Source organism: Thermoprotei archaeon, assembly GCA_038881895.1.
GTDB lineage: Archaea > Thermoproteota > Thermoprotei > Gearchaeales > WAQG01 > JAVZOV01.
Genome location: JAVZOV010000002.1, coordinates 173,015 through 230,685 on the forward strand (window position 1 = coordinate 173,015; position 57,671 = coordinate 230,685).

Below are 57,671 nucleotides of genomic sequence, written 5' to 3' on the forward strand. Positions count from 1 at the left end.
GCGATTTTCTTAATAAGGACGATGTGTTCAGGGCCGTTGATAAATGTTTATCTAGATTACAAGTTGATACAATAGATCTAATGCAGGTTCACTGGCCTCCTCTTTGGCATAATTTTCCAACATGTGGATACATGAAAGCATTAGAGAGGCTCATTGAGCTTGGAAAAATCAGATATATAGGTTTAAGTGATTTTCCTGTTGAACTTATAGAAGCAGCTAGAAACTGTTTATCAAGGCATGATGTAGCAAGTATTCAAGTACGTTATAATGCGATAGAACGCGCTGCTGAGATCAATCATATTCCTTATGCAGAAAGGAATGGAATGATGCTATTAGCATGGAGCCCATTAGCAAAGGGTGCTCTTACAGGAAAGTATACCATTAATGATATATCTAAATTAAATGATCTGAGAAGCTCAGATCCTATCTTCTCTCATGAGAATTTTAAGGAAGTTGAGAAACTTATTAGTTTACTAAAGAAAATTGGAGAAAAGTATAACAAAACTCCCTCTCAAGTAGCATTAAATTGGTTAATAATTGCAAGCACCGCTGTAGTTCCTATACCAGGTGCTAAAAGTGTACAACAACTTATAGAAAACATCGGATCGTCAGGATGGCACCTAAGTTATAACGAGTGGCGTGAAATAGATGAAGTTAGCAAAAATCTGAGAATTACTTACGTTACTTGGTAGTTATTCCACATTTTTTGGCAATCCTGTTATTAATACTCTCCCAGATGAGGTAATGAGATTCTTGCTCCTAATGATGACTTATAACTAAGTAGCTCACCGATGGTTATTCTGCCTATTCACACTTATTTAAACCATGAGTTTCTGCCAGATTTTTATTTCAATAAAATAGAAATATCTTATCTATGACTGAAGTTGGGAGATTCTTGTTCGAACATTTTTTGTTCATTGTTGTCAAGTTCAAGTTGTGCTAAACCAGCCCCTGAATGAAGCATATAGTCCATAGTTCGCTTGTCCGAACCTCCTCTCTAATTTCAGCTTACCTTATTCAGATTTTTGAATATCTTTTATAGCAATAGAAATAATTTTGAAAACAAAACCAGGTAAAACATTACTTGCTACAATAGTTATAGATTCAATATTCGTTAAAGGGTGAGGTTTTCAATTATAGTGAATGTCAGTAGAGATTGGCTAAAAAGTTTTCTTGATTTAAAAATGAAGTTTGTTATCAGTATTAAAATGGTAACATATCGTGAACTCCACCTTCTCTAATTCCTGCATCAGTGATTTTTATGAACATGGCATTATTTTGCAGCTCTTTTATATTCTTTGCACCTAAGTAGCTCATGCCAGATCTTAATCCACCAACTAGTTGTTTAAGTACCTCTGAGACTGTCCCCCTGTATTCCACTAAACCTTCGACACCCTCTGATACATAGGCCTCCACCTCTTCTTCTTCAAATATGCCCTCTCTTTCTAGTTTTGATAGGTATGCACCGTGTGATGCCATACCTCTAAATATTTTGTACTTCCTATTTTCACGTATTATTGTAACACCTGGACTCTCTTCAGTACCAGCCAAAAGATTTCCTATCATAACTGTTGATGCTCCTGCTGCTAATGCTTTTACAATGTCACCAGGCTTTCTTATGCCTCCATCTGATATTATGGGAACATCGTATTTAGATGCAACTTGAGCACATTCCATTATTGCACTTATTTGCGGTACTCCAACACCTGCAACTAATCTTGTTATACACGCACTTCCTGATCCTATCCCTACACGTATAGCATCAGCCTCGGCACTCACCAGAAGTTCAGCACCTTCAGCAGTAGCAACATTACCTGCTACAACATCTATGTCAAAGTTACTCTTTATTTTTTTGATTGCTTCAGTCACACTTTGCGTATAACCGTTTGCAACGTCTATTATGATGAAGTCTACCTCTGCATCAAGAAGTCTTTTTGTACGTTCTAAATAATCTTTTAAGCCAACAGCAGCTCCAACCATAAGACGACCTTTTTTATCTTTTGAAGCATAAGGAAACTTTTCCATACTAACTATATCACGCATAGTAATTAAACCTCTAAGTATATTTTTCTCGTCAACTAACGGTAACTTTTCTATCTTGTGACTTTTTAATATTTCCTTTGCCTCATCAATTGTAACATCAGGTCTTGCAGTCACAAGATGTTTCCTCGGTGTCATTACTTCAGATACTTTTTTAGAACTTTTCTCGAAGATTATATCCCTCGACGTAATAATACCGAGAAGATGATTACTTTCATCGACGACTAATAAACCACTAACCTTATACTTTTCCATCATTTTGCGTACGTCATCAATTGTATTGTCTGGACTTATAACGTAAGGTTTTTCTATTATTATTCCCTCAGATCTCTTCACCTTCAGAACTTCACGAACTTGATCTTCAATAGGCATGAATCTATGAATAACACCTATAGCTCCTTCTCTAGCCATTGCTATCGCTAAACGTGATTCTGTTACAGTGTCCATAGGACTGCTCACGATAGGTACATTAATTTTAATTCGCTTTGTAAGCCTTGAACTAATATCAACTTCACGTCGTGAACGTATCAATGATGATCTCGGTAATAATAATACATCGTCAAAAGTAAGCCCCTCACCTCTGATTACAACCACTTGCTATCACCAATATATAAATCCGCAGTCATAAATAAAAGTTACTACTCATTGCTGAATTATAACATAAAGTAAATTTCCATGCAGCCCTAATTTAATAGTTAAGAAATTTTTTAATATATAATATTAATATTTATTGTTAAAATTTATTTTATTATGATACTTTAATTGTATGTCATAGATCAAAGATTAAATTTTTTAAGAGGTGAAATATAGTATATCATGGTGATTAAAGTGACGCTTAAGAGAAGTGAAATAGAACTTAGACTTGCTAAACTAGAAAATTGGAAACTGAGGGGTAGAAGAATAGTACGAACTGTTAGGTTTAAAACGTTTTTAGATGCTATTAATTTCATAAATAGAGTAGCAATAATAGCAGAGCATAAAAACCACCATCCTGATTTGAGAATTTCCTACAATCGTGTGACTGTTTCATTGATTACTCATGATGTAAAAGGAATCACAGACCTTGATTTTCAGTTAGCAGAAATAATCAACAAAATAATAGACAATTTCAAAGGTAAGGTTTAAAAAACTGTTTTAGTTCAGGAATATTTTTTACATAATAATCGGCACCTGGTATACTTTGATTCACTGAAACTGTATAGCAACCAAGCATTTTTCCAGCCTCAACATCCCATTGCGTGTCACCAACAAAAATTGTTTTTTTAGCATCGGCATTTAATTCTCTAAGAGCTAGAGAAAGTTGATTAATTCTACGTAAATCATGCTCCCTAGTTATTATAACAGAGAAAAACTTCAGGACACCAAGCTTATATAACGCTAAAGTTGCCGGTTCCATCGCTTGCAACGTAACCAATCCAATTCTCACTCCGTTTAACTTTAACCATTTAAAAAAATCAATCAACACTTCATCGCGCATTACATCACTAGATGCACGCAATTCAACATTTTTTATGTAATCAAAAGCTTTTTTAATCAATTCATGATTGCCCTTAGCTGCAATAGGTATACTGGTAGCCAACGGTTTTAAAGGATGATCCGTATTTAATAATTTTCTTACAACACTCCTTAATGCCTCCCAATTTATATTAAGCTTCACTAAAGTCCCATCAAGATCAGTGACGAAATATTCAAACCTCACGACAATCTGTTACTCAATAGTCATAAAACCTTATAAAACTGTGTCCGTTGTGGGATTCATGGACTTTCGTCCCTTCCCCCTCAACCTCATTAGGGGCTTTCTGGGCAACGGGGCTTCCCTCATCCTGTGCTCCACCTCACCACATGTTGGGCATATGCCCATTCGGTGCTCCGCTCATCAAATACGGAATACACTAAACGTCTATAAAAATCTATCTATTCAGAGACTGCTGTACAACCCTAATACATAACTAAAATAACTCACTCCTTAATCTGACCTCCTCCCCGCCCTAAAGAGGCGAGGCTTTCAGGTTGTTGTAATTGCAGTATTGTGCTTTATATTCTTATTCCGAGGATCTCTAGTATGAATTTTAGTGAGACGTAGAGGAAGACTGCTCCAAAGATTGTTTTGATGAACCATGCTGGGACTTTTGGCACTAGTCGTGCACCTATCTGGGCTCCTATAGCTGTTCCAGTTCCAAGAGATAGTGCTGCAACTATATCTGTTACTCCTTGATATATCTTAAAGCTTCCAGAGATAACTGCCATGCTTATGAATGAAGTTAAAGATGTGCCCACCGCTATCTTTACAGGAGAACCTAGAAGATATATAAATGATGGGACTAGAGCGTATCCTCCTCCGAGACCTATTACCCCTGTTAACACGCCTATGAAGAAGCCAAGTAAAGATTTTGCTAGAGTTGTTCCAGGAATTATATTACCCACTTTCTCAGTAGTCTTTCTACGGAAAACGCCTTCATAGATCATTCTTATCGAGACATAAAGGAATGCTAAACCCAATATCAATTTCAGGAGCGGTAGTTGAGTGATGAGGTATTGGAAGATTACTGAGCCTACGATTGCTCCTATACCGCCTGAAACTGCTACTACTAGGGCTGTTTTATAATCAACATTCTTTATCTTAATGTGAGCTATGGATCCAGAGGAGGCTGTAATTATGACTGCTACAATCGTTGTCCCTATAGCGACTGGTAAACTATAGTTGTAAAGAAAGTAGAGTGCTGGAAGCATTATTACGCAACCACCCGTTCCTAGAAAACCACCGATAACACCAGCAACTAAACCAAAAAATATTAACGAAACTATGATTACGATATCCATGAGTATTTATCTTAGTACGAATTATTTAAATCTTACTTTTCACATCAAATATGAATCCAAATCTTGTTGCTGGAAGTTGATTAACGTTAATGGAGGTTTGGTAGGGTTTTCTGAAACTATACCTAATGTGTTCTCAACTAAATTTATTGCTCAGAGACTAAAGCATTGTATATGCTTATTTAGAAAACTACTAATGGATAAGTGTGTGTATCCGTCTACCAATGGTTAGACCATTCTCTATGTATTCTTCTAGATGTTCTCCTTGTTTGTAAGTACTTCATCTTGAATAAATTAATTTTTTATGTAAAGTTTTACTCTAGATTCTTTGCGATGACTTCTCTCCAAGATTTGTATAGAATTGGCTATGACTTGGATTCTCTAATCAGGGGAATAGTAGCTTCTAGTAGAGGGATGATTAAGACTGTGATAGTGGTTTCTAGAGACTTATATGTACTGACGTTAGAAGTAGGATGTAACATATCTTTAGATGACCTCACGTCTGCAAGTGCAGTTATTATAAGTGCTTTTTCGAATATTCTTAGAGAAGCGGGTTTGAGTAGTTCTGAGAAGATTAGAATCCAGCTAGACGATAAGAGATATCTAATCATACAATCCCACATAGATTACTTCCTAATCTGTATAGCTAAATCTAATGTAAGACTAGGGTTCATAGATCTAGTTCTAGAGGGTACTGTCAACCAGGTAATACGCATCCCTCTATCTTGGTTTCTATGAGTATGTTGTGTATTAGGGCTATGGCTGCTGCTATCTCTTCTAATCTCTTAACGATCTTAGAGTTTTATGTTGTTGTAGAATCTCCTAGTCCTATTAAGCTATCTAAACCATCTCTCAATCTTGTTTCTATTCCCGAACGTCTCATGGAGGTATTCTATTCCAAGCCTCTTTAAAGCTCCAGGGAAATTGAAATCTGGAAAAGAGTTCCAAAAGGCGAAAGAACAGGTTAAAGAGTACATAAAAGCGGAATGGATTAGCCCGGAGTACTATGGAAGATATTTCGGTGTCATAATTGATGGATTCCAGATTGCTTTTATCAGATTTAGGAAGAAAGAGTGGGAAGAAACTGCTGCTTTAGAAGTTAATGCCCAAACAATTTTAAGATTGCTGGAAGCGATAAGAGGTTTAAAGCGAAAACCTATAGAGGCTAAACTCCTGCTTGAGGACTTTGGACCTGAAAGTAACATAACTAAAAGCTCTATTTTAACTTTATATAAAACCCTAATCAAGTCAAAGTCGCCCAGAACCAGCATGCTTTTTGAGGATTGGAGGAGGGTTTTCTTGCAAGTTTGTGCTTATTCGAAGGAGAAATTGGAAGGACTGATAGATTATTACAGTGTGAGGGGAGATGGGAGAATTGATGTTGAAAAATTGATGTTTGCCATACATACTTATTACACCATCTTAATGAAACTTTTAACATCTGAAGTTGTAACTCTTTTTGCGGATAGCTTAGTTGGTTCTTACCTAAAACGGCTTGAAGAAGCTTACTTAAGAAATAAGTCAGATATGTTGATAGAACTAAAAGAGCTTGAAGAAGGGGAAATCTTCGCCCAGTTAGGAATAAAGAATTTCCTAGAAGCTAACTATTTCGCCTGGTATTTAGAAGAATGGGACGATTATATTGCGACTTCCATTTTCGAGGTAATCAAGAAGTTGCTGGATTATGAACCCGCTACGGTTGAATTATCACCTGAAAAAGTAAAAGACTTGTTCAAAAGGTTATATCAGAATTTAGTACTAAGGGATATTAAGCATAGATTAGGGGAGTACTAGTTTTTGTAAAATCTTCTAACTAAGAGTAGTGATCCTTCACTACCTTAACGTTCTTGGAACTTTAGGTAATAACACATGGTTACATTAATCTTTTATTATTTCTTAGTATGATTCATTTAGGTGGAATGGTTGTCGTTAAAAGATTACATCACTCTTACAAAACCAAGTCAAACATTCTTGTTGGTATTTACATCTATAATGGCTTATTATGCAGCGCCAGGAAACAAGAACTATCTAGTTGCATTATTATTAATAATATCAATGACATTAGCAGTGAGTGGTGTTACAGTAATAAACATGTATTTTGATAGGGATATCGACAGTATTATGCCAAGAACTAAAAGACGTCCAATACCCTCAGGAAAGGTCTCCCCCACAAACGCGCTCATATTTGGCATCATTTTATACTTATTAGGGCAGATACTTTCACTGGGCATAAATTCTTTAGTAGCACTCACAATTTTTTTAGGTTTCTTCTTCGACATACCAATCTACACATTACTCCTTAAAAGGCGGTCCACAACAAATATCATATTCGGTGGTATAGCAGGTAGTATGCCGGCCATGGGCGGTTGGGTCGCACAGATCAATGCAATTGATATGAGAGCATTGCTTATATCCCTGCTAGTCCTCCTTTGGATTCCAATGCATATTTGGTATATATCTACATATTACTTAGATGATTATAAACAAGCTAATATTCCAATGCTGCCAGTGGTTGTAGGACCACGCAAAGCTACAACGGGAATCATAATAAGCCTTCTTTTAATGGAATTGGACGTCATTATAATGTACATGCTAAGAATGGCTGGATTATTAACAGTTTTTGCATCAACAATGTTAATTGTTCTATCGATATATAAAACATTCATGTTCGCACAAAATCCAACCAAAATAGAGGCAAAGAAACTTTTCAAGTTTGCCAGTCCATATCTTGCAATAATATTTGCAATGATCGTAATAGAGAATAATTTATTATCAATAAAATTAGTCATGTTCATGTTTCCGTAATTTCATGCATGTTCCTTATTCTTGATTTTTAACTTTCTTCCCATACTTTAAAGTACGGAGATAACTAAATTAAAGTTAATGTTATAATGTTTGTTAGGTGGTGAAGCAATATGATGGAAGAAGTCATGATGGCTAAGGATTTGTTAATTAATGGAATGCTGAATGGTGAAGAATTAAAAATACCTGACTGGTTCAGAAAGCCTAATCGTGTAGCTTTCATTGGGATTGGCGGGTCTGCTATAGCTGGTGAGATAATTTCATGGATTTTAATAAACATTCATGGAATACTTTCTCAGGTCTTTAGAGGACCAGAAATTCCAACAAATTTCTTCACAGATGATACTTTAGTATTCATAATAAGCTACTCTGGTAATACATGGGAGACGCTTGCTGCTTTCAGAAGTCTAAAGGACATTAATTCAATGAAAATATCAATCACATCAAACGGAAAATTGGCAGAAATATCAAGCAGGTTTAACATTCCAGTAATACCTTTAACGCCTGAAATACAACCTAGATCAAGCCTTTACGAACAAGTTGCATCATTATTGATAGTACTGGATAAGCTTGGGATTCGTGTAAGAGCTTCACAAGAACTTGAGTATAGTAAGCATGCCATAGAACGTGTCTTAAACAGTGAGCAGGATAGGGCTTATGAGATTGCTTCTATGATTGCTAGAAAAAGTATTGTGATATATGGTTATCGTTCAATGAGTGTAGCGGCCATGCGATGGAAAACACAATTTAATGAAAACGCTAAGATGACGGCATGGTATGAAACTTTAACAGAGGCAAACCACAATTCATTAGTTAGCTGGGGTGAATCGGAAGATTTAAACAATTACAGCATCATATTACTTCGATCTCCAAGAGAAGAAAGCGAACCAATAAGGGAAACTTTAAACTGGTTCCAAGAATACCTTTCGAAAAGGCTTCATTTACTCACCTATGAAACATTTGAAGAATCGCTATTAGCTAGAATACTTTCAGCGTGCATGATGGGTGACGTAGTATCTGTTAAGGTTTCAGAAATAAAAAATATTGATGCGAAATCAGTAAGACCGATTAATGCGCTAAAAAATCACATGGAAAAATGGGGCATATACAATTATTTAGGGTTGGACAGCAGCTCACAAATAGATAGATTTTTATAGATGTTTAGTGTATTAAAGAATGCATGAACGTGCCCGATATGTGGTGGAAGGTTAGCATCGAATGGGCACGTCTAAACATGCTCAGGATGAGGGGAGCCCCGTTGACCCAGAAAGCCATCAATGAAACTTTTGCAGAGATGGAACAGACAGTTATAAAAAAATTAACTATCCAACAACGGTTCTAATTAACTCGATACTAGGTAATATCTAGGTCTTCGGATTAAAAATGCACCAGATACGATACCGCTAATAAGCCCTATTAGGTGTGCTACTATATTTACTCCGGGTATTATCGAACTAGCGAGAAAAACCCATAAAGCATAGACTAAAGCTGCTCCTAATCCTCCAACATTCCTGCTCAATATTACATATGCTCCAAGGAGCCCAAAAATAGCGCCTGAAGCCCCCCCAGATAGCACATTATAAGGTAAAAGAAAATATGTTGCAATATTGCCTGTAATACCAGACACAAAGTATATTATGAGAAATCGAGACTTACCATATGCATGCTCTATAATACTACCAAAATAATACAATGCAAACATATTAAATAACAAATGAAAAATCCCAAAATGAACAAACATGGAGGTTACTAACTGCCATACGAATCCCTCGCTCACTAATAAATTATTTTGGGCTAGCAGTATAAGAATTGTATAGTTAATACTTACAGGAATGAACACAATGACGTTTATTATAATCAGAATAAGCGTTATTGATTGCAGCCTTACTATAGACATTGTGATCTACCTTTATCGATGTTCACAAAATACTAAAGCCTTATATCTTTTAACAAATCACGAAAAGTTTTCTTAGGTGACTTTATCTCTATTCTTATAGGAGTTATTGATACGAATCTCTTCCTGAACACTGCATTAATATCGCTATCCTTTCCGTCAAAATCGCTGTAAATATCTGTTTTTGATCGAGCAGCAGAATAAGTTCCATCACCATTATCTACATATATATCACCATAAACATACCATGCAGGTTTTGTTATTTTAATGCCACGAGGATTCTCCGGAATATTTATTGAAATTAAATATGTACCACGAGGCATTCCCCTAGTAAGAATTCGCTCAGCAACCTGACGTGCAATCCTCATAGCAACACTAAAGTCATCTAACGTTAATGATAACTTTTTTCCCGGCTTAACACACAAAGAAATTGCGATAGCAGGAACACCATGTAACCCAGCCTCTAAAGCAGCACCTATCGTACCGGAAGTTAATATATCACTAACTCCAACGTTGCATCCCAAGTTTATTCCTGACACCACTAGATCTGGATCACGATGGAAGATCTTATACTTAAAAATAAAATATGAGTCAGCGGGCGTACCATTTATGGCATAAGCTATACTTCCATCATCTAATACAACCTGTTTGATCCTGAGGGAAAACATTTGTAAAGCTTTACTAATCCCACTTCTATTAATCTCAGGTGCAACAACATATAAAGTGCCTAAACCTTCTAAAGCCCTTTTAAGTGCAATTAGTCCGATCGAATTAATACCATCATCATTAGATATTAGTATATGTGCCATCGCTCATCACTTGCAGATAAATTATTAAGTTATGCCGCCTAAATAAATTTTAACTAAAAAATCCTGCAAAAACAAAGAAAGCATTAAACAGTTTTTCATAATGATGATAACATAAAGAACGCGTTAAAGATAATTTGCAGTTACTAAATTGAAGTTCAAAATTTATAAGCTCAACTATTTTTTTATAATGTGTGGTTCAAGAGTAGAAACATAAGGTTCGTGATCTCTGAGACTAGAGATCCAGTGGCCAATTTACTCATGGAAGAGATAATATTAGAGGCTGTCGATAAAGGATGCTCTATCGATACCCTCAGGTTATGGGTTAATGATAGATGTCTTGTAATGGGTAGAGGTTCAAAAGGTTATGGATGGTACAATGAGGATCTCGCTACAAGAATGGGCATTAAAATTTACAGGAGGATAACGGGAGGAGGCGTTGTATACCATGATGGTGGTAACCTAAATTGGAGTTTTTATATAAGACATCAAGATAAAAACGTGGATATAGAAGAATTATTTAAGGGCCCCGCTCAAATTATAATAAAGGCTTTACACAACTTAAACATTGATGCATATTTTGTGCCACCGAATAGGATCGAATATAGAGGTTACAAAATATCAGGCATGGCAGCATATGTTAAGAGAAATGCAGTCTTAGTGCATGGAACGCTCCTTGTTAGTGCAAACCTAGAAGAGCTGAATAAACTATGTATACCACCGTTAAATTCTCCACCTGTAACAAATCTTATACAATGGAAAAAAGACCTTACAGTGCACAAAATAATAGATGTTATAGAAATCACTCTCCAACATGAAGGATTTAGCGTTATAAAGTCAAATCTTACTTCATGGGAAGATAAACAAGTCAAAGAGAAAATGCAAAATATGCTCGATCTCATACATTAATTAATGCGACATGGTGTTCCTTCTGAACGCACAGACAAAGAACTTGTGAACCTTTACATCAATTTAATGAAAGCGTAAAAGTCTGAAAAATTTTATCGTTTAAGATATTCTTATGTTATTTTGTAGGACCTTTGATAGGTAGGAGCTGCATTAGGTGTTAATTAAAGTGGAAGTTTATTGACACTCTCCACGGCTAAAGCCGGGAGATTCTCGGTTTGTCGTGGGGCCTCCACTCATTCTACCGAGTTCTGGGCTGTGTCAAGGCAGCCCCTGCCATGGACATGTAGTCCATAGCCCGCTTGCTGGAACCACCCTCACTCTTCTCGGTTCGGAGCCTTATTCCAGCTTTCGGACTTCCGAACCACATGCGAGCGACCCGCTCAAGGAGATGGTAGACTTGGATGAATATAAACTTAACGGCGATCCATCTCCACGACCGAAGTCGGAGGCCTTCTCGCCGAAAGAGTGGTAAGTATCTTAAGTTATAAATAATAAATAGGGTTGTTCTAAATATTCTTTTATTGTATTTACGAATTCTGCTGCCATAGCTCCGTCAATGATTCTGTGATCGAATGATAGTGATAAATACATTATTTTTCTTGTTATGAGTTTGTCATCTTTTATGACCGGTTTTTCTAGTATTCTATGTATGCCTAGTATGGCTGCTTCTGGATAATTTATTATGGGTACAGAGAGTATGCCTCCTATAGATCCTATGTTTGTGATTGAAAATGTGCTGTCTCTAACATCGTTTAATTCGAGTTTTTTATTTCTGGCTTTTTCCGTCAGTGTTTCTATTTCTTTTGCAAGTTCTATTATATTTTTTTTGTCAGCATTTTTGATAACTGGCACTACTAGTCCTTCTTGTGTTGCTGTAGCAATTCCTATATTATAATATTTTTTTATCACTATTTCATTTTTCTCTTCATCTAATGTTGCGTTGAAGATTGGATATTTTTTAAGTGCTTGTATGACTGCTTTTATTATGAATGGTAGATATGTTAGTTTTATGTTCTGTGCTGAGAGAGCTTCTTTTAGTTTTTCTCTAATGCTTACAAGTTCTGTTACATCTATTTCTTCAAAATGTACTGCATGTGGTATGTTTTTTATTGCTTGTTTCATATGTTCTCCTATTTGTCTTCTCATACCTCTGTATGGAATTCTTTCCACTTGTTGTTCTCGTGTTATCGTGATTTGTTCTGCTGGTTGTGGTTTGGGTGTTTCTATAGATTGAGCATATTGACGGACATCTTCTTCTGTGATACGTCCGCTAGGTCCTGTACCTTTGACTTTAGTTATGTCCACACCTAGTTCCCTAGCTAGTCTCCGTACGGCTGGAGTTGCCAGTATTTCCATTGGTTTCTGTGTTGTAGTGGGCTGGCTTGAGATTTGTGTTTGTTGTGTTATGTATTGCGGTTGTTGTTCTGGTGGTTGTTCGCCCTCTTCTAGTATGGATATTATTGGTTGTCCTACTCTGATTTTTTCACCCTCTTTTGCAAGTATTTTATGTATTGTTCCATTTTTAGGTGATGCGATCTCTATATTTACTTTTTCTGTCATAACTTCTGCTATTGGCTGGTCGGCCTTTACTTTTTCACCTTCTTTTACCAGCCATCTTATTATCTCGGCTTCTACGGTTCCTTCCCCTATGTCTGGCAGTTTAAAGATGTATGGCATTGCTTTTCACCTAGTATGACATAACATGTTTTATAGCTTTAAGAACACGTTGCGCGTTAGGCATGTAGAGATTTTCAAGTGTATAAGGAAATGGTGTATCGAACCCTGTCACTCTGATTATTGGCGCTTTTAAATATTCTATGGCTTTTTCGCTTATTAGTGCAGAAATTTCAGCACCAAACCCGAGTGTTTTGGGAGCTTCGTGTAATATTATTGCTCTACCTGTTTTCTTGACAGAATTTATTATGGTTTGTATATCTAGTGGTATTAATGTTCGTAGGTCTATGATTTCTACATTGTAACCTTCTCTGCTTGCTAGTTCTGCTGCTTCAAGAGCTACATGAACCATTGCTCCATATGAGTATATCGAGACATCATAACCTTCTTTGACTATCCTTGATTTTCCTAGAGGGACTATGTAGTCATCATCAGGTACTTCTTCTTTGATTGCCCTGTATATTTTTTTCGGTTCCATGAATATTACCGGGTCTTGGTCCCTGATCGCTGCTTTGAGTAATCCTTTTGCATCATATGGTGTTGATGGTATCACGACCTTTAGTCCTGCTGTGTGTGCGAAGTATGCTTCTCCGCTTTGTGAATGATAATGTCCACCTTTTACACCACCACCGTAAGGTGTTCGTATAACTACATGAGCGGTAAACTGTCCTCCTGACCTATATCTCATCTTTGCTAAGTGATTTACTATTTCTTCGAATGCTGTGAAAATGAAATCTTGAAATTGTATCTCTGCAATTGGTATGAGACCGTATATGGCCATCCCTATAGAAATACCAATGATTCCGGTCTCGCTTAATGGTGTGTCTATGACTCTGTTTTCACCGAATTCCTTAAGTAATCCATCAGTGACCCTGAATACTCCCCCTAATCTTCCTACATCTTCGCCTAGCACCACTATTCTGTCATCTTTCTGCATTTCCTCTTTTAGTGATGCATTTATCGCCTGTAATATGTTAATGACGGCCATTATTTGACCTCCTGGATTTCTTTTTCTTTCTCTTTTAGTTCATCCAGAAGAAGTTCCATTTGTTCTTTTAGGTTCCAGGGCATTTCAGCATACACATCTTCGAATAAAGTTCTTGGGTCTGGGGGTGGTGTTTGCTCCATTTCATTAATTATGATATTTATTTCATCTTCAATCTTTTTTGCTGTCTCATTCTCATCATCTTCGCTCCATATTCCTTTTGATTCTAGGTAAATTCTAAATCGTTTAAGCGGATCATAACGCCGCATTGTCTCGACTTCTTCATGAGTTCTGTATTTTGTAGGATCGTCTGACGTGGAATGCGCACCGAGTCTATAGGTTACTGCCTCAATTAAGGTGGGACCTTCACCTTTACGAGCTTTTTCAATGGCTTCCTTCGTTATTGCGTATGATGCAAGTATATCATTTCCATCGATTCTTATACCTTGAAATCCGTATGCTATAGCTTTTATTGCGATCGTTATGCTTGCAGTTTGTCTAGAAACTGGAAGTGAGATTGCGTATTGATTATTTCTGCAAAGAAATACTACAGGTGCCTTGAAGACTCCTGCAAAATTCATACCAGTGTGGAATTCGCTTGTTGATGATGCTCCATCACCAAAGTATGTAAGTACTACGCGTTTATCATTACGTAGCTTTGCAGCTATTGCAAAACCTGTTGCCATTGGTATTTGAGTTCCAACAGGACTTCCAGGTGTTACGTAGTTTATTCGTTTAAATCCCCAGTGATTAGGCATTTGTCTGCCTTTGTTTACATCTGCTGCATTGCCATACACTTGGGCTATTAGTTCTTTTAATGTAGCGCCTCTTATTAGTGCTGCTCCAGGTTCTCTGTAGGCTGGAAATATCCAATCATCAGGTCCTAATGCGTATGCGCTTCCCACATATGCTGCCTCTTCTCCTTCTGAGGTAATATAAAATCCAATTCTACCTTGTCTTTGTAAGATTAACATCTTTTTATCCAATATACGCACTGTCAACATTGTTTTGTACAAGTGTTTTAATTCGTTTGATGTAAGTTTTGGCTCAAGTTCTTGATCATATGTTCCATCTGGTTTAAGAATTTGAAATGTTTTTATTGCACGATCAATATCAATCCCAGAAATTGACATTACACGTAACACCATGTATTGAAAATTATTGCATGTATATATTTTTCATCTATCCTATATGAAAATTCATCTATCTTTTTTATATAAGTAGTTTATGAGCGTATTTGATGCTGATTCTCTCTATAATTAAAGTTGAGGAATGCTAACTTAATGATCTTGTTATATTAAACTTTAACAAAGATATTTCTATGAATTATGTTCCATGACTCGCTTAAGCTTTTTTATAGATTATTAGTAATAATTTACCCCAGAACTTTAGTTTTGGATTCGTGTAAATTCTTATTTAACCTCCTCCTGTCCTGAGAGGCAAAAGGTTTTTCTCGGGAGTTCATTAGTTCTCTGCATCAATTCGAGGACGCGATGAATGATGACAGCGTCGACCTTTCAGAGGCGCCTTACAAACAGATGCATAATCTATAAGTGTATAGCTTATACTAAATAAGGCTAAAAACTCTATGTTCGAGCACTCAGAAAATTAATAGGGAACATGATGATCTTCGCGTTGGTACTAGGCTTTCTTCAACTGTAGTTTTCAGATCCATATATAATGTTAAGTCCTTTGGATTGTTTTTGAGTATACTATTGCACCTATTATTATGAATGCTGTTGAGAATATTATAGCATATAATATATTCTGGATCGCTGGTGTTTTATTTGTAAGAGCACTTCTTAGGATATCTGTTCCGTGGGTTACTGGATTGTACATAGCTATTAAAGGTATTGGTTGTGGTAGCGTATCGAGGATTTGTATTGGGTAAAAGATTGTGCTACAAAAAAGTAGAACGAAGTAAAAGAGTCCTCGTAATGTTACGTATAAATCAAAACTTTTTGTAGATGCAGCCATGGATATACTAAGCGAAGAAATTCCTAAGGAGAGAATTGACAGTATAACGAGAGATAGAAGAATGATATTCCAGTTTAGTGTTGTTTCTAGTAAGTAATAGTAAACGATGTTAATTATTAGAAATGGTGACATGTACATTACTCCTCGTATTCCACCTGAAATAATGCGACCAAAAATTATTTCGTTTTTTGATATAGGTAAACTTAATAGATAATGATGTATCATGCGTCTAAGTTCCATGTTTATTTCACGTCCTATTGCGAATGCCGAAGCGAAAAGTGCTCCTACTGTAATTCCTGGGAGTACAAAGTTAAAGTATTGAAAACGTGTTATTATGTTATTGAATATGAGTGCCAATATTGCGATATCAGCTATGTTCATACTTATAAGACCTGCTAACCACCATTTGTATTTGAAAAAGTTCTTTACGTCGTGTTCTACTATATAAATGAAGTTGAATTTCAGGTCCATCCGCCTCCTTCAAGGTTTCTTTCATAAAACAAAATGGCAAGTGTTGTTGTTCCTATTGCGAAAGCAAGCAATATCACAATGCCCATGATTGGGTCTAAAGGGATTCCTTGTGGTACTAGTAATGCTGCCCTTAAAACGTCCGCTGCATAGGTTAGTGGGTTGACGCGCGCTAGTATTCCATATACTGGGTTTGATTTTGTTATTGCTTGGATAGGATAAAAGACTGTACTTAGACGTGCTATGAATGCATCCATCATGCCTAGTATTATATCGGTTTTATCTCCAGATTTTAATGTTGATGCGAGTGTAATTCCTAATCCTGCTACTCCGAATGATAATAAAAATATGGATATTCCTGCCTCTATTAGAAGTATAGGATCAGCAATCCCAACTAAATATAGTGCTGTGATAAAGGGTGGTAATGTTATTATGAGTCCTCGTAATCCTCCTCCAATTGATCGTCCAAGTTCAAGTTCTTTTCTTGTTATAGGTAAGCTCAATAAATAATCAACTACACCACTTTCTGCCTCTTCTAGAATTTCGTAAGCTATTGTTATAGATGATGAATATAGAGTAACTACATATATACCGATTGTATAATATTCTTTATAGTAATAATATGATGGCGAGACAAGATTAGCTAGCGCATATCCGAATACAGCTACTTGCACGAAAAACCATATCCATCTCATTGTCATAAATGCTTTTTGTTGGTTAATTAACCTAAGATCACGTTCAGCAACTAAGAATATTATTTTTATATTCATTACCTTTCACCGACACTCACTTCAGTTAACGTCTCACCAGTGTAATATAGAAATACATCATCAAGTGTTGGCTCCCTGATGGTTGCTGACAGAATTTTTATACCTCTATTGTTTAAGAATGATATTAATTGGGGTAAAAATTCTTCTCCTCTATTAAGATAAATTCTTAAGATTTTATTAGAATAACTTATTTTGGAGATTCGTTCATCAGATCGTATCTCATTTAATAAGCTTGAATTGATATTGCTCTCGACTTTTAATTCTATAACATCACCACTTGGTACAGTATCTTTTAATTGACTTGGTGCTCCAGAAGTCACGATCCTACCTTTGTAAATTATGGCAACTCGATCAGATAAAATGTCAGCTTCGAATAAATCGTTTGTAGAAAGGATAATTGTTGATCCTGTGTCTCGAAATTCTCTAATCATGGACCATATAAAATGTTTACCTGTTACATCAATTTGTGACGTCGGTTCGTCGAATATTGCGATTTTTGGTTTTTTAATTAAAACTTTTCCTACCTCAATTTTTTTCCTTTGCCCTCCAGATAACTCGAACACCTTTTTGTTCCGCGAATCCCACAAATCTAATTTCTCGAGTACATCTCTTACTATGTTTTTTGCTTCTTCACCTCTATATCCACAAACCTTTGCATGCCAGTAGAGAACTTCCCATGGTGTGTTGATCCAGTAAACTTTAGGGTCTTGAAAAGCAATTCCTATAATTTCTCTGACTTTCTTAGGTTGTCTTCTGATATCATAACCATCGATTATAGCTGTACCATCAGATGGTTTTATCACAGTAGCCAGCATGAGTATGGTAGTAGTCTTTCCAGCACCATTAGGTCCCAGAAATCCAAAGATTTCATTCTCATAGATTTTTAAACTTATATGATCGACTGCAAGATTTTTACCATAATATTTAGTTAGACCATGAATTTCTACAGCAACTTTGCTCATTTTTCTTTAAAAGATAAATCTATCAGCTATATAAATCTATTACAGTTATCACAACCTTTTTAGTTGCTCTAGAATGATTCACGTTTAAGTTTCAGTCTATCCTTTCTTTACAAGCATCTCATAAGAAACAGCAAGAAAGCAGATCCTTTAATTAATGTGCGAAAAACGCGTTAATTAATGAATCTTTATAAAATGAAACAAAAATAACTCATAGGCTGCGGTGTTAGAGAAGTGACAACGGCATCTTTTTGTTTGGGGACAGCTCATAAAGAATCTGAGCATTGACTTTATTTTTATCATAAAAGCGGTTGTGAACTCTTATTCTTCTGAGACACATTTTTATTTTTGTTAAAAGTGTAAGATGTAGGTAGCAAATGTTTAGTGGTGATTTGTCGTCCCAAAGTGATCGAAGGTTTATAATTCGGTTAGTGACTGACAGTGATAAAGATTTTGTAATGAGCTATACTAGTAAGACTTGGGAGTGGGGAGATTACATAGGTTATGTTTGGGACAAATGGATTAATGATAAGAATGGACAATTTGTAGCTATAGATGTAAATGGTAAAGCTGTAGCTATATGCCATATGGATGTAATCGAAGGTGGCGTGGCATGGTTAGAGGGTATGCGTGTGCATCCTGATTATCGTAATAAGGGGTTTGCTTCTATACTCACGAGTTATTGTATAAGTATTGCCAAAGAGCGAGGGCTTTCGTATGCTATGTTGGTCACGTCTTCAAAAAATAAGCCTGCACAGAGAGTAGCGGAGAAGTTAGGATTTTCTGTAATGGCTAGGTATACGAATTTTAAAGATGAAGTTAAAGAATTTGCTAAAGAAGAAAGTAAGGCGCACAGAGCAACACTTCATGAATTCGATTTAGTGTGGAACTATCTATCTTCTTCTTGCAATTATTCGTTTAATAATGGTATAATTGGTTCTCAGTCGAAAAAGTGGGCCTTTACGTTTATTAATGAAAAAACTTTAAAAGAAGATATCATTTTGGGCAATGTAATAATTCATGGGGTAAGGCAGCTTGATGGAATTGCAATTTTAGGCTCTACATCGGATGATGATAATCTTTATGTTAGATTCATCGATGGTGTTCCAGATGGGCTTAAAGAAATAGTTAAGGCTTTACGGTTATATAGGTCTGAATCTGGTTTGAATGGTATAGAAGGATTTGCACCAGTAACAAGTTTAATAATTAATATCTTGAAGGACGAGGGTTTTAGTGTTAATGAGGGAAGACAATTGCTTGTTTATGCCTTGAAATTTTCTAGTTAATGCTTTTTTATTCTGAAGAATAAGTTTTTGAATTATTTGCTATTTCTTTATTCTCCATACTGTCCTGTCTTTGAAATCTTCTATCTCTATGCCGAGTCTTCTTAATTCTGAAGCTATCCAATCGGCTGTAGTGTAGTCTTTTGTTTTTCTATGATGTTGTCTGACCTCAATGAGCAAATCTATTACTTTTGATGTTAAATCTGTCTCACTAGTTTGTACTTGTGTTAATTGTTTTTCAAATAAACCGAATACTGCACCGAAGTCCTGGAAAAGATGCAGTGATTTATTTACTACAGCATACGTTGGATTATAGACTATGGTTCCTCTTACTATTGATTGTAGTTTATAAAGATATGTAAGTGCTAATGGAGTGTTGAAGTCATCAGCCATAGCTTCTATGAAGTTTTTCTCAATGTTTACTAAATCATTCATGATTAATAACTCTTTCTCATCTAGTTTGTATGATGGTTCTACTTCTTTGCTTATTTTTGTGAGAAGTTCTAATGAGGCTAAAAGTTTATCATAGCTTTGTGACGCATGTTCTAAACCTTCAAAATTAAATTCCAGTGGACTCCTGTATTGAGTTCCTATTAAGTATAATCTGAGAGCTTCGGGTTTGAATTTTGTTAATAATTCTTTTAGGGGAATCATGTTTCCCATGGATTTCCCCATTCTTTGCCCAGAAACTGTGACTAAACCGGTGTGCATCCAGTATTTGACCCATCGATGTCCAAATAATGCTTCGCTCTGTGCTCTTTCATTCTCATGATGCGGGAATATTAGATCTTGTCCTCCGCCATGTATATCAAATTCTTCTCCGAGATATTTGGTTGACATTACAGAGCATTCTATGTGCCATCCAGGTCTTCCTTTACTCCATGGGCTATTCCAGTAAGGTTCGTTTGGTTTGAAAGACTTCCATAGCGCGAAGTCATAAGCTTTTCTTTTTCCTTCACCTGGCTCTACTGTTTTTAATTCCTCACGTTTTATTTTTGAAAGTTCGCCATAATTATTATACGAATCTACATTGAAATAGACACTACCATCTTGAGATACATAAGCACAACCTTTTTCAATTAGCCTTGTTATGAAATTTATTACATCATTTATATGTTCGGTTACTCGTGGCTGCACATACGCTCTTTTTATGAGTAATCTGTCCATATCCTCAAAGTATGCTTTTATATAATAATCAGCAATTTCTTTCCAGTCACGATTTTCTTTTATTGCACGATTTATTATCTTGTCATCTATATCTGTTATATTTTGAACATAAAATACACTATAGCCAATAAACTCAAAGAATCTTCTGACTATGTCGAACACTACATAGGTTCTTGCATGACCTACATGACTATGATCATAGACCGTCGGTCCGCATACATACATTTTAACAATACCTGGTATAACAGGCTCGAACAACTCTTTACTTCCAGTTAATGTATTGTAAATTTGCATTTGCACATAATTCACGCTCTTATTAAAATCAATAATCTATATTAAGCTTACTCGTTTAAAATTTTAACTAAAATTCTCAAAGTAACAGATAGTATCATGTTGAAATCCCCCTTGTTCTTACTTGACTATTTTTATAGAATAAATATAAAAAAATAATTATGATTTTTATGTCTTTACTTTACTGCTTTTCTGAAGTATGTTCCACAGTTTGTACACTTAAAGAGACCTATTGTTATTGGTTTTCTTCCTTTTGGAGCAAGTTGCCAACTCTTTTGTGGAGAGGCTACTTCAGTTCCACATTTTGGGCATTTCGCCATTTTTTATCCCTCATTAATTAATGTATATCATGCCATATATAAACCTTTCCATAAAAAATGTTATATTCAATGAGATACATCAGAAATTATAATAATTATGAAAAATTATTTTCAAATATTTCAGTAATTTACATCAGATAAGTATATTATATAGTTGTATGCTTAGAATATAACTTATTATCATCATTTAGTTCAATTATTCATCACAAATTACATAATTATATATGTTTTAAATATTAGCTAAAATATCATTAATTAAAAATATTATATTCTTAATTTCTTTCTTTCCATGGTTCTATCTGTATTGTCGAATGACTTATATTATATTTCTCTTTAAGCAATAAATTTATGCGAGAAAGTATTTCAGTTGCACTATTGAGATTGCTATCAGTAATTGCAACATGACATGTTAACATCATTATTTCTGGTGTTATACACCAAACATGAATATCATGGACATCTTTAACACCATCCACTCTCATCAACGTTTCTTTCACATCCTCTAAACGTATGTTAGCAGGTACACTTTCAAGGAGCACATCAATAGCATTTTTTACTATGTGTACTCCTCCTCTTAAAATGAATATTCCTATAATAATGCTTATTATAGTATCAGTGATATACATTTTTGTTGTCATGATAATAACACCTCCAGCAATTACAGTAACTGATTGTAAAGTATCAGTAACCACATGATAATAAGCTGATTTAACATTTAAATCAGCAGTTTGCTTTAATATTAATACCATGTAAAGATTAACAAGGAGTCCTATCATCGCAAATACTAATAGAAGCATAGGGAGAACTTCTGGTGGATTAAATAATCTTACGTACGCCTCATAAAATATATAAAACGAGAGCAAAAAGAGTAGTAAACCGTTTATAAAAGCTGCTATTATCCTGATTCTATGAAATCCATAAGTCATCTTGTTCGTAGGTAATCTATGAGATATTTTAATTGCCAGAAAACTTAGTGTAAGAGCAAATATATCAGTTAATACGTGTCCGGCATCACTTATTAAAGCTAAACTGTTACTTATGATACCCCCTATCACCTCAAATGCAAACAACGCAATACTAATACCTAGTACAAGCAATAGTTTATTATCCTCCTTATACTTATGCACTAGACTATCATCATGCATTAACTGTCACATTATTTGTAACTAAAAACACTTATTTAAAAATAAACTTGGTTTAATACTTTTACCAACAAATACTTAAATATTCTTCAGGTTGTTATAGTCTTTATCTCACTGTGAGAGATTTAGTCTCTTTTGCTAATTTTACCAAAAACTGGTATAGATCTAATCCGCACTATACGTTTCTATATGAGACTCTGGATCATCATATGCCCCTAAATGTATGTTATGGTTTTTATGCTGATCAACATCATTAATGAACACGTCAGTTCTGCAAACACTACACCAGTAAAATTCAGACTCGCCTATTTTCATCTCTTTATAATCCGAACAGCTTTGATTGTGAAATCTTAGACCATGAAGCTTACATACACCTATTTGTACATAATGCATGTGAGGAAACCAGAATAAACAGCTTTTACAACTCATAATATCTCATATATATTAGTTAGACAAAAGTATATAAAAATATAATCATGACCTATCTCAATTCAGTAACTCAATTTTCTTATTTTGCTTAGGTTTCAGTTCTTTATTATGAGACAGTTTTCTATATTGAAAGATAGCTTTTTTATTTATTTGCTCTTTGGATCACTGTACGAAAGTTTCTAATAGTATATGAGATGAAATATGATACTATGGTTATTATGAACTATCAGATTTAAATACTATGTGTTAAATAATCAAATCTTCCTCCATCCACAACAATAGTTTGTCCTGTGATATATCTGGAAACATTTGAAGCAAGAAATACAGCAACTTTAGCAATGTCTTCTGGCTCTCCAGTAATATTTAACATTGTCTTTGATCTGATTAATTCTTTTGTTCTTGCTATCTCTTCTTGGTTTTTACTTCTAACAGTCATATCAGTGGAAATCCAACCTGGGGCAATTGCGTTTACACGTATGCCATACGAACCAAGTTCAAACGCTAATCTCTTAGTTAATATTATTAATGATGCTTTGGTTATTGCATAAAATGTTGTTCCTTGTAATGAGGTCCCTAATCCTGCAATAGAAGCAATATTAATTATTGCACCATTGTTCTTTTCCTTCATGTCAGAGAGCGTTTCTAATATTGTATAAATACTGCCAAAAAGATTGATCCTTAACATTTTTTCAAAATAATCCTCCCTATAATCCTCAAACTTCATAAGATGCAAGATTCCTGCATTATTTACTACAACATCAATCTTACCTAAGAGAGCATGTATTCTCTCAACCATCTCTTTAACTTGAACACGATCAGATATGTCAGCCTTAAATATCTCAACTCTTCTGCCAAGTTCTTTCTTTAATCTTTTTGCTAATTCTTCATTAGTATTGTAATTCACAGCAATTATTGAACCGTGTCTATGAAACTCTTTAGCTATCGCATGACCTATTCCTCTAGATGCTCCAGTAATTAAAACTATTTTATTTTTAAGATCCTCATATAAATTATTTATTTCTAAGGTTCTCATATAAATTGCTGTTATCAATGCAAGTTAATAAATTTTTCAGTATACGAAAATATCATAAACTCGGTGTCATAATTAATGGAATTTAATAATCAGAAAACTTCTACATTTTAGATGATTAACTATGATAGCAAAAAATATTTTAGAATAGCTATGAAAAAATAAAGTCAAAGAATGAACTTCTTGTAGCCAGAAAAATTAAAACAACATCAAAAACCTTTTATTTTAGCTGTTATATTATTATATGTGCGGTGGTGGTAGGGCTAGGGGGCTCGGCCTCCCCACTCAGCAAATGGTCGATATGGCTGAGCCAGTAACCCCAGTGTAAGTAGAGGTATAGATTAATGGGGTCGTGCCATAAACAATGACCATTCACCCTGCGGGATCTCCGTAGGGAGATAGCCCCTTTGGAGGAAGGGGTAAATCTTCCTAACCGTCCGAACCGAGTTAGGTCCGGAAGGGAGCGGCTCTAAGGACGGGCGGGGATGTTCGCAGGTCATGGATGGGAGCGGAGGCACGGTATACCATGATCTATATCTCTACCGAATCTGGGGAGCACCACCGCACTATTCAAACACTTCTGCAATAAGCTCATTATAATACAATTAAACCAAAAAGTAAAAACCATAACTTTATGAAGTAATGCTGCATCTTATAAGTGATTCATCGGTGATATTGTCTATGTTGTTATTCCAAGTTCTTCTAGGAGTTCGCATGCCCTGCATAGATCACCGGTTGATGTTGGTTCGCCGCAACGTTTGCAGAATTTAATTTGTGGTTCTTTTATGACGTTGTTAATGTTTACTGTTTCTATTATAAAGCTTGGTTGATATACCTCTGGTTTGATTTGTTCCAGAATGTTATCGACTGATTTTACTAGATTGTATTTGAATCCTGGTTGTGTTTTTTCTAGGTCGTTAAGGAACTTACGTAGTTTTCCTCTTAGAGAAAGTTCTACGTAGGGACATTCTTGTTCAAATGATGGCATGTTTTTTAGGTATGCATAGAGCGTGATTTCGTTTTCTGGAACATATCTTAATGGTTTTACTCTTGGTATGAAACCTGGTAAATCTTTTATTGGTTTTGGTCCAACTCTTAGCAGTCTTTCTATATTGTTTCGTCCCATATTCATTAAAATTGTTTGAGCCTCATCGTCTAGATTGTGTCCTGTGGCTACTTTCGTGGCTCCTAATTGTTTTGCAACTGTGTTAAGTAATCTTCTTCGCATGACTCCACAGTATGAGCAAGGATTGAGACCTGTTTTTCTTTTGTTTGCTTCTTGTACTATTTCGCTTAATGTGTATCCATATTCTTTTTTGAAGTGGAACACATAGTGCTCTATTTTTCTTCCTCCATCGTTTGTTGCTATATTTATCACTTCTTTTACTATTTTTTCTCGATTTTCGCTGTATTGTGGTATTCCCTCTATTATTGTTACTGCAAAGAGATCTGCTGCTGGGTAATTTTTCTCGATCTTGCTAAGTATGTATAGTAGTACTGAACTATCCTTACCTCCTGATGCAGCAATCATTATTTTATCATTCCATGTGAAAAGGTTGTTTTTGTTTATGTTTCTTTTCACATTCTCTTCTATTGAGTGTACAAAGTGTGATTCACAAAGTGTTTCTGCTGTGTGCGCTCTATAATAGAATGCTGATTTTCCACATTTACATACCTTCATCTATATCACTCTTATACTAAAAGCCATATTAGTTATTAGTAACATGATTGCTGTAATGCGCAATAATGTTATTGTTATGTTGCTTAAAAATCCTTTCTTATAGCTGAGGATTTCGTAAAATATTTTATCTCCATCCAATCCTGGTATTGGTAATGAATTAAAAATTGCTACGCTGAGTGAAATTAAATTTCCCCATGCAAGGAATGAAATTATCCAATATGGTATTATCGGATCCAAACCGAACTTTGGTTTATAATAATTATAGACACCTATCCCTATAATTCCGCGAGATGCATTGGTAGGGTGTGGTATTAGTTTTATTGTAACATTCCTTATTATATTATCATGCTCAAGTGTTATTATTAGTGTTTGACCTGGAGCAGCATTAGCTAAATATGCTGTGAATTCTTGAATGTTTTTGATTAACGTTCCGTTAAGCGCTATTATTACGTCTCCTAGCTGTATATTTGCATTGCTTGCTGGCGAGTTTTGTAGGACGTCTGAAATATAAATTCCTTCGGGTTGTGCGGAGTAGCCCCACGACCACAATAATGGCGCGTTAAGTAGTAGTATGAAGAGTATGATCCATGTAAGGAAGTTAACAAATGTTCCAGCACTGAATGTGAGTAATCTGTCTGTTTTTTTAGCTTTATTTGCTGATTCCTCATCTATTTCAACAAATCCTGCTGGAAAGAATGCGAAAAGTGCAAAACCAACCCATTTAACTTTTATTCCACGCGCTGAAGCTACTATAGCGTGTGCTATTTCATGTGTGGCTAGTATTATGCCTACTATTATAAAGAATATTATAAATTCGTCTAATGTAAAGTTTATTGTAACACCTGGCACTATTGGTACTACTGGTGATGATGGGCCTGTTTGTGGATAGATAAAACGTATTAGGTTTTGTGCTAAAAAGTAAAAGCCGAATAATGCCAATCCTAAAGAGTAAAATAATGCTAGGTATCCGAACGTTGACCATGCCAGTGTGCGTTTTGTACCCATTTTGATTAATTTTTCACCCTTAGATAACCTCCAAATAAATATGAATGGGTACATCGTAATTCCTTTTTCTCTTAATCTTTTTTTAATAAATGGTATTATAGATATTATGTATGCTGTTACCCATGCTATTGTAAGATATATTAGAGGTTGTATTGCTACCACTAACTCGCACCAAGCTTTTAAAACTTTTAATAATTTAAAGTTTAACTAAATGTAATATATCACCACATTAATTACTCATAATAGACGTTTTTTAAGAGCTGGTTTTTTACTAATTAGATGACGTAAAGCTTGTTCTATACTTTCATTAGGAGCTAGCGTGTAATCTATGTAAAGGCCAGTACGGCCTATTTGGTTTCTTCTGAGTAACACTCTTTTTCTTTCTAAAACAGTTTCAATATCAATATTTAATAGCTTCGCTACGAAACTTTCCTGACCTATAATAGGCATTTCGATATGTCCTTTTGGAGTGGGTTGTATTAGCATTAAACGTTTATCAACGCCAGGCACTCGTACATTATTCTTTAACTCATCATAACCTACTTCACCACCAAATTTATAAAAATCGTGCTCTGTTTTGTGCAATACATCTAATGGTATTGTTATTGAAGTATACCTATCTATAACGAGTTGTAGTTTTGGAATATGGAACGGTGTTGCTTGAATTATTTTCCTGACGATCACTGAAAAACCGTTTGTTTCTAATAAACTGAGCACTATGCCTTCTCCAATTGTATGTAACAAATATATATCTATATCACTGTCGGGTTCTACATCACCTCTAGCAATACTTCCATGAACGTATGCAGAAATACCATTATCTTTAAACATTTCAATAATCTTCAATGCATGTGAACGCTTCTCACGCAGAATATTCCATCGCTTATCGTCGTAAATGATTTCAGCAACTTCACCTTTGACTCTAGGAATTATTTTTCTTTTCCCTTTAACTCTTTCCACGGTTGATATATTTCTTTAACGTATATTTGTATTTATTTAGAAAAAATAGAGATAATGCTTATACTTTTCGTAACTTATTTACATCCTTTAATATACTGCTAATGTTATTTTCGTTTAGTTCTTCTAACCTACTTCCCTGATTGTCATATAGAAAGATCTTATTTTCATCCTCGTCTCTTACCTTCGCATGATCTCCGTGGCATATTGGATATGTTTGGCTTAATCCGCACATACAAATGTGTATCGTTTCTCCATTCGGAGTTTTATAAAGATATGGCCTCTTTGCAGTATGAAATATCACTCTCATCATAGATCAAAATCAATAGACTAATGAGTAAATATAAACTTAACTCTCGATCATAAGTTTTTGCTAATAACTCACTATTTAAACCTTTATTACTATGGTATAGTATTAAATGAACAAGTGATAATGTACGTTGTTGTAGTTTGTAAAAGTTTATTAATGTTGTTTTTGCATTTTTGAGATAGTATGAGAATGCATAGACTTGAGGTTATAGGTCTTTTAGCAGAGTTTGCTGGTCATTGTGCACATTGTGATAATGTTATGATGGCGTTCAAAATCAATCCTGTTAAAGGCCAGTACTATGAATATCCGGAGCATGTTAGGGTTGAGCAGGAGAAGTTGTCTGATTTAATCGTGAGAGTTGCTATGGATTATGCTCCAAATCTTTTTGTAGTAATTTATAATTCATTTTCACCGAGTGGATTTTTCAAACTAATTAGACATAGAATATTGCGTGAACCTGCTTTTATATTGGATGGAAAAGTTCTAATAAAAGGGCGTATTCCAGAGTATCAAGAACTTAAAGAAATGTTAGATAAGAGTACCAAAAGTTAATAATTATTAATGCCCAATTATTGGAGTTGGGGTATAGTTTTTGATGAACTATGCTCAAAGGTTGATGCCTTGGGATCTATAATTTTCTTGGCTCTGTTAACTGCTATTGCTGCCTGACCAAAGCCTACTGCTAACAAATTATATTTTGTCCCGTCGATGGGTGACGCTATATCTCCAGCAGCAAATACTCTTGGAAGGTTTGTCTCCATGTTAGCGTTTACTTTGATACCTTTCTCATCCATCTGTAAGCCCCATGTTCTTAATGGTCCTAGATCTGCCTTGTATCCTATAAACATAAGGATTGCATCTACAGGTAATCTAGTCGTCTCTTTAGTTCTGTTATCAAAAACTACCGCTTCACGTACCCATGTATCACCCTTTACTTCTCCTAGCTCCGTGAAAAGTTTTATTTCGATACCGGATTTAAATAATTCTTCTACGCTCTTTTCATGAGCCCTGAAAACATCCCTTCTATGTATTAGAGTAATTTTTTCTGCTATATCTTTTAGGTTAAGGGCCCAATCTACTGCTGAATCACCACCACCTACGATAAGTATCTTTTTACCTCTGAAGTCTTCTCTTCTTTGTACAGAATAAAAGACACCCCTATTCTCGAACCTTAAAATCCCTGGCACGTTTAATTTATTAGGTATAAAAGAACCAATGCCTGCACATATTAAAACAGTCTTAGTTAAATGAGTGTCTTTATTGGTTAATATTTCAATTATCTGGTCATCTTTATAGTTTAGCGCTATGGCTTGTTCGTTAAATCGAAAGACAGGGTTAAATTGTGATGCCTGTTCCACTAATTTTTCTATAAGTTCTTTAGCAGTAATTTTAACAAAACCAGGCACATCATAAATATATTTCTCTGGATAAAGTGCTGTTAGTTGGCCTCCTGGATTATCCATTATTTCTATTATCTTGGTCTTCATTTCACGTAAACCTGCATAAAACGCTGCAAATAATCCTACAGGGCCAGCTCCTATTATTGTTATATCATAGACTTGATTATCGCTCATTGCTCACCAAGAATACCATAAAGATTAGAGAATATAAAATTTAGTAAATAGGTAAAAATTAGTTAGATCAATTTTTCTTCTATAAGTTTTCTTATATTAGTGGCTGGGGTATTATCATTATTTGCAATCATTTGTAGTGCCGGTGGAAGTTGTCTGTAAAATTTGACTCTCTCAGCTATTCTGTCTTCAAATGTTGGTATGAACTCATTTTTATAAAATATTCCTATTGGTATTTCTTCGCCCCATTCCATTGCTTTTGCAAATGCATTCATTAATTTTTTAGCAGTCTCTGTTTCAGTTGGTTCTCTTACTACTGGATCCCAGCTTTTATCATCCTCGAGTTTATATATTCTTGGTTGATACCATTCTTTAGTGTTGATGTCATTGTAAGTTGGGCATGGTTGTAATACATCTATTAAAGCAGTACCTTTATGCTGTATTCCAGCTTTAATCAATTCTTTAAGATGTTTAGTATCATACGCATAACCCCTGGCTACGAATGTAAATCCTACTGAAAGTGCTAATAATAATGGATTTATATTGTCATATATATTTGGAGTAGCTAAGGCTTTCGTTTTTATTCCTCTTCTTAGTGTTGGTGATGCTTGACCTTTAGTTAAACCGTATACACCATTATCGTGAATGATAATTGCTATGTCAACATTTCTTCTACCTGTCGCTACTAAATGTCCTACTCCAATACCAAGCATATCACCATCACCTCCTTCGACAATAACTTCTAGGTTTGGGTTTGCAAGTTTTAAACCTGTAGCATATGGTATAGCTCTTCCATGTAATGTATGTATTCCGTTAACATTTACATAGTGTGGTATTTTACCTGAGCATCCTATTCCTGAAAAGATTACAGTCTTATATGGATCCAAATTTAATTCAGCTAAAGCCATCTGCAATGATGAAAGTATTCCAAAGTCTCCGCATCCTGGGCACCAATCTACCCATAACGGAGTTTTATATTGAGTGAGTTTAAGCGCCATGTGTTAACACCACCCTTCCTTCTCCTGAAAGCAGGATACGTTTTACTGCTTCATAAACTTCCGTCTCTGACATTGGTCTTCCTGTATATTTTACTATATGGTGTTTGATTCTGATTCCAGTTTTTTCTCCTATTATTCCAGCAGCTATGGCATTATAGTTATTTTCTATGTCAATAATTAACTTAGATCTCGATAAAATTTCTGATACTTCAACAGATGGAAATGGGCTGAAAATTTTAATTTGCAGAAAGTTAACAGATATGTTATCCAATTGTTGTAATGCTTCCATGGCATCTAATATGGCACCTTTAGTTGTTCCCCAGCCTACTAATGTTACATCAGCTTCCTCAGATCCATAGAATCTTAGCTTATCATCTCTCGGTATTTCTTTTGCAGCGGTCTCAAGTTTTTTCATTCTCTTTTCATACATTAACTTTCTGTTGACTGGATCTTCACTTATATGCCCATACTCATTATGTTCATCACCTGTATTCCAATATACAGCCTTACTTATACCTAAGAGTGCTCTTGGAGAAATTCCATTCTCAGTAAATCTAAAACGTTTATAAGATTGATCCGCTACTCCATCATCTAATGAGAAACCTGGTATTATTGATGCTTTTTCTACTTCCTCCTCAAGATAAATTAATCCTCTATCAATTTTTATGTTCGAAATATCAGGAACAGGTATTGTAGCATACGAGTTTGCCAATGCTTTTTCTACTATATGTATCACTGGAAGTTGATATCGTTCTGCATAGTTGAATGCTTTAATAGCATCATAAAATGCCTCATAATGATCACCAGACGAGATTACGATTCTCGGGAACTCTCCATGTCCAGCATTGAGCGCGAAATGCAAGTCTGATTGTGAATCTCTAGTAGGAAGCCCAGTACTAGGACCTCCTCTTTGATAATGCGTTATAACTACTGGTACTTCGTTCATTCCAGCCCAACTTAAACCCTCTGCCATTAAAGAAAACCCTGGCCCACTCGTAGCAGTTGCTGCTCTAACACCAGTAAGAGCAGCACCAGTAGCCATAGTTATTGCTGATATTTCATCTTCAGTTTGCACAACTACTATACCTGCGTTTTTTAACATATCCTTTTCATCCTCTAAAACGTTATGTGCTTCTATGTAAAAACTTTCGTCTGCGGCCGGTGTAATCGGATAATATGTTTGAAATCTTAAACCACCAGCAATTTTTCCCATTGCTATTATTTCATTTCCGTTAACAAGCAATCTTGGGCCAACATTTAATGGTTGTTGATCTAATTTATTCCTAAAGTTAAAGAAATGTTCCTTAGCATAATTATAAGCTATTTGAGCCGCAACGATATTAGGTTTAATTACATCAATTTTTCTTCCGAACACACTTTCTAAACCTTTTTGTACATTTTCTATAGCTAAATTCATAACTGCTGCTGAAGCAGCTACAGCCATGGTATTTATATAGCGCATTAAAGCAGAAGATACTGCAGGTCCAAGCGTTTTATTTACCTCTTGAAGTAGTAATCCATAGGGTAGTTGATAAAGTTGTACGCTTTTCGCTGATAGATAATTTATCACTCCTTCTATGGTCTTTGGTAACCCATTATTTTCTAAGAATAATTCTATACGCTCTTTTAGCTCATCCTCCATGCTGACTACATCGTTAACTTTTGTGTGTATTATACTGGGATCAAAAATCACCGCACCATCTTTAACAACTTCTGTGAAATGTGTAAACATTGTTTCTGCATCGAGGCACACTAATAAATCTACCGGATCTCTTATAGAAAATGTTGGCTTGTCTCTAATCCTCAAATGAAAATAACTGTGTCTACCCTTTATATTTGAAAAGTACTCCCTTTTTCCATAAGCATAATAGCCTGCCTGTGCTATTGCTCTGAGTAAAACCGCTGATGCTGACTCAACACCTCCTCCTTGTGGACCACCCATAATTAAGCTTATATCTGTTCTCATATCTTAATACGCTCCACGTTTATAACAATATTAATAAGTATAAATTTATCGTAAGCTAAATAAAAATTAATATGCAATAAACATGGTAGAAATGATTAAAAGTATTAAATACAACATAAGAGAGTATTTATTATAAAATTAAACTAATATAACTAATCAAATATATTAATAAGCGATTTTAATATTACTATATTTCTACAAAGAATAATTTAAATATTAATGATATTTTATACTAAGACAACTTTTCTTTAGTATCATAAATGTTTCATCAATATTTTTATCTTACACATCTAATTAACGTAGGATACCTGTTTCTTTACAATAATCATAGGTAGTATGATGAATAAGTTAGATAATACTGTGTTCAAATTCTAATTGTTTTGTTCAGATCAATTTTAAGTGAACATTATTATTATTGTGTTTGAACATTTGAACAATTTGAGTAAACATGTGAACATTTAAATATATGTGATAACATTACTATTAGTGTGCTCTAATGCGGCCCCTTCCAGAAACAGTGAAAAATAAGATATTTGAATTATGGATGAATGGTCAAGATTATCGAAGTATTAGCGGTCAAGTTAATGTTAGTCTGGGTAGTATAACTAACGTTATAAATGAAATACGACAAGCATTACCGGATATTAATGAACTGAGAATTTTAAACTCAACATTAAAACGGAATAGTATAACAATTAATGATGCTGTGGAAGGGGCGAAGTTTGTGTTAATATTAAAAAATCTTGATGTTGATGTTTCATCATTAGGAGAAGTAATAGGACATATAGCAAAATATGGAAATGAGGCGCCAAAAATACTTTTAAAGGCTAGCGAGCTATTTAGGCTTGAAGCAGAACATGGTATAGAGTATGATAGGATAGTAGAGGAGTACCAAAGGATTAGCAAAAATTTCGTAAAATTACAAAACGATATAAATACATTACGTCAGGAGCACTCTAACTTACAAAATGAAATTATTAATCTTCATGAATTGAAAGAGCTTCAAAAGAAACTATATGAATTAAAAATTCCTATCAAAAGGTTGGATCAAATAATTAGTCAGAGTCAGAGATTAGAAGAACTCGGTTTTACACCAGAAACTGCAGAGATCCTTAGTTCTGAGTTGATTAAGCATGGCATTAATATGGAGACAGCTATTAAAACATTGATTAGAATGCTATCTGAATATAAGTCGTTGACTGAAAGTATAGAGATCAAAAGAAAAGAGCTTGAGGATGTACAAAGCGAGTTAGAAAAGAACAAAAAATTATTGGAGGAAATAAAGTGGTCAAAAGATTTTAATGAAAAAGTATTAAACGATCTTGAACGATTAATTAAGGAAAAAAGTAATATAATATCTGAATTGGATGAAGAAATAAAACTAAAACGTATTCATATTGAAGAGGAGATAAAGAAACAGCAACGGGAGCTTGAAGAGAAACATACGAGAATGATCGCAGAATTAGAAAAGCGTTTGGAATCATTGCAAGCAAGCATAACAAGTAGGCAAAATGAGATAAACAAGTTAGAGAGAAAAAGATCAGAATTAGGTGATGAAATAAAAATGCTTCAAGACACTGTGGAACTAAAAATTAAAGATCTTGAAATTAGGGTAAAAGAGATAGAAAGGAAAATAACTTTGACGGAACCGCTGGCAAAACTTGTCAGGTTGATAGACAACCCTATGGAAGCTAATAACAAATCAAATCTAGAAAGCTTAATACCTATTATGATAAATATAAGAGAAGCGTGGGAGAAGCATCAGGAAAGGGACCCAAGCAAGATTGCGTCGATTAATGAATTTATAAAATCACTGGACAAACTTCTAGAGGCAATAGTAGGAGAGAGCACAATTGGACAATAGGATAGAATCACTCATAACCAAAGTAAGTGAGTTGTCATTAAGACTACAAGATATAAGCAAAAGTTTTGATAATATTAATCTTAATGAAAGGATGTTATTTTCGCGACGGAAAGCGTTCATAATAATCGTTGATAGAATTAAGGAGAGGGTTCTGAAAGAAATAGATGAAGTCCATATAAAAGGTGGAAGACCTTGGGTTGAAATATGGAAAATAACTACATATATATTCATACATGGGACCGATTACCCACTCAGTGAAAGCATAATAATAACCCCAGAAGAATTCTTAACTAAGATTGATCAATTAAAGAATTCGATACTTAATGGTGAACAGGATAAAAATCTATATTATACACCTGAACAATTAATCTATGAGTATTTTTCTTCTCAAAAATCGTAATAGTCATTTCTTGAAAATTCTTTATGGTTTTATTTTTTCATAATTCGCGCATAGTAAATATTTTTAGGCACATCATTGATATCTCTTTACTCTGAAATTGTAAATACTTAACTCTTAGTAAGAGTGGTTATTTTTTATACCATTGTGCCCATATATTTTTAGTGTTTAGGAAACATTGCGGGTCATCACCGTTAATGTCCCCTGTTAAATAATACGCACGTATTCTGTCTCCACCATTACAGATGTTTCTAAATGGGCAGGAAGAACATTTTGAACCTGTTAAATCTGGTTCTATGAATGGTTTGAGTAGATAAGAACTTTCTTTTAATATATCTTTGAGTGTTTTATGTTTAACATTTCCTAATGTTATAAAATCTACGAATTGGCATGGATGAACAGAACCATCTGGAAATATTGATATGATTTTTCGTCCACAACCTCCTTGGGCTCGTACAACTTCTAATAATTCCTTAAAATCTTTTTGGTCTTTAGCTATCTTATGAGCAACATAGATTCCATCAAAAGGTGCCATGGTAGTTTCAATCTCAAGTTTGCCTGCATATTTTCTAGAAATATTTATTAAATAATCCATGAAATCAAAGTATTGCGAAGGAGTAATATACCAGTCTTTCAATGACTTTGCTCTTCCTGCAGATGAAAGATGATAAAATGTAACCCGAGGCACTCCTAATCGCAAAGCAAGATCAATGTAAGATTTCACATCATTAATATTAAATCTAGTTACCGTTAATCTTAATCCTACTGAAAGACCAGCATGTATAGCATTTTTTATGCCATTGATTGTTGATTGATATCCCCCTTTTACGCCTCTAAATTGATCGTGCCATTCTTCTATTGGACTATCTAAGCTTATACCTATATAAATAAATCCTAGATCGCGCAATCTAGAGGCAATTTCAGGTGTTATCAAGGTACCATTAGTACTCAATACTAACCGTAAACCGAGCGACGAAGCATATTCAGATATATCAAAAAAGTCTTTCCTAATGAGAGGTTCCCCTCCGCTCATTATTATTAATGGCACACCCAGTTCTTTCATCTGATCAACAGTATTTAGTGCCTCTTCTCGTGTAAGATCATCAACTAACGGTCCTGTAATTGCATTAATATAACAATGCAAGCATTTCAAGTTACATCGTCTTGTAATGTTCCATGAGATAACTGGTTTATAAATGTCGCTAAAAGTGCTTGGTCTTCCTTTTCCATAATTTCCTTTTATTTTAAATGATGTAGTTCCTCGTTCAGTAACCATTACAGTTATAGGGATCAATTTAACTCTCTATTTTAATAGACATTTTCATAATTAAACATTTTAGAACTCTCAGTAATAACTCTAGGTTGCATTAATTTTTTATTGATTAACATTGTTCATTTTTGGTGTTGAATTTGCTGAACGACAGCAAGAGAACAATAACCATGCACGAAAACAGTAAGAGCTACCAAGTTCCAGTAAAGAGAATTAATTATGATGAACGACCCATACTTGTTTTTTGGGAGTCTACAAAGGCTTGTTTACTTGCATGTAAACATTGCAGAGCCGAAGCTATTAAGAGCGCTTTACCTGGTGAATTAACAACTGAGGAAGGATATAAGTTTATAGAAAGCCTGACCCAATTTGGAAAACCATATCCAGTCTTAATAATAACTGGTGGTGATCCTTTAATGAGAATTGATATATATGATTTAATGGAATATGCAAGCTCACTTAACATACCTGTAAGTCTTGCACCAAGTGTTACACCAAAATTAACTCGCGAATCAATTAGAAAGATTAAAGAAATGGGTGTGAAGACAATTTCTATAAGTCTTGATGGAGCCACACCAAAAACACATGAGTCAATTAGAGGAATTCAAGGTCATTTTAATATAACAATAGATACAATTCGCACGATAGTATCAGAAGGTGTAACAGTCCAGATTAACACTGCAGTAATGAAAGAGAATGTGCTAGAATTGCCCTATATAGCTTCTATAGTAAAGAACTTAGGTGCCTCTATATGGGAAGTATTCTTTTTAATAAAAGTCGGAAGAGGAATCAATGTCGAAGAAATAACACCTATAGAATATGAAGATGTCATGCATTTCCTTTACGATGCATCCATGTATGGTTTTACAATCAGAACAGTTGAAGCACCATTTTTCAGAAGAGTTGTTACATGGCGTAAAAATAACATTCCTCAAACAAAATATGCTCCAAGCAAACTATACTATCAACTTTCCAACAAATTAAAAGAATTATTAGGAACACCTACATCAGAAGTGAAAGTCCACACCGTTGGAACACGTGATGGGAAAGGAATAATATTTGTTGCATATAACGGTGATGTTTACCCAAGCGGATTTCTTCCATTGCCATTAGGCAACATACGTACAAAAAGTATCGTGGATATTTATAGAAATAATCAAATACTCAAAGACATCAGAGCAGCTAATTTTAAAGGACGCTGTGGTGTTTGTGAATTCAAAGATATATGCGGGGGTTCTAGAGCTCGCGCATACGCAACATATAAAGACCCATTAGACGAGGATCCTGCATGCATATACGTTCCTGAATAACACAAAAGGTTCGGACTGACGAAGAATATTATTTTAGTTATCTTTATTATGAAACAATTTTAAAATTAGTTTAACGCGCTAAGATGAATTCAAGAGCTAGTAGCGCAGTTTTTGCTTCTGAAAAGTGAGGTAAGATAGATTTAGATTTAAGTTATTTTTATAGATACTTGGTGTTAGCCTTGGATAGAACTAGTGAGGAAGAGGAAGATTTTGAGTGGTATCTTGATTTTGTGAAGAAAGAATACAAACCTAGGAATGATGAAATTATTGCAGTATTCAGAATCACACCATCGGAAGGAATAAGTATAGAGGATGCTGTTGGTCGTGTTGCGTCGGAATCTAGTGTTGGAACGTGGACTACACTTTATTCACTACCTTCTAGGATTCGTGAGTTGATGGCTAAAGGTTATGAGATTATTAGTTTAGATGATGGAAGTTATTTAGTTAAGGTTGCTTATCCTTTAGATTTATTCGAAGAACGTAATGTTCCTCAACTTATTAGCTCTATTGCTGGAAATATTTTTGGTATGAAAGCTATAAAGGGATTAAGGTTAGAAGATATTTATCTTCCAGAAGCTTATATAAAATATTTTGATGGGCCTATAAAAGGTGTTAATGGTGTTAGAGATTCTCTAAAAATATATGATAGGCCATTACTTGCTACAGTCCCTAAGCCTAAGGTAGGAATGGATACTAGTGAGTACGCTAGTACTGCGTATGAAATACTTTCTGGAGGTATAGATTTGTTAAAGGATGATGAGAATTTGTCGAATCAGAAGTTTATTAGATTTTCCGATAGATTAAATGCTGTGATGAAAGTTATTGATAGTGTTGAAAAAGAAAGTGGTGAAAGAAAAGGATATCTGATTAATGTTACTGCCGAAATGAATGAGATGAGCAAAAGAATTAAGCTTGTTGCAGATTATGGTAATGAATTCATCATGATAGATTTTGTGATTATAGGATGGGCAGCTGTTCAGGCTGTTAAAGAATTAGCAGAGGAGTACAATCTTGCGATACATGCGCACAGAGCTTTTCATGCTGCGTTCACACGTAATCCATTTCATGGTTTATCTATGTTTGTTTTAGCTAAACTTGCTAGGCTAATCGGTGTAGATCATATACATGTTGGTACACCAGGTGTAGGGAAACTTGAGGCGAAAACTACTGATGTAATGAATGTTTGCAACTTGCTCAGAGAACATACGTACAAACCATTGAATAACGACATATTTCATTTAGAACAACCATGGTACGGGTTAAGATCAGTATTTCCAACTTCATCAGGCGGGCTTCATCCAGGTACGCTTCCTATAGTTTTAGAAAATCTTGGTAAAGATATAATAATACAAGTTGGGGGTGGAGTTATGGGTCATCCTGATGGCCCGCGATCAGGAGGAAGGGCTGTGAGAGAAGCAATAGAAGCCGCAATTAAAGGAATACCTATTGAGGAATATGCAAAAGATCATAAAGAACTTCAGCGAGCATTAAATAAGTGGGGCTTTGTTAAACCTATCTAACTATATTGTGAGCAACTGCTTGCAGCAAAAGAAGGCACAGAGTCCTAGAGATAGATATAAGGTTCTATTAGAAGAAGATGTCTAGAATGGTTAAATTGTAAAAGGGAATTTTCTTTCAAGATGAGGAGGCCAGATATTTTAATGCTACTGTTAGCAATGACATTATAACAAAGATAATCATAGCTATTCTAAAGATTGCAGATGGTCCTCCTAAATCGAATGCGAATCCTGCTATTAGGTTTCCTGATGCTACACCAATACTAAGCATTGTGCTATATAACCCCATGGCTGAACCTCTACGATCGATATGTGCTTTATCACCTGTATATGCTAAAATTGATGGGACTATAGCTGTCATCATAAATATAGAGATACCTGCTATTATCGCGAACGATATGTCTCTTCTGATAATTTCTATAATATTAATCAAAAGATTTTCGCTAATTCTTTTCTGTTTTTCAATTAAATATATTAACGATCCTAAAACACCTATTATACCAATTGTACCTATTAATATTGTTTTCTCTCTACCAATTCTATCAGAAAGCATTCCAAAAAATACAGAACCAATTCCGAGCATTATTGCACCGATAAAGAGTAGTATGCCTGTTTCACTAGGTCTTATCCCAAATGTTGCCAATGCTTTTGGTGAGAAAAACACTATTCCAAGTAAAAACGTTACTGCAAACCATAACGGTAACATTGATTTGGCATTTTTATCTAATGCAGTGAAAGGGTTTGCGTGAAAATGTTCACTAAATTTGTGATGTGGCTCCTTTAGAAATAATGATAGCATGGTTGTTGCAAAAAAGAGTGTTCCAGCTACAAGAAAAACATAATGTAATTTATGATAAAAAATACTAATTAACCATGACGATAATAAGATTCCTAACGCGTAACCTATAATGTTAAAGAAATCGAATGCTCCCATACCTGTTCCTCTATTTTCTATTACAGTTAAGTCAGTTAGCATGGTTAATGTTGAAACAGTAACAGCAGAAGCAGAAATTCCCATCAATGCATGCATGAATGAAATAATGTAAATGTTTGTAGTAATGCTTATTAATGACATGAAAATGCCTGATGATAATAAACCAATTAAGAATACGTTTTTTCTTCCCTTCCTATCTGAATAACTACCGATAAATGTTGCCGATATAGCCTCAAAAATAGGATATAATGCTAAAGATGTTCCAACAACCTTTCCAGATGCATAATGAATATAAGCGGGAAAAGTAATAATTAACAATCCGTAACCTATTCTAGTTATTAAGACTGCAATATAAAGCATAATAACGTTTTCAGTTTCAGTTATTTGTACATTTCCTTTTAACATCTTTTTAACACAACAATTTCATAATAGTCTTCCTAATATTGTTTTGTTTTATATTATATTTCTGTTTATTCCATTCATTTAAAAACTATATATAAGAAAATTTCAGAAGAACCTAACATCGATTTGATAATCACAAATACTTTAAACTTTGTATACTAGTTTTTTAATGGATAAATTTTGATTGTTTTATGATTCCTTTTTGGAAAGTAATTTCAAACCTGTAGCATTATCATGTATTCTTATAAGTTCCTCACCGCTGATTTCAATAAGGAAAAGCTCTCCTGCAAATACTTTGCTTCCTGGTAAAACATGACCTCCTACTATGATACTGTTTCTATCGCCGGCATTCACATGACAATGAATAAACACATCATTTTCATCAATACTTATATTGCCTATAATACTTGTCATTTCTAATTCCTCTGTAAAAATGTTTTCTTCATACTTTTTCTTCTTTTGATCATAAAATGCAATACGAAGTTCTTCAAATGCTCCTATTCCAAAGAAAAATCCTGCTTTAATGTTCAGTTTACGTGCAATTTCTTTAATTTGCTCAATTATGTCCTCACCTTTGTTTAATTTTATAATATGACTCTTTATATTACTAGATGAAAGGATTACAGACATAGTGCATCAGATAAAAATAGGTTTACATTAAAATATCTTTATCTGATTTTTCATTAGATCTAATTTAAATTACTCCCCTTATTTTCATTAATTTTTCATCCTGATTCCAGACCCATTCTTCAGACTTCTGATCAAATTTGTCGTAAGGTAACCCTTTATGTTTTATTGTTTCTGTATTTAATACTAAGAGTCTGTATGTTAACAGCGACCCTGTTTCTCTTAACTTATCAAGTGCTTGTGCTAATGAGAAAAGTTCAACGACCGGAAAGTAAAATTGCGCAATCATGGTATTTGCATTAAGAACTTTAACTATGCTTTTGGTGAATGGAGATGCCATTTTTAGTGTATTAACTAATTTTGCTAGAGCTGTTGTATCTTTAGGTTGTGCAATAAGTATTGTATGAACAGTAGCTATCTTACCCCTTAACATGCTTGGGTACAATTCAAGATGAACTTTAAGGTTGGTTATCACCTTTTTCTTTTCTATATGATGTATATAATGATAATAAATCCCTTGAAAGCTCAGTCCTTTCATTTCTCTGTGAATATCTCCTAAACTTACAAATGCATCAACCTCAAACTTTTTTAACATTGCTGTATCAACATCATCAAGCCATATTCTAATAAACCCACCTCCTCGTAAAATATCATCCAGTTCTCCAGAAACGCTATCAAATTTACTAAATAGATCGCTCCAATTTAATTCCCACGACTTAGTGAGTTTGTTATAGTTCTCAAAAGATATTGGAACAACAAGCTCTGGTGTTGTAGGAAATGCTTCATACTTGCTTAAAAGACCTTGCCTTATGGCCTCATCAAATATTTCAGTAAGAAAATTCTCATGACCTATAGGAACCATTACCTGTGCGTATATTTGAGGTCCGTCACTCCAACCCTTGCTCACGTATGTGCAATAATCCTCAAGCGCACTAAGTACTTTTTGTGATCCACCGATCTTATTCTCCGTTAATATTACAGAAAACGGTCTTAATCCAAGTGGATATGGATTTATGTATGCAGAAATTTTTATGAACTTGCTCTCTGTTAGCTTGTTAATTACATTATGAGCTGAGGCTATGGGAATAGACGTGTGCTTTGCAATCTCAGATATGTTCGTAGTATTCGCCTTCGAAATATGCTCAACAATTTTCATTGCTCTATCATCCAATAAGCCTATTATTCTTGCAGTCTCTAACACCCACTCAAATACCCAATCTTGGCCAAAAACTTCTGTAGTTGTCTTATTTTTCTCTGCGCTCATTCCAAACATCACTCCTTTTAACATTATTAAAATATAGAATCTTATACAAAAAGTTATTGTTCGAAAATTTTACAATACAATAATTTTCAGTATTAAGAATAACAAACATTCATTATAAAACTTAATATACATATTAATAATTTTTATACTATTGCACAAAAAATATTATCAGATGGTAGAACACAAAGAATGTTTTTCTTGACTTATTTAGTGCACTAAAGCTAATAAGATCGTGAACAGCAAACTTTTTTAACATTAAGTTTTCAAATAAACCAAATAAACTTATATTAATGTGCTCGTTTATTCTCTTGATTAATCATGAAGACAATATACTTAATTGCTGGTTTAATAGTGATAGTTGCAGCAGGTGCCTTGGCGTACATATTTATCAGTGGTGGTCTTTTCAGTAGTGGAGGCGGCGGAACGAGCAGTGCATGTACACCAAACGTTAGCTATGTCTTGGTGGCTTACAATAATCAATACTTCTTCCAAAATGATACTAATTATAAACATCCAAATCCAACACTTTATGCAAAGGTTGGAGATTGTGTACAAATAAAGATCATAGATAACGAGAACGTTATTCACAACTATGTCATAAATCAGCTCAATGTGCAATCTAGTGATATAACTGCGCAGGGGCAAACAGCAACAGTAACCTTTAAAGTTAACCAACCAGGTACGTACAAATGGATATGCTCCTATCACACTGATACTATGAATGGACAATTTGTAGTAAGTCCATGAATTAATCAGTTCTCTTATTTTTTTATCTATAATATTTTCATAAAATCATGCCTACTATTGACCTTCATGTGTCATGTGATTTTTAAATATTTTGCTTTTTATGTGTGCGTAAAGTTTAATTGTTTTAAAAACTACTTAAGTGTGGGCTTTGTGTTAGCTGACTTGACAAGCGAAGGTTTGATTGCTTTAATGTATGAGACAAATTCTGTAAAGTTTGGTAAATTTAAACTTTCTTCTGGAAAGGAAAGTAACGTCTATATAGATTTAAGAAATGCGTTATCCTATGTTAAGCTACGAGAGATTATTGTAAGGATGATGATGCATGTTGTAAAAACTTTAGATTATGATATTGTTGTAGGGGTGGCTACTGGTGGGCTACCGTGGGCATCTTTATTAGCTTATGAGGAACGTAAACCATTATCGTATGTTCGTGAGAGTAAAAAAGAACATGGAACTGAACATCTTATTGAAGGACGCGTTAATAATATGAAATGCTTGATTATTGATGATGTTGCCACTACTGGTAGGAGTCTTTTGAACGCTGTGAGTGTAGTAAGAAATCACGGTGGATCTGTTCTTTATGCATTAGTAATTGTTGATAGGAATGAGGGCGCAAAAAAAGTGTTATTGGATGCTAATGTTGAGCTTAAGAGTGTTCTTTCCTTAGATGATATATTAAGTTTTGGTTTAAAAAGAGGGTTTGTGGTGAAGTAATAATGGGATGTTGGGCAAAGAGAGACGTCGTTTCAATACTGGATTTTAATAAAGATGAGCTTGAACGTCTTTTCTCTTTAACTGATAAAATAATAGAAGGAAAATTAGACATAAGGAAGCCTCTGGATGGAAAGATAGTTGCCACTGCATTTTTTGAGCCTAGCACAAGGACTAGGCTAAGTTTTGAAACAGCTGCATATAAATTAGGCGCATCTGTTATCACGCTAGAACCATCAGTCTCATCATTAGCTAAGGGAGAGAGTTTTGCAGATACTATGAGGATGCTTGATAGTTATGCGGATGTAATTATAATGAGGAGCCCGTTAGAGGGTGCAGCAAAGCTAGCAGCAGAGATCTGTGAACACCCGGTAATAAATGGAGGAGATGGTACACAACATCATCCTACTCAGGCAATGATCGATATATATACTATAAAAAAGATTAAGAGTGATTTGCATAATTTATCAATAGGTATTTTAGGTGACCTTAAATATGGTCGGGCTGCCACATCATTTATGTACGGGACGAGCATTTTTGGTGTGAAAAGGCTTTGGTTAATTGCTCCAAAGGAATTAATGCCACGAGATGATGTTCTCTTTACATTGAAGAGGTTTAATGTAGAATTACATTATACTGAGAATATTAATGATGTAATAGGCGAGCTTGATGTTCTTTACGTGACCAGAATTCAAAAAGAGCGTTTTCCTGATCCAGCAGAATATGAACGTGTTAAGGGCACTTATCAGATTAATCTTAAGTTGTTGAGTAAAGCGAAGGATTCTCTTATAGTAATGCATCCATTACCTAGGGTTGATGAAATACCATATGAAGTCGATACAACTAAGTATGCAGTTTATTTCAAGGAGGCATCTTATGGTGTGCCTCTTAGAATGGCATTGCTCATGCTAATTATGGAGGTTGATAAAAGTGTCTGAAATAAGCGAAATGAAAGTAAGTAAAATAAAAGATGGAACAGTAATTGATCACGTTCCTGCGGGAAGAGCTCTAGATGTTCTCAGACTATTAAATTTAACAGGTAAGGAAGGGTTTATCATTTCATTAGTGATGAATGTTCCGAGTAAAAAGTTTGGGAAAAAAGATATTGTAAAAGTTGAGGGATTAGAACTTGAATCAAATCAGGTCAATAAGTTAGCATTGATAGCACCTACAGCTACAATAAATATAATAAGGAATTATGATGTTGTAGATAAAAAACGTGTCAGTTTACCGGATAAGATAGTAGGTATATTATCATGTCAAAATCCAAATTGTATAACAAGAAAGGATCGTGAACCTGTTATTGCAAGTTTTGTAGTAATATCCAAAAAATTGTTAGTGGTTCAATGCGAATACTGCGGAAGATTAATGAATGAAGATGATATCATAAAACAGCTCATTAGGTGAAGGTTTTGGGATATGTATCTGCCACAGTTATAGAAAATCAACCTTTAACTCGTACTGTTTCAAAGCTTACTTTCAAGCTAAAATACCCAATCAAACAATCACAACCAGGTAATTATGTGATGGTTTGGTTACCAGGAATTAAAGAAGCACCGTTTAGTGTGTATAGTCATGAAAGCACAAAAATATCATTAATAATTGAGGCAGTTGGTCCCTTAACTAAGAAGCTTATAAACCTAAAAAATGGAGAAAAAGTTGGCATAAGAGGACCTTACGGAAATTCTTTTACACTTAGATCAAATTTATCCTACATGCTAGTTGCCGGTGGCTCTGGCACACCTCCGATATTTTTCGCATTAAATAAACTTAAACCAATAGCTAAGGATATTACATACCTTATTGGAGCTCACACTTCAGATGAATTATTTCTTATTGATGAGGCAAAACTTTATTCAGTGAAGGTCTTCGTTGCAACAGATGATGGTTCTTTAGGGTTTAAAGGGTTCGTTACACAACTTGCGAATGATCTACTTAAAAAAGAAAAGATCGATATGATACTTACATGTGGTCCTGAACCTATGATAAAAACCATGTACGAGCTGGCTGTTAAATATAATGTTATGCTTGAGGCTTCAATGTCACGAATAATAAAATGTTCATTAGGTTTTTGTGGATCATGCGTATTAGAACCAAAAGGATATAGAGTATGCACTGATGGACCTGTATTTAATAAAGATCAACTAAGTGGTATAAAATGGTTGGCTTAAGAGATGAATATCAAATAATAGGAAAAGCATTCATAAATAATGCCATTATTGATAATGCAGTCATTCGAATCAAAGATGACAAGATTATAAAAGTAAGTAAAAAAGAAGAGCGTAATATAAAAACATTAATATTAAAAAATGAAGAATTAATAATTCCTGCTACAATTGATTTACACGTTCATTTAAGAGATTGGGAACAAAGTTATAAAGAGGATATAGAAAGTGGTACTAAGGCTGCATTAAAAGGAGGATGCACTACGATTGTGGAAATGCCTAATACATTACCACCAATAAATACTTCTGAAAAGTTGGAACAACGATTAGAAATGCTTCACGCTAGATCTAGAGTCGATTTTGGTGTCCACTTTGGTGTTCCAAACGATCTTTCAGAACTTGCAAAAGTCGCGAAAAAAATTATTGCAATCAAAGTATATCCAAATGATCTTCACAGAATACATGAAATATTTTATTCCGCTCTACAGTTAAATCTAAAAGTTGCAGTACATGCAGAATTTAAAGTTGGTGACGAGCCATTAGCAGTTAATTATGTTTTATCTAATAAACCAAGAATGTTGAGTTTAAGGTTTGTACATGTTTCAAGGGAAGGATCATTAAAAATAATAAGTCATAATAAAGATAAAAATACTCTTATAGAAGTTACACCACACCATTTACTTCTTTCTTATGAGGAACTCCAAAATATGCCAAATGGAATGAAATATTGCAGGCCACCCATATCTTCAATTAATGATAAAAAGGCGCTATATGATGCATTAATTTCAGGTTTTATAGATTTTATTGCAACTGATCATGCACCCCATTTAATATCTGAAAAACTCTCAGAGAATCCAGCACCAGGATTTCCTGGTCTTGAAATTTCTCTTCCACTCATGATAACTCAATGGATCAAAGACCTGATACCGTTAAGTCAAGTTATAAAGACAATGTGTATAAACCCTGCAAGATACTTAGGTATACAGAAGGGCATCATAAACGAGGGTTTTTATGCCGATCTGACAGTAGTAAATCTTAAAACATGGAAGCCTGTGAAAGCATCAGATTTCATAAGTAAAGCAAAATATACGCCTTTCGAGGGTTGGTTATTAACAGGTTGGCCCACTAAAGTATTTTTACGTGGCTTATTAGCCTATGAGGATGGTGAAATCTTTTTAACAAGAGGTAAACATGTTCTAGATTTAAGATGATAATGGTTCTTAAATTTTTGCTGATCCATTTGTGATTTTATTAATGAACGATAAGCTTTACAGCTGTGAGGTTCATGGATTTTCATTCCTTACTTATATTGCTCACGTCTTTGGGCTTCGCAAAGGTGAGGATGATGCATCGAACGTTAAGCCTGTCGCTCATTCCTTATGGAAGCAAGACCTGTATTAGTTGTTAAAAACTAGGAACAAACACTTATAAAGTTTTTCAGAAATTACTGTCTAACTTTAGATGAAGAGAGTCTCATAGACAATAAAGATGAAGAATAAATGTGTGGTTTGCATGATGTTATTGTGATAAAAAATGCTATTAGCAGATATTCATGTTTCACCTATTGGAACGTGCTCTACATCCGTATCTGAATATATAAAAATTGCTATAAATATATTAAAGCAAAGAAACATAAAATTCATAATAGGACCTTTCTCAACGAGTATAGAAGTAAAAGATTTCAATGAGCTGGCATCGATAATCAACGAAATTCATGAAGAACTTTATAGGATGGGAATAAAGCGTATAGTCACAGAAATAAGAATTGATGACCGACGGGATAAAGAGGTAACATTAGAAAGTAAAATACAAGCAGTGAGTAGTGATTAACTTGATTTTTTAATTATTAATCCACTCATATTTTTTATGTTAGTAAATCCATGTCTTTTCATATAATTTATAATACCCTTAATTAATCTGTGAACTACTATTTCAGGTTCTTTTGATATTAATACTGTGCCTATTTGCACAGCTATAGCACCAGCAAGTATAAACTCTATAGCATCTTTCCAAGTTTCAATACCTCCAACTCCTATTATTGGAACATTGAAGTTACTGCTTAGTTTATAGACTGAATATACAGCAATTGGATGTAGCGCTTTTCCTGAAACACCACCATAAATGTTGCTGAGTACTGGTGCTTTTAATTCAACATCTATGGACATGCCTCTTAAAGTATTTACAGCTACTAGCCCGTCAGCTCCACCTTTAATTGATGCTCTTCCTTGAATTAATATATCTGAAGTATTGGGTGTAAGTTTTGAGAAAACTGGTATTTTAACATTCCTTTTAACGGAACGAACTACTTCTTCAACCATGATAGGATCATCACCTAATTCTGTTCCGAGACCTTTAACATGAGGGCATGACAAGTTTAGTTCAATTGCATCTGCACCATAATCTTGTGCCAGACCTGACATCCATGCAAATTCCTCAGGTGATGATCCCGCTAAACTTACTATAATTGGGATTCCACATTCTTTCGTTTCTTGGATATCATTTTTAAAATTCTTAATGCCTGGATTTGCCAAACCAACAGCATTAAGAGTATAGCATCGTGTTGAATAAATTATGGGCGGAACATAGCCCTCTCTACGTTCTGCAGTAAGCGTTTTTGTAACAACAGCTCCAACACCAGCGTTTGCAACCCTCTTTAATAACGATCCTGAAGATCCCATAATTCCAGAGGCAAGGATAATTGGATTTTTCAATTTAAGACCAGCTAAATTCACTTCAAGGTTTACTTCCACAAAGCCCAACCCTACATATAAATTAATAATATTTAAATTTTAATTCAAGAATGGGGGAGTTATGTTGAACAATGAAATAAGAGAGAGAATGTTCAAATTATCAGAGTTAAAATCTAGCAGAATAATACTTGCGCTAGATAAAGCCGAATCTCTCAATCTTCTCAATAATTTATTAAGATACTTTGTCTGTGTAAAAATTGGCCTTCCATTATTAATCAGTGTAGGAGCAAATACTATGAAAAGTATCATAGCAAAATATAAGAATGACGTTGTGTTCATAGCTGATCTAAAGATAGCTGATATACCTGAAACTAATGAAAGTACAACTAAAATTGTAAAAGAGATTGGATTTGATGCAGTAATCGCACATACATTTGTAGGTTCTGAGTCATTAAAGTCTGTTACAAAAATTTTGCCAGTTTTTGCTCTAGTAGGCATGAGCCATAAAGATGCACATTTAATTAATTCAAACACAGAAATACTTATAAATATATCAATCTCAAGCGGAATATTTAATTTTGTGGCACCAGCAACATATCCAGAAATAATAAAAAAACTCAGATCCAAAATTCCTAATGCACTCATTATATCTCCGGGAGTAGGAGCACAAGGAGCGCACTTCGGATCAGCACTAAAAGCAGGCGCAGATTTCGAAATAATAGGCAGATCAATAACACTTTCACAAAATCCACTAGAAAATGTTCAAAAAATCCTTAAAGCACATGAATATGTCCTAAAAGAAAAAACCCTTAGTTAATAGAAATTATCCTAATTCAATTAACCATATAATAAATTTGCGCTTTGAATTAGTTTTTATATATTAACCTAAATAAAAATGTTCACAATTTTATTTTAAAAATTGCAACTCGGTACTCGGATTCTTTTCTGGGCTCAATTATTTTTTCAAGCTCTACATCTATATTAAAATTTTCTATTTCATACTTTAAATCTTCAATCCATGAATTAACACCACAGGTTTCACAAAAACTACCTGTGAATTTCACAATTAGTTTGTTATCTTCTATCTTAAGTATTCTAGCTTTAGATTCAGGAGCCCTATACTTATTATAACTCTTTATGGCCTCTCTTATTCGTGAATCCATTTCTCCTCTGATCCTCCTTAAGAAACAGCTTTCAGATACAACAACACTAATAAAATTAGAGACATATAACTTTTTATGACAAAACTTATCCTTGGAAGAGTAAGGTTTCTTTAGAATCTCATAGTTACATACCTTTTAATGTGTGTTACCATCGTGTGCTCTGTTGCGTTCATTGAGCTTATTTTAATATGAAAGTTCTTTTTAGATGAATACAAGAAACAAACAGCAAAGAAGATTTTTAACATACCTACAGATACTCTGCTTAATGCTCCTTCGACAGGAAAATGTTTATTTATCACTGTGTTTATTATTATGTTTTGTGTTAATATTATGAAGATAAAGATCTCTGAACGAGGATCTCGTGTAGAGTTATCTCCTGTTGAGGAAGCTACCAAGATCGCTATAAAGCATGGTGTTATAAACTTGGCTAGTGGTAGTCCAGATCCAAGAGTTGTTCCTGTTAACGAGTTAAAAAGTATTGCTGTTAAGGTATTAGATGAGAGAGGTTTTAATGCGCTGACATATCCTAATGCTGGAGGACAAAATGAACTGAAGATTGAAATTAAGAAGTATATGAGTGATTTTAGTATCAGGATAAGAGATGATGAAGATGTTGTAATAACTAGTGGTGCTCAACATGCTTTTAGGCTAATCGCAGATCTTCTTGTAGAGAAGAACGATGTTGTTATAGTTGAGAATCCTACATTTTACGAAACATTAGCTCCATTTAGGTTTCATGGTGCATCAGTAATTGGCGTTTCTCTCGATGATGAAGGTTTAGATATTGATGAGCTTAGGAATTTCCTTAGTAGTAACAAAATTAATTGTGGAATATTGTACGTTATACCTACTTGCCATAATCCTACTGGAATAACTATGAGTATTGAACGTAGAAAAGAGCTTATGGAGGTAATTTCACAGTATGATCTTCTTGTTATTGAAGATGATCCATACAGGCCTATTGCTGCCGATGCTCCTCCTCCGCTCAAAAAATTTGATGATGAGGGTAGAGTGTTATATGTTGGTAGTTTTAGTAAAGTTTTAGCACCTGGTCTACGTATTGGATGGATATATGGTTCTAAATCAATCTTAGATAGATTGATGCTTCTTGAGCAGCTTGATTTTGCTGTTTCAACGCTTACCCAATATATTGTTGTTGAAGCCTTACGTTCAGGTTTGATAAGTAAGTTGATTCCAAAATTAACTAACCATTATAAATCTAAAATGCGCATCATGTACGAATCATTAGAAAATTATATGCCTAGCAATGTTAGTTGGACTAATTCTGCTAATGGTTTCTTTCTTTTAGTTAAAGTCATTGGGGTTGATATGGAAGGATTATTACCTAAAGCTATTGATCGTGGCGTTGTTTATGTTCCTGCTCGTCGATTCTTTATTAATGGCAGGCATTCTGATACTGCTAGGTTGAGCATAAGCTTATCTAACGAGGAGGATATCAAGAAAGGTATTAAAGTGTTATCATCTTTAATAAAAGATGTTCATTAAATTTTAAGCTTCATTGGTACCAAACGATTTTACCACGAATTATTGTAAATCTTACATTTAGATCACTATCAAGTACTACTAAATTTGCTTCCTTACCTGGTTCTATTCTACCCATACTTGGTTTTTTAAGAATATCAGCTGGCACTAATGTTGCCATGAGGATGCTATATTTCAGTGGCAATCCTATTTTTACCATGTTTTTTATTGCATTATTCATAACGAGTGTGCTACCAGCTATTGTTCCATCTGGAAGCGTTGCTTTTTTATTCATTACTATTATTGAATATGAACCGAGCTGATATTTACCATCAGGTAATCCAGCAGCCTCTATGGCATCTGTTACTAGAGCTATTTTATCTAAAGGTTTTGCTTTCACAATTAGTTTTAAAATTTCTGGATGAATGTGTATAAAGTCCGCAATCATTTCTACATAAATCTCATCATTAGTTAATGCAAATCCTGGTAAACCTGGTTCTCTATGATGAAAATCCCTCATTGCATTAAAAAGATGCGTAATAAGTTTAGCACCAGCATTAAAACCTCCCTTTGCTTCATTAAATGTTGCATCACTATGACCCATTGATATTATTACACCATTTTTAACAGCCTCGCTAATTAACTCTTGAGCTCCTTCTAATTCAGGTGCGATAGTGAGCCGAAGCGGCATCTCCTTTCTTAGGCTTATGTACTCATATAATTCATCTAGATCAGGCTTTCTGATATGTTCTATTGGTTGCGCACCCTTTTTCATAGGGTTTATAAAAGGTCCTTCCAGGTGTGCTCCGAGAACCTCTGCGCCTTCATTTCCTGAACCCCACAACTCATATGTTGCTTGTATAAATTCACGAAAACGGTCTTTCGGAGAACAGATAGCAGTAGGCATAAATCCTGTAACACCATATTTAGGTAATATTTTAGCCATATTTTTTACACCATAATAACCGTCTCTAGTTGCATCAAAACCTTCAGTACCATGAATGTGAATATCAATAAAACCTGGCACAACTATCATGTTTTTTGCATCCAAAAAATATTCAGGAACTTCACCTGAAAATGGTTTCATATCTATTATAATCTTCTCATCAAATTCTATAATAATGTTATTCACCTCTTCCTTTGGTGTGATTAGTTTACCAGCAACTACACCTTTAACTGTTTTCATATCAATAACTATACAGCATGCCTAGCAATATAAAACAATCGTATCTATTCACAAAAAACTTTTAAAATATATAAAAACATGCAAACTTCCAATAACATTTTTGATGTAATGCCACCAAATAGTTTTCGAACAAATCTTTTTCTATCTTCTACATGGAATGTTTTTCTAGTTAGGTCGATCTACAGGACTTTTGTAGGAAGACTCGCGCAGATATAACCTCTATCCTAAGCACACCGTGAGGACAATAGTCAGCGCAATAACCACAGTGTACATATATTCCTAGTTTATTAGATTTGTACTACCAACCGATCTAACTTGTGTGAACTTCTAGCTAAACCTCTAACTCCAAACCTTCTATTACATGCAAACATGCATAATTGACAACCAACATATCCGTTTGCATCAACAATAACCAACCTATTTATTATAATTAAATATATATCATGCGTTTTAAATATTTTTGGAACTCACCTTTTTATTATACGATCATCACTTCACGATCTTTTAACTGATCTTCTCCTCACCCAGAGAAGCGAAATCTTCGGTTGTAATTAAACGATGATTTTATTAGTCTGGTGAAATTTCTCACTTCGATGCTTTCAATACTAGAAACACTCACAACAATAGTTATACTGATTATGATATTTGTTTTATTATTAATGATTAGGTCTGCATCATTCATCAAAATAGGGTTTGGAATTTTACAACTGACTATTGGCTTACTAATTATCATACTAATTTTCAGGTTTCTCAAATTTTTAATAGTGCTGGCTCTAGTGCTCATCCTAGTATGCATCTTTCTAATAATAAAGAAAAAATAAGATAACGCACTATGAGTGAATTTCAGAATATTCAGAAAATTAGTATTTCGTACGTTTCTTGGTTATAGAATCCTAAAATAACTTTCATAAAAGGTATTTCGTAATATTCACGATATATCAGAGATGATCTTTGATAATGTAAACATAAGATGTTAATGTGATTTTGCTTGATGATTGTTTTTTGTAATGAAATCACGTCATCATGTAATTTTCATTTTTATATTTATTAAGTGGTTTAATTGCTATGATTAGGTTTGTTATTTCCGAATATTTTGAATAAAGTTTTTTCTTTGTTTTCATAACTATTTTATGTGCATCTCTAAGTGTTATTAATGTGTCAGTTTCTAGTATTATTGTTCCCATGATGAATGAACCCGCTCTTTTAAGCATTGTTTTTGCCACTTTTGCTCCAGAGATCTCTTCAACTGTTCTTATAATATCTATGACTTTTTCTTTTGGTGGTGCTGCATCTAAAAGTGATAGGAGAGAGTCCTTCAAAATGCGTACTATATCCATAATTGTGTAAAGTATTATCATGGAGAGTATCACTAATTGTAATGCCAGTATGTTTGTAATGATTTCTGCTAATATTCCTATAAAAGCTGCCAGTGTAATATAAGCATCAGTTTTAGCATGTAAAGCATCAGTTAAAAGTGATGACGATCTTGATCTTTTAGCCCACTTAATTTCATATTTATACATGCTGTATGATGTTGATGCTCCGATTAATAATAAGGGTAATGCATATAACGGTGTTTTAGATAAGTTTGAGACTGTCTGAATAATTATCATTATTACAAAATAGATAGTCACAAAGACTATAAATAATGATGCTAGGTTTTCAATTTTATAAAGACCCCAAGGAAATTTAGAGGAAAATCTTTTCTTAGATGTTATATAGATTGATAGTGCTGTAGCAAAGCTCATCGCAGCATCTAAAAAACTATGCATTGCATCTGCAAAGATTATACTTGAATGGCCCATTATTATCATTACTAATGGTTCAATCACAGCAAATATCATTGAAAGTAGCCCAGCAGTCAGAGCGGCTTTGAGAGCCTTTTCTCTGTTTCTCATTATCATGATGTGCATAAGGATCACCTTTTGATGAATAGACAAACGAAAGAATTACCTATTCTAGCTATTTTTAAGTGATTTAAATATTTTTTATATGCAATTCAACGTTATTGCAAGGAAATTCTCTTTAGCGAAAAGTAACAACTTTTGTCTATAATTAAGGGCCTCATTTTTGAAGTGAAATGTAAAGAATGCTCTTACATGTTGTACAATGATCTATTTATATTATATTATGAAATGAAGTGTTGAGATTAAAATATTTTTGATCATGATGTGCCCATTGCTGTTAGGGCTTCTTCTATTTTGGTTAGAATGTATTGTAGCCATGTGTTTTTATCATCTTTAGAGATGATTTCTAGAGGTAATCTGCCTCCTGCTATGAATTTATGACCTCCTCCATTGAAATATTCGGCAATTTTGTTGCATAATATATTTGTTCCTTCACGCTTTTTTATGGTTAGTGTTCCTTTCTCATGTACGACAATGCTTATGTCCGCATTTGTCTTTTGATCGATGACATCTAGCGCATCTGATGATGCTAAGAGATCATGCGCAAATCCTATAGCGATTTTGTATCCTTTTATGGTGCTTGTTATTATATTAGATGAGAGCTTCTTTATCGCATCTTTCTTTTCTATTATGTATTTTTCACGTTCTTTTTGCATTGTATAATCCCAAAATATTCCTTGGGATAATTTATGTGTTAGTTGTACAAGTAATTCGTCATTTTTGAGATAGTTGTAGTATGCTATAATGTCTTTTAGTAGTTCGGTTATGGTGTAAAGGTTTAGGTGGAAGTCAGAGTCCCTGGCTATTGATGCTAGCATATTGCATATTTCATCATTGCAAAAAATTATGTTCATGATTTCTGTCGCACATTTAGTAGTATCAATGATTAGCGTTGCATACTTTGACACCTCATGTTTTAGATCATCAGGCCATTGATGGTGATCTACCCAAATTATATTCCATCCTTTTTGTTTTAACTCTTTTAACTCTTCAATTATTATAGGACTAGTGCTCCTATTAATACCAATGTCTGAAATTATTATATTTCCATTTTCGTTTATATGTGACGCCTCTTTCATTATTTTAATCATCCTTAATGCTTCTTCATCACCGTAATTAGTGAAGTAAATCTTAGTTTCTTTATTATTTCTAAGGTATACTGCAGCGCTCATTATTCCATCGCAATCTTTTCTGTGAGAAAATATGTAGCTCATGGTAACCAGAAAAATGTTGTATTTTATAAGCTTATGTTATGTTCATTTTTCTTGTATAAAAAATATTATAATGAGTAGGATGGTTTTGAATATTTCTCTTCTAAGTACTGTAAGAAATATTGGGGATTTATCTCTTCTCCTACTGCCTTTCTAAGTAGATCTTTGGGTGGATATGTGGATCCCCATTTATGGATCTTATTTCTTAACCATTCTTTAATACTCATGAATTTAAGATTTGTTATTTGATCGTGAAGATCTGGGATATCTTTCAGCATGTGCGCACGTAGCTGTGCGGCCACAATATTACCTATCGTGTATGTTGGAAAATAGCCTACCGAACCTTGGCTCCAATGTATGTCCTGCAAGACTCCTTCGGAGTAGGTTTTAGGTTTAATTCCTATGTATTTTTCCATGTTTTCATTCCATAACTCTGACACGTCAGAAACTTTAATTTCACCGTTTAAGAGCAATCTTTCTATTTCAAATCTTACAAGTATGTGTAAATTATACGTTATCTCATCAGCATCTACTCTTATGAGGCTGGGTCTTACTGTATTAAAGTACAAGTATAAGTCGTCGACCGAAAATTTTGCAAGAAAGTCAAGGTGTTTAGCTAATATCGGATACACGGCTTTAGAGAATTGTTTACTTCGTCCTATTATATTTTCCCAGAATCTTGACTGAGATTCGTGTATACCTAAAGATGCGCCGCCTGCTAACGGCGTGACTATGAATGTTTCATCGTTTTGGAGTTGATATAAGGCATGGCCGTATTCGTGAATTAATGAAAATAATGCTGACTTGAAATCCTTGCCTTCATACCTAGTTGTTATTCTTACATCTTTTATGCCGATGCCTATAGTAAATGGATGTGTTGACGTGTCAATCCTGAACCTTTTAGGATCATAACCTAAGATTGTTGCTATTTCTTTTGTAACATTTCTCATGTTGTCAATATTATATGTGATGTCTTCTAATGGATGTTTTTGTGGATAGTTTCCTCTTTCTATTACATTCTCTAGAACTTTTTTTGTTGTAGGGACTATTGAATTAAATATTGAAGATACTTCTCTGCTTGTTAATCCTTCTTCATAAAGGTCTAATAATGCGTCATAAGGATGCTCTTTATAACCTAAATATTCGGCGATTTCTCTTGATATTGTAACTATTTTTTCTAAATATGGTTGAAATATTTTAAATTCATTTTTTGCCCTAGCGTTTCTCCATATGACCACTGACTCTTGAGTAACTCTTGAAAATTCTTCTAACAGTTTCGGTGGTATGCTCTTGTAAATTTTTATTGTTCGCTTTAATACCCTAACGACACCACGCTCAAAATCATTAAGATCGCTTATTTCGTCTGCTTTATCTACTAGGGAAATGAGATCAGGATCAAGAATTAATTTTTGTTTAAGAAGATTTAGCTGGCTCACTGAGATGCTTCGTTCTTCAACGCCTGACTCTGGCATGTAAGTTTCAACATCCCATTTTAATACTCCTAACGCATGTTCTATTGACCAGATGGCTTTATATTTCTCTAGTATATCGAGCACTATTTTATTTTGAAATATCGCGGTTGACATATTAATTAGCATTATACATGCCTTCCTAATATTTTTGTGTTCTAAAACTGATATAATTATAGAACAATAACTATTAATCTACGAAAGTGACAAAACTAAATTGTGAACTACCCTAAGATGCGAAAAATATTATTAGATGTGTTAAACGAAACACTAAACTATATAGATCCTGCTAACTTAATTAAAAGCTCTGTAAAAATCTCTGATGGCAAACTCATTGCTAATAACGTAGAACTTGACTTGCATAGTGTTAAAAGAATATTTGTTATTGGAGGAGGTAAAGCTGTTGGAAGAATGGCGCTTGGAATCGAAAGTATTCTTAGCGATAAAATTAGTGATGGGCTAATAATCGTTCCTTACGGTTCTAATATTTCTACGTTAAGGCGTATTAAGGTTATAGAGGCACGTCATCCAATTCCTGATCAGAATGGTGTTAATGGCGTAAGAATGATGTTAGAGTTGTTGAAATCATTAGATAAAAATGATCTTGTCATTGTACTAATTTCAGGTGGTGGTTCTGCATTAATGCCTCTGCCTGTTGACGGTATCACATTAGAAGAAAAAAGTGACTTGATCAAGTCGTTAATGTTACGTGGAGCCAACATAAGAGAACTTAATACTGTTCGTAAACATTTGTCAAAGATAAAGGGAGGACAGCTTGCACGTTATCTCTATCCCGCAAATGTTCTTAGTCTTATCATTTCAGATGTTGTGGAAAATCCATTAGATGTGATAGCATCTGGTCCAACTGTACCAGATCCAACAACATTCTCTGATGCCATCAATGTGTTAAAGCGATATAATTTATGGGAAAGTACTACTGAAAAAGTGAGAGATGTTTTATTAAAAGGTGTTAAAGGTGAGCTTCTTGAAACGCCAAAACACGGTGATCCAATTTTTGAGCATGTTCATAATATTATAATCGCTGATAACAGTTATGCATGTAGAGTCGCCGTTAAAGTATTGGAGAGAAAAGGCATACATGGT

The 57,671-nt window shown here is 34.3% G+C and carries 57 protein-coding genes, 1 other RNA gene and 1 pseudogene (2 of these 59 running past the window's edge); 25 read left to right on the plus strand and 34 right to left on the minus strand.

All coding sequences use genetic code 11. The features are described 5' to 3' along the window. Positions 1-692: the 3' portion of an aldo/keto reductase gene (locus tag QW128_03925; protein ID MEM3832734.1), read on the plus strand. 256 nt of this gene lie to the left of the window's left edge; only the last 692 of its 948 coding nucleotides appear in the window; the start codon falls outside the window, past its left edge; its stop codon occupies positions 690-692. 511 nt (positions 693-1,203) lie between these two features. Here QW128_03925 and guaB read toward each other — a convergent pair. Then, positions 1,204-2,634 (minus strand): IMP dehydrogenase, encoded by a 1,431-nt coding sequence (gene guaB, locus QW128_03930; GenBank protein ID MEM3832735.1) that lies wholly within the window; start codon positions 2,632-2,634, stop codon positions 1,204-1,206. A 222-nt stretch (positions 2,635-2,856) separates the two neighbouring features. Here guaB and QW128_03935 point away from each other — a divergent pair, with 222 nt between their 5' ends. After that, positions 2,857-3,165, plus strand: a complete 309-nt coding sequence (locus QW128_03935) for a 4a-hydroxytetrahydrobiopterin dehydratase (GenBank protein ID MEM3832736.1) — start codon at positions 2,857-2,859, stop codon at positions 3,163-3,165. On the opposite strand, the gene QW128_03940 is transcribed toward QW128_03935, so the two are convergent. Both QW128_03940 and QW128_03945 read right to left on the minus strand, forming a co-directional pair. Beyond that, positions 3,149-3,739, minus strand: a complete 591-nt coding sequence (locus QW128_03940; protein MEM3832737.1) for an HAD-IA family hydrolase — start codon at positions 3,737-3,739, stop codon at positions 3,149-3,151. The genes QW128_03935 and QW128_03940 overlap by 17 nt on opposite strands. Positions 3,740-4,074: 335 nt before the next feature. Then, positions 4,075-4,860, minus strand: a complete 786-nt coding sequence (locus tag QW128_03945; GenBank protein MEM3832738.1) for a sulfite exporter TauE/SafE family protein — start codon at positions 4,858-4,860, stop codon at positions 4,075-4,077. Between the two features lie 330 nt (positions 4,861-5,190). On the opposite strand from QW128_03945, the gene QW128_03950 reads away from it, so the two are divergent. Beyond that, complete coding sequence (locus QW128_03950; GenBank protein MEM3832739.1) at positions 5,191-5,595, plus strand: hypothetical protein; 405 nt, start codon at positions 5,191-5,193, stop codon at positions 5,593-5,595. Between the two features lie 101 nt (positions 5,596-5,696). Here QW128_03950 and QW128_03955 read toward each other — a convergent pair. Beyond that, positions 5,697-5,771, minus strand: a pseudogene (locus QW128_03955) (IS6 family transposase). A 10-nt stretch (positions 5,772-5,781) separates the two neighbouring features. On the opposite strand from QW128_03955, the gene QW128_03960 reads away from it, so the two are divergent. The 3 genes from QW128_03960 to QW128_03970 all read left to right on the plus strand — a co-directional run bounded on the left by QW128_03960 (position 5,782) and on the right by QW128_03970 (position 8,816). Further along, positions 5,782-6,651 (plus strand): hypothetical protein, encoded by an 870-nt coding sequence (locus QW128_03960; GenBank protein MEM3832740.1) that lies wholly within the window; start codon positions 5,782-5,784, stop codon positions 6,649-6,651. A gap of 129 nt (positions 6,652-6,780) precedes the next feature. Next, positions 6,781-7,662, plus strand: a complete 882-nt coding sequence (gene cyoE / locus QW128_03965; protein MEM3832741.1) for a heme o synthase — start codon at positions 6,781-6,783, stop codon at positions 7,660-7,662. A 110-nt stretch (positions 7,663-7,772) separates the two neighbouring features. Continuing rightward, complete coding sequence (locus QW128_03970) at positions 7,773-8,816, plus strand: SIS domain-containing protein (GenBank protein MEM3832742.1); 1,044 nt, start codon at positions 7,773-7,775, stop codon at positions 8,814-8,816. A 185-nt stretch (positions 8,817-9,001) separates the two neighbouring features. Here the strand turns inward: QW128_03970 and QW128_03975 are convergent, their stop codons facing one another. Further along, the gene (locus QW128_03975) at positions 9,002-9,556 is read right to left on the minus strand and encodes a rhomboid family intramembrane serine protease (protein ID MEM3832743.1); all 555 of its coding nucleotides are present in this window, start codon (positions 9,554-9,556) and stop codon (positions 9,002-9,004) included. A 32-nt stretch (positions 9,557-9,588) separates the two neighbouring features. After that, a complete protein-coding gene (surE, locus tag QW128_03980) occupies positions 9,589-10,362 on the minus strand; it encodes a 5'/3'-nucleotidase SurE (GenBank protein MEM3832744.1) in 774 nt (257 codons plus the stop codon). 189 nt (positions 10,363-10,551) lie between these two features. Here surE and QW128_03985 point away from each other — a divergent pair, with 189 nt between their 5' ends. Then, complete coding sequence (locus tag QW128_03985; protein MEM3832745.1) at positions 10,552-11,268, plus strand: biotin/lipoate A/B protein ligase family protein; 717 nt, start codon at positions 10,552-10,554, stop codon at positions 11,266-11,268. 477 nt (positions 11,269-11,745) lie between these two features. On the opposite strand, the gene QW128_03990 is transcribed toward QW128_03985, so the two are convergent. The 6 genes from QW128_03990 to QW128_04015 all read right to left on the minus strand — a co-directional run bounded on the left by QW128_03990 (position 11,746) and on the right by QW128_04015 (position 18,104). Further along, complete coding sequence (locus tag QW128_03990; GenBank protein ID MEM3832746.1) at positions 11,746-12,945, minus strand: dihydrolipoamide acetyltransferase family protein; 1,200 nt, start codon at positions 12,943-12,945, stop codon at positions 11,746-11,748. Between the two features lie 10 nt (positions 12,946-12,955). Beyond that, a complete protein-coding gene (locus tag QW128_03995; protein MEM3832747.1) occupies positions 12,956-13,930 on the minus strand; it encodes an alpha-ketoacid dehydrogenase subunit beta in 975 nt (324 codons plus the stop codon). Beyond that, positions 13,930-15,075, minus strand: coding sequence for a pyruvate dehydrogenase (acetyl-transferring) E1 component subunit alpha (gene pdhA, locus QW128_04000; protein MEM3832748.1), 1,146 nt, complete (start codon positions 15,073-15,075; stop codon positions 13,930-13,932). Before pdhA ends, QW128_03995 begins: the two co-directional genes overlap by 1 nt. Before the next feature lie 535 nt (positions 15,076-15,610). Next, a complete protein-coding gene (locus tag QW128_04005; GenBank protein ID MEM3832749.1) occupies positions 15,611-16,375 on the minus strand; it encodes an ABC transporter permease in 765 nt (254 codons plus the stop codon). Continuing rightward, positions 16,366-17,142, minus strand: coding sequence for an ABC transporter permease (locus tag QW128_04010; GenBank protein ID MEM3832750.1), 777 nt, complete (start codon positions 17,140-17,142; stop codon positions 16,366-16,368). The genes QW128_04005 and QW128_04010 overlap by 10 nt, the downstream gene beginning before the upstream one ends. After that, a complete protein-coding gene (locus QW128_04015) occupies positions 17,142-18,104 on the minus strand; it encodes an ATP-binding cassette domain-containing protein (GenBank protein MEM3832751.1) in 963 nt (320 codons plus the stop codon). Before QW128_04015 ends, QW128_04010 begins: the two co-directional genes overlap by 1 nt. A 389-nt stretch (positions 18,105-18,493) precedes the next feature. On the opposite strand from QW128_04015, the gene QW128_04020 reads away from it, so the two are divergent. Further along, positions 18,494-19,387, plus strand: coding sequence for a GNAT family N-acetyltransferase (locus tag QW128_04020; protein MEM3832752.1), 894 nt, complete (start codon positions 18,494-18,496; stop codon positions 19,385-19,387). A 39-nt stretch (positions 19,388-19,426) separates the two neighbouring features. Here QW128_04020 and cysS read toward each other — a convergent pair whose 3' ends face one another. The 5 genes from cysS to QW128_04045 form a co-directional block, all read right to left on the minus strand. After that, entirely contained in the window at positions 19,427-20,860 is a 1,434-nt protein-coding gene (gene cysS / locus QW128_04025; GenBank protein ID MEM3832753.1) for a cysteine--tRNA ligase, read from the minus strand. A gap of 158 nt (positions 20,861-21,018) precedes the next feature. Continuing rightward, positions 21,019-21,162: a chromatin protein Cren7 gene (locus tag QW128_04030; GenBank protein ID MEM3832754.1), complete on the minus strand. Its 144-nt coding sequence runs from the start codon at positions 21,160-21,162 to the stop codon at positions 21,019-21,021. Between the two features lie 272 nt (positions 21,163-21,434). Beyond that, the gene (locus tag QW128_04035) at positions 21,435-22,307 is read right to left on the minus strand and encodes a cation diffusion facilitator family transporter (protein ID MEM3832755.1); all 873 of its coding nucleotides are present in this window, start codon (positions 22,305-22,307) and stop codon (positions 21,435-21,437) included. A gap of 162 nt (positions 22,308-22,469) precedes the next feature. Next, positions 22,470-22,619 (minus strand): hypothetical protein, encoded by a 150-nt coding sequence (locus QW128_04040; GenBank protein ID MEM3832756.1) that lies wholly within the window; start codon positions 22,617-22,619, stop codon positions 22,470-22,472. Between the two features lie 346 nt (positions 22,620-22,965). Beyond that, positions 22,966-23,766, minus strand: coding sequence for a glucose 1-dehydrogenase (locus QW128_04045; protein ID MEM3832757.1), 801 nt, complete (start codon positions 23,764-23,766; stop codon positions 22,966-22,968). Positions 23,767-24,013: 247 nt separating this feature from the next. Here QW128_04045 and ffs point away from each other — a divergent pair. Continuing rightward, positions 24,014-24,326, plus strand: an RNA gene (ffs, locus tag QW128_04050) — signal recognition particle sRNA. A 116-nt stretch (positions 24,327-24,442) separates the two neighbouring features. On the opposite strand, the gene QW128_04055 is transcribed toward ffs, so the two are convergent. From QW128_04055 to QW128_04070, 4 genes are all read right to left on the minus strand, one after another. Next, positions 24,443-25,444, minus strand: a complete 1,002-nt coding sequence (locus QW128_04055; GenBank protein ID MEM3832758.1) for a TIGR00269 family protein — start codon at positions 25,442-25,444, stop codon at positions 24,443-24,445. Next, positions 25,445-26,611 carry a site-2 protease family protein gene (locus QW128_04060; GenBank protein MEM3832759.1) on the minus strand — a complete coding sequence of 389 codons (1,167 nt, stop codon included), beginning with the start codon at positions 26,609-26,611 and terminating at the stop codon, positions 25,445-25,447. 75 nt (positions 26,612-26,686) lie between these two features. Then, positions 26,687-27,409 (minus strand): nucleotidyltransferase domain-containing protein, encoded by a 723-nt coding sequence (locus tag QW128_04065; GenBank protein ID MEM3832760.1) that lies wholly within the window; start codon positions 27,407-27,409, stop codon positions 26,687-26,689. 58 nt (positions 27,410-27,467) lie between these two features. After that, complete coding sequence (locus QW128_04070; protein ID MEM3832761.1) at positions 27,468-27,719, minus strand: hypothetical protein; 252 nt, start codon at positions 27,717-27,719, stop codon at positions 27,468-27,470. Positions 27,720-27,899: 180 nt separating this feature from the next. Between QW128_04070 and QW128_04075 the strand changes: the two genes are divergently transcribed. Next, positions 27,900-28,268 carry a hypothetical protein gene (locus QW128_04075; GenBank protein ID MEM3832762.1) on the plus strand — a complete coding sequence of 123 codons (369 nt, stop codon included), beginning with the start codon at positions 27,900-27,902 and terminating at the stop codon, positions 28,266-28,268. A gap of 17 nt (positions 28,269-28,285) precedes the next feature. On the opposite strand, the gene QW128_04080 is transcribed toward QW128_04075, so the two are convergent. From QW128_04080 to QW128_04090, 3 genes are all read right to left on the minus strand, one after another. Further along, the gene (locus QW128_04080) at positions 28,286-29,290 is read right to left on the minus strand and encodes an NAD(P)/FAD-dependent oxidoreductase (protein MEM3832763.1); all 1,005 of its coding nucleotides are present in this window, start codon (positions 29,288-29,290) and stop codon (positions 28,286-28,288) included. Between the two features lie 62 nt (positions 29,291-29,352). Beyond that, on the minus strand, positions 29,353-30,285 hold the full coding sequence (locus QW128_04085; GenBank protein ID MEM3832764.1) for a 2-oxoacid:ferredoxin oxidoreductase subunit beta: 933 nt from the start codon (positions 30,283-30,285) through the stop codon (positions 29,353-29,355). Beyond that, positions 30,275-32,251: a 2-oxoacid:ferredoxin oxidoreductase subunit alpha gene (locus QW128_04090; GenBank protein ID MEM3832765.1), complete on the minus strand. Its 1,977-nt coding sequence runs from the start codon at positions 32,249-32,251 to the stop codon at positions 30,275-30,277. Before QW128_04090 ends, QW128_04085 begins: the two co-directional genes overlap by 11 nt. A gap of 496 nt (positions 32,252-32,747) precedes the next feature. Here QW128_04090 and QW128_04095 point away from each other — a divergent pair, with 496 nt between their 5' ends. Both QW128_04095 and QW128_04100 read left to right on the plus strand, forming a co-directional pair. Next, positions 32,748-34,115 (plus strand): hypothetical protein, encoded by a 1,368-nt coding sequence (locus QW128_04095; protein ID MEM3832766.1) that lies wholly within the window; start codon positions 32,748-32,750, stop codon positions 34,113-34,115. Beyond that, positions 34,105-34,515: a hypothetical protein gene (locus QW128_04100; GenBank protein MEM3832767.1), complete on the plus strand. Its 411-nt coding sequence runs from the start codon at positions 34,105-34,107 to the stop codon at positions 34,513-34,515. The genes QW128_04095 and QW128_04100 overlap by 11 nt, the downstream gene beginning before the upstream one ends. Before the next feature lie 127 nt (positions 34,516-34,642). On the opposite strand, the gene QW128_04105 is transcribed toward QW128_04100, so the two are convergent. Continuing rightward, complete coding sequence (locus QW128_04105; protein MEM3832768.1) at positions 34,643-35,806, minus strand: radical SAM protein; 1,164 nt, start codon at positions 35,804-35,806, stop codon at positions 34,643-34,645. Between the two features lie 107 nt (positions 35,807-35,913). On the opposite strand from QW128_04105, the gene QW128_04110 reads away from it, so the two are divergent. Next, positions 35,914-37,092 (plus strand): TIGR04053 family radical SAM/SPASM domain-containing protein, encoded by a 1,179-nt coding sequence (locus QW128_04110; GenBank protein ID MEM3832769.1) that lies wholly within the window; start codon positions 35,914-35,916, stop codon positions 37,090-37,092. A 170-nt stretch (positions 37,093-37,262) separates the two neighbouring features. Continuing rightward, positions 37,263-38,612 (plus strand): type III ribulose-bisphosphate carboxylase, encoded by a 1,350-nt coding sequence (gene rbcL / locus QW128_04115; protein MEM3832770.1) that lies wholly within the window; start codon positions 37,263-37,265, stop codon positions 38,610-38,612. A 115-nt stretch (positions 38,613-38,727) separates the two neighbouring features. Here the strand turns inward: rbcL and QW128_04120 are convergent, their stop codons facing one another. From QW128_04120 to QW128_04130, 3 genes are all read right to left on the minus strand, one after another. Continuing rightward, entirely contained in the window at positions 38,728-39,948 is a 1,221-nt protein-coding gene (locus tag QW128_04120; GenBank protein ID MEM3832771.1) for an MFS transporter, read from the minus strand. A 186-nt stretch (positions 39,949-40,134) separates the two neighbouring features. Next, entirely contained in the window at positions 40,135-40,575 is a 441-nt protein-coding gene (locus QW128_04125; protein MEM3832772.1) for a DNA-binding protein, read from the minus strand. Positions 40,576-40,639: 64 nt separating this feature from the next. Further along, complete coding sequence (locus QW128_04130; protein ID MEM3832773.1) at positions 40,640-41,860, minus strand: helix-turn-helix domain-containing protein; 1,221 nt, start codon at positions 41,858-41,860, stop codon at positions 40,640-40,642. Between the two features lie 294 nt (positions 41,861-42,154). Between QW128_04130 and QW128_04135 the strand changes: the two genes are divergently transcribed. From QW128_04135 to QW128_04170, 8 genes are all read left to right on the plus strand, one after another. After that, a complete protein-coding gene (locus tag QW128_04135) occupies positions 42,155-42,583 on the plus strand; it encodes a cupredoxin domain-containing protein (GenBank protein MEM3832774.1) in 429 nt (142 codons plus the stop codon). 141 nt (positions 42,584-42,724) lie between these two features. Next, positions 42,725-43,297, plus strand: coding sequence for an orotate phosphoribosyltransferase (pyrE, locus tag QW128_04140; GenBank protein MEM3832775.1), 573 nt, complete (start codon positions 42,725-42,727; stop codon positions 43,295-43,297). 2 nt (positions 43,298-43,299) lie between these two features. Next, the gene (gene pyrB / locus QW128_04145; GenBank protein ID MEM3832776.1) at positions 43,300-44,232 is read left to right on the plus strand and encodes an aspartate carbamoyltransferase; all 933 of its coding nucleotides are present in this window, start codon (positions 43,300-43,302) and stop codon (positions 44,230-44,232) included. Further along, positions 44,225-44,701 (plus strand): aspartate carbamoyltransferase regulatory subunit, encoded by a 477-nt coding sequence (gene pyrI, locus QW128_04150; protein MEM3832777.1) that lies wholly within the window; start codon positions 44,225-44,227, stop codon positions 44,699-44,701. The genes pyrB and pyrI overlap by 8 nt, the downstream gene beginning before the upstream one ends. A gap of 5 nt (positions 44,702-44,706) precedes the next feature. Next, positions 44,707-45,465: a dihydroorotate dehydrogenase electron transfer subunit gene (locus QW128_04155; protein MEM3832778.1), complete on the plus strand. Its 759-nt coding sequence runs from the start codon at positions 44,707-44,709 to the stop codon at positions 45,463-45,465. Further along, the gene (locus tag QW128_04160) at positions 45,453-46,670 is read left to right on the plus strand and encodes an amidohydrolase family protein (GenBank protein MEM3832779.1); all 1,218 of its coding nucleotides are present in this window, start codon (positions 45,453-45,455) and stop codon (positions 46,668-46,670) included. Before QW128_04155 ends, QW128_04160 begins: the two co-directional genes overlap by 13 nt. 43 nt (positions 46,671-46,713) lie before the next feature. Next, entirely contained in the window at positions 46,714-46,860 is a 147-nt protein-coding gene (locus QW128_04165; GenBank protein MEM3832780.1) for a hypothetical protein, read from the plus strand. A gap of 132 nt (positions 46,861-46,992) precedes the next feature. Continuing rightward, entirely contained in the window at positions 46,993-47,289 is a 297-nt protein-coding gene (locus tag QW128_04170) for an MTH1187 family thiamine-binding protein (GenBank protein MEM3832781.1), read from the plus strand. On the opposite strand, the gene QW128_04175 is transcribed toward QW128_04170, so the two are convergent. Continuing rightward, positions 47,286-48,209: a dihydroorotate dehydrogenase gene (locus QW128_04175; GenBank protein MEM3832782.1), complete on the minus strand. Its 924-nt coding sequence runs from the start codon at positions 48,207-48,209 to the stop codon at positions 47,286-47,288. The genes QW128_04170 and QW128_04175 overlap by 4 nt on opposite strands. A gap of 61 nt (positions 48,210-48,270) precedes the next feature. On the opposite strand from QW128_04175, the gene pyrF reads away from it, so the two are divergent. Continuing rightward, positions 48,271-48,966 (plus strand): orotidine-5'-phosphate decarboxylase, encoded by a 696-nt coding sequence (pyrF, locus tag QW128_04180; protein MEM3832783.1) that lies wholly within the window; start codon positions 48,271-48,273, stop codon positions 48,964-48,966. Positions 48,967-49,048: 82 nt separating this feature from the next. On the opposite strand, the gene QW128_04185 is transcribed toward pyrF, so the two are convergent. After that, positions 49,049-49,312 (minus strand): hypothetical protein, encoded by a 264-nt coding sequence (locus QW128_04185; GenBank protein MEM3832784.1) that lies wholly within the window; start codon positions 49,310-49,312, stop codon positions 49,049-49,051. A gap of 330 nt (positions 49,313-49,642) precedes the next feature. Between QW128_04185 and QW128_04190 the strand changes: the two genes are divergently transcribed. Beyond that, a complete protein-coding gene (locus tag QW128_04190) occupies positions 49,643-50,818 on the plus strand; it encodes a PLP-dependent aminotransferase family protein (GenBank protein MEM3832785.1) in 1,176 nt (391 codons plus the stop codon). Between the two features lie 10 nt (positions 50,819-50,828). Here the strand turns inward: QW128_04190 and nagA are convergent, their stop codons facing one another. From nagA to QW128_04210, 4 genes are all read right to left on the minus strand, one after another. Then, complete coding sequence (gene nagA / locus QW128_04195; GenBank protein MEM3832786.1) at positions 50,829-51,980, minus strand: N-acetylglucosamine-6-phosphate deacetylase; 1,152 nt, start codon at positions 51,978-51,980, stop codon at positions 50,829-50,831. Between the two features lie 1,013 nt (positions 51,981-52,993). Next, positions 52,994-53,893, minus strand: coding sequence for a cation diffusion facilitator family transporter (locus QW128_04200; GenBank protein ID MEM3832787.1), 900 nt, complete (start codon positions 53,891-53,893; stop codon positions 52,994-52,996). A gap of 251 nt (positions 53,894-54,144) precedes the next feature. After that, positions 54,145-55,101, minus strand: coding sequence for a DHH family phosphoesterase (locus QW128_04205; protein ID MEM3832788.1), 957 nt, complete (start codon positions 55,099-55,101; stop codon positions 54,145-54,147). A gap of 65 nt (positions 55,102-55,166) precedes the next feature. Further along, positions 55,167-56,684: a carboxypeptidase M32 gene (locus QW128_04210; GenBank protein MEM3832789.1), complete on the minus strand. Its 1,518-nt coding sequence runs from the start codon at positions 56,682-56,684 to the stop codon at positions 55,167-55,169. A 102-nt stretch (positions 56,685-56,786) separates the two neighbouring features. On the opposite strand from QW128_04210, the gene QW128_04215 reads away from it, so the two are divergent. Continuing rightward, on the plus strand, positions 56,787-57,671 hold the 5' portion of the coding sequence (locus tag QW128_04215) for a glycerate kinase (protein MEM3832790.1). Its footprint extends 447 nt past the window's final position; 885 of the gene's 1,332 nt are visible here — the first part of the coding sequence; its start codon is at positions 56,787-56,789; its stop codon lies beyond the right edge, outside the window.

Coding starts and splice junctions, on each gene's coding strand:
- surE (MEM3832744.1), bottom strand. CDS start 10,362: ATGGCACATATACTAATATCTAATGATGATGGTATTAATTCGATCGGA.
- QW128_04160 (MEM3832779.1), top strand. CDS start 45,453: ATGGTTGGCTTAAGAGATGAATATCAAATAATAGGAAAAGCATTCATA.
- QW128_04095 (MEM3832766.1), top strand. CDS start 32,748: ATGCGGCCCCTTCCAGAAACAGTGAAAAATAAGATATTTGAATTATGG.
- QW128_03945 (MEM3832738.1), bottom strand. CDS start 4,860: ATGGATATCGTAATCATAGTTTCGTTAATATTTTTTGGTTTAGTTGCT.
- QW128_03970 (MEM3832742.1), top strand. CDS start 7,773: ATGATGGAAGAAGTCATGATGGCTAAGGATTTGTTAATTAATGGAATG.
- QW128_04070 (MEM3832761.1), bottom strand. CDS start 27,719: ATGATGAGAGTGATATTTCATACTGCAAAGAGGCCATATCTTTATAAA.
- pyrF (MEM3832783.1), top strand. CDS start 48,271: ATGTTGAACAATGAAATAAGAGAGAGAATGTTCAAATTATCAGAGTTA.
- QW128_04135 (MEM3832774.1), top strand. CDS start 42,155: ATGAAGACAATATACTTAATTGCTGGTTTAATAGTGATAGTTGCAGCA.
- QW128_03995 (MEM3832747.1), bottom strand. CDS start 13,930: ATGGCCGTCATTAACATATTACAGGCGATAAATGCATCACTAAAAGAG.
- QW128_04080 (MEM3832763.1), bottom strand. CDS start 29,290: ATGAGCGATAATCAAGTCTATGATATAACAATAATAGGAGCTGGCCCT.
- QW128_04090 (MEM3832765.1), bottom strand. CDS start 32,251: ATGAGAACAGATATAAGCTTAATTATGGGTGGTCCACAAGGAGGAGGT.
- QW128_04190 (MEM3832785.1), top strand. CDS start 49,643: ATGAAGATAAAGATCTCTGAACGAGGATCTCGTGTAGAGTTATCTCCT.
- QW128_04015 (MEM3832751.1), bottom strand. CDS start 18,104: ATGAGCAAAGTTGCTGTAGAAATTCATGGTCTAACTAAATATTATGGT.
- QW128_04170 (MEM3832781.1), top strand. CDS start 46,993: ATGCTATTAGCAGATATTCATGTTTCACCTATTGGAACGTGCTCTACA.
- QW128_04185 (MEM3832784.1), bottom strand. CDS start 49,312: ATGGATTCACGAATAAGAGAGGCCATAAAGAGTTATAATAAGTATAGG.
- QW128_04130 (MEM3832773.1), bottom strand. CDS start 41,860: ATGTTAAAAGGAGTGATGTTTGGAATGAGCGCAGAGAAAAATAAGACA.
- QW128_03975 (MEM3832743.1), bottom strand. CDS start 9,556: ATGTCTATAGTAAGGCTGCAATCAATAACGCTTATTCTGATTATAATA.
- QW128_04045 (MEM3832757.1), bottom strand. CDS start 23,766: ATGAGAACCTTAGAAATAAATAATTTATATGAGGATCTTAAAAATAAA.
- QW128_04200 (MEM3832787.1), bottom strand. CDS start 53,893: ATGCACATCATGATAATGAGAAACAGAGAAAAGGCTCTCAAAGCCGCT.
- QW128_03935 (MEM3832736.1), top strand. CDS start 2,857: ATGGTGATTAAAGTGACGCTTAAGAGAAGTGAAATAGAACTTAGACTT.
- QW128_04030 (MEM3832754.1), bottom strand. CDS start 21,162: ATGGCGAAATGCCCAAAATGTGGAACTGAAGTAGCCTCTCCACAAAAG.
- QW128_04210 (MEM3832789.1), bottom strand. CDS start 56,684: ATGTCAACCGCGATATTTCAAAATAAAATAGTGCTCGATATACTAGAG.
- nagA (MEM3832786.1), bottom strand. CDS start 51,980: ATGAAAACAGTTAAAGGTGTAGTTGCTGGTAAACTAATCACACCAAAG.
- QW128_04125 (MEM3832772.1), bottom strand. CDS start 40,575: ATGTCTGTAATCCTTTCATCTAGTAATATAAAGAGTCATATTATAAAA.
- QW128_04075 (MEM3832762.1), top strand. CDS start 27,900: ATGAGAATGCATAGACTTGAGGTTATAGGTCTTTTAGCAGAGTTTGCT.
- QW128_04205 (MEM3832788.1), bottom strand. CDS start 55,101: ATGAGCTACATATTTTCTCACAGAAAAGATTGCGATGGAATAATGAGC.
- QW128_04005 (MEM3832749.1), bottom strand. CDS start 16,375: ATGGACCTGAAATTCAACTTCATTTATATAGTAGAACACGACGTAAAG.
- QW128_04085 (MEM3832764.1), bottom strand. CDS start 30,285: ATGGCGCTTAAACTCACTCAATATAAAACTCCGTTATGGGTAGATTGG.
- pdhA (MEM3832748.1), bottom strand. CDS start 15,075: ATGGTGTTACGTGTAATGTCAATTTCTGGGATTGATATTGATCGTGCA.
- QW128_04010 (MEM3832750.1), bottom strand. CDS start 17,142: ATGAATATAAAAATAATATTCTTAGTTGCTGAACGTGATCTTAGGTTA.
- QW128_03990 (MEM3832746.1), bottom strand. CDS start 12,945: ATGCCATACATCTTTAAACTGCCAGACATAGGGGAAGGAACCGTAGAA.
- QW128_04165 (MEM3832780.1), top strand. CDS start 46,714: ATGAACGATAAGCTTTACAGCTGTGAGGTTCATGGATTTTCATTCCTT.
- QW128_04040 (MEM3832756.1), bottom strand. CDS start 22,619: ATGAAAATAGGCGAGTCTGAATTTTACTGGTGTAGTGTTTGCAGAACT.
- QW128_04055 (MEM3832758.1), bottom strand. CDS start 25,444: ATGAAGGTATGTAAATGTGGAAAATCAGCATTCTATTATAGAGCGCAC.
- pyrB (MEM3832776.1), top strand. CDS start 43,300: ATGGGATGTTGGGCAAAGAGAGACGTCGTTTCAATACTGGATTTTAAT.
- QW128_04120 (MEM3832771.1), bottom strand. CDS start 39,948: ATGTTAAAAGGAAATGTACAAATAACTGAAACTGAAAACGTTATTATG.
- QW128_04035 (MEM3832755.1), bottom strand. CDS start 22,307: ATGCATGATGATAGTCTAGTGCATAAGTATAAGGAGGATAATAAACTA.
- QW128_03950 (MEM3832739.1), top strand. CDS start 5,191: ATGACTTCTCTCCAAGATTTGTATAGAATTGGCTATGACTTGGATTCT.